At 70.2% G+C, this 54,480-nt stretch carries 53 protein-coding genes and 4 tRNA genes (1 of these 57 only partly in view); 27 read left to right on the top strand and 30 right to left on the bottom strand.

Features of this window, described 5'->3' with window-relative positions; all coding sequences use genetic code 11:
• On the bottom strand, positions 1 to 1,011 hold the 5' portion of the coding sequence (locus CEK69_RS05410) for a TonB-dependent siderophore receptor (RefSeq protein ID WP_226975052.1). The gene continues 1,158 nt to the left of window position 1, outside the view; only the first 1,011 of its 2,169 coding nucleotides appear in the window; its start codon is at positions 1,009 to 1,011; its stop codon lies beyond the left edge, outside the window.
• A 218-nt stretch (positions 1,012 to 1,229) separates the two neighbouring features.
• Between CEK69_RS05410 and kdsB the strand changes: the two genes are divergently transcribed.
• The 17 genes from kdsB (at position 1,230) to CEK69_RS05325 (ending at position 18,830) form a co-directional block, all read left to right on the top strand.
• Complete coding sequence (kdsB, locus tag CEK69_RS05405; RefSeq protein ID WP_152244305.1) at positions 1,230 to 2,009, top strand: 3-deoxy-manno-octulosonate cytidylyltransferase; 780 nt, start codon at positions 1,230 to 1,232, stop codon at positions 2,007 to 2,009.
• Positions 2,006 to 2,494 carry a low molecular weight protein-tyrosine-phosphatase gene (locus tag CEK69_RS05400; protein WP_043095836.1) on the top strand — a complete coding sequence of 163 codons (489 nt, stop codon included), beginning with the start codon at positions 2,006 to 2,008 and terminating at the stop codon, positions 2,492 to 2,494. Before kdsB ends, CEK69_RS05400 begins: the two co-directional genes overlap by 4 nt.
• Positions 2,491 to 3,912: a redoxin domain-containing protein gene (locus tag CEK69_RS05395; RefSeq protein WP_017910969.1), complete on the top strand. Its 1,422-nt coding sequence runs from the start codon at positions 2,491 to 2,493 to the stop codon at positions 3,910 to 3,912. Before CEK69_RS05400 ends, CEK69_RS05395 begins: the two co-directional genes overlap by 4 nt.
• Complete coding sequence (gene uvrC / locus CEK69_RS05390; RefSeq protein ID WP_043095834.1) at positions 3,909 to 5,768, top strand: excinuclease ABC subunit UvrC; 1,860 nt, start codon at positions 3,909 to 3,911, stop codon at positions 5,766 to 5,768. Before CEK69_RS05395 ends, uvrC begins: the two co-directional genes overlap by 4 nt.
• A 9-nt stretch (positions 5,769 to 5,777) precedes the next feature.
• Positions 5,778 to 6,413, top strand: coding sequence for a CDP-diacylglycerol--glycerol-3-phosphate 3-phosphatidyltransferase (pgsA, locus tag CEK69_RS05385; RefSeq protein WP_152244303.1), 636 nt, complete (start codon positions 5,778 to 5,780; stop codon positions 6,411 to 6,413).
• Positions 6,414 to 6,449: 36 nt separating this feature from the next.
• Positions 6,450 to 6,525, top strand: a tRNA-Gly gene (locus tag CEK69_RS05380).
• Between the two features lie 524 nt (positions 6,526 to 7,049).
• Positions 7,050 to 8,057, top strand: coding sequence for a UDP-glucuronic acid decarboxylase family protein (locus CEK69_RS05375; protein ID WP_051067897.1), 1,008 nt, complete (start codon positions 7,050 to 7,052; stop codon positions 8,055 to 8,057).
• A complete protein-coding gene (locus CEK69_RS05370; protein ID WP_226975051.1) occupies positions 8,044 to 9,201 on the top strand; it encodes an NAD-dependent epimerase/dehydratase family protein in 1,158 nt (385 codons plus the stop codon). The genes CEK69_RS05375 and CEK69_RS05370 overlap by 14 nt, the downstream gene beginning before the upstream one ends.
• Complete coding sequence (locus CEK69_RS05365; RefSeq protein ID WP_017917318.1) at positions 9,198 to 11,318, top strand: NAD-dependent epimerase/dehydratase family protein; 2,121 nt, start codon at positions 9,198 to 9,200, stop codon at positions 11,316 to 11,318. The genes CEK69_RS05370 and CEK69_RS05365 overlap by 4 nt, the downstream gene beginning before the upstream one ends.
• Positions 11,315 to 12,277 (top strand): zinc-binding dehydrogenase, encoded by a 963-nt coding sequence (locus CEK69_RS05360; protein WP_017917319.1) that lies wholly within the window; start codon positions 11,315 to 11,317, stop codon positions 12,275 to 12,277. The genes CEK69_RS05365 and CEK69_RS05360 overlap by 4 nt, the downstream gene beginning before the upstream one ends.
• Complete coding sequence (locus tag CEK69_RS05355; protein ID WP_017917320.1) at positions 12,274 to 13,287, top strand: Gfo/Idh/MocA family oxidoreductase; 1,014 nt, start codon at positions 12,274 to 12,276, stop codon at positions 13,285 to 13,287. Before CEK69_RS05360 ends, CEK69_RS05355 begins: the two co-directional genes overlap by 4 nt.
• Positions 13,277 to 14,440 (top strand): glycosyltransferase family 4 protein, encoded by a 1,164-nt coding sequence (locus CEK69_RS05350; protein WP_152244302.1) that lies wholly within the window; start codon positions 13,277 to 13,279, stop codon positions 14,438 to 14,440. The genes CEK69_RS05355 and CEK69_RS05350 overlap by 11 nt, the downstream gene beginning before the upstream one ends.
• Positions 14,437 to 15,561: a glycosyltransferase gene (locus tag CEK69_RS05345; RefSeq protein ID WP_152244300.1), complete on the top strand. Its 1,125-nt coding sequence runs from the start codon at positions 14,437 to 14,439 to the stop codon at positions 15,559 to 15,561. The genes CEK69_RS05350 and CEK69_RS05345 overlap by 4 nt, the downstream gene beginning before the upstream one ends.
• The gene (locus tag CEK69_RS05340; RefSeq protein ID WP_193313909.1) at positions 15,554 to 16,645 is read left to right on the top strand and encodes a glycosyltransferase; all 1,092 of its coding nucleotides are present in this window, start codon (positions 15,554 to 15,556) and stop codon (positions 16,643 to 16,645) included. Before CEK69_RS05345 ends, CEK69_RS05340 begins: the two co-directional genes overlap by 8 nt.
• On the top strand, positions 16,645 to 17,760 hold the full coding sequence (locus CEK69_RS05335) for a glycosyltransferase (protein ID WP_152244298.1): 1,116 nt from the start codon (positions 16,645 to 16,647) through the stop codon (positions 17,758 to 17,760). The genes CEK69_RS05340 and CEK69_RS05335 overlap by 1 nt, the downstream gene beginning before the upstream one ends.
• Positions 17,747 to 18,019 (top strand): hypothetical protein, encoded by a 273-nt coding sequence (locus CEK69_RS05330; RefSeq protein ID WP_017917327.1) that lies wholly within the window; start codon positions 17,747 to 17,749, stop codon positions 18,017 to 18,019. The genes CEK69_RS05335 and CEK69_RS05330 overlap by 14 nt, the downstream gene beginning before the upstream one ends.
• A gap of 31 nt (positions 18,020 to 18,050) precedes the next feature.
• Positions 18,051 to 18,830 (top strand): TIGR04290 family methyltransferase, encoded by a 780-nt coding sequence (locus CEK69_RS05325; RefSeq protein ID WP_017912651.1) that lies wholly within the window; start codon positions 18,051 to 18,053, stop codon positions 18,828 to 18,830.
• Between the two features lie 77 nt (positions 18,831 to 18,907).
• Here CEK69_RS05325 and CEK69_RS05320 read toward each other — a convergent pair whose 3' ends face one another.
• The 4 genes from CEK69_RS05320 to CEK69_RS05305 all read right to left on the bottom strand — a co-directional run bounded on the left by CEK69_RS05320 (position 18,908) and on the right by CEK69_RS05305 (position 22,750).
• Complete coding sequence (locus tag CEK69_RS05320) at positions 18,908 to 20,239, bottom strand: sigma-54 dependent transcriptional regulator (RefSeq protein ID WP_150408923.1); 1,332 nt, start codon at positions 20,237 to 20,239, stop codon at positions 18,908 to 18,910.
• Positions 20,240 to 20,462: 223 nt separating this feature from the next.
• Complete coding sequence (locus CEK69_RS05315) at positions 20,463 to 21,047, bottom strand: SOS response-associated peptidase family protein (RefSeq protein ID WP_017917329.1); 585 nt, start codon at positions 21,045 to 21,047, stop codon at positions 20,463 to 20,465.
• Positions 21,048 to 21,194: 147 nt separating this feature from the next.
• Positions 21,195 to 22,484, bottom strand: coding sequence for a divalent metal cation transporter (locus tag CEK69_RS05310; RefSeq protein ID WP_191091284.1), 1,290 nt, complete (start codon positions 22,482 to 22,484; stop codon positions 21,195 to 21,197).
• A 192-nt stretch (positions 22,485 to 22,676) separates the two neighbouring features.
• Positions 22,677 to 22,750 (bottom strand) — tRNA-Cys (locus CEK69_RS05305).
• 388 nt (positions 22,751 to 23,138) lie between these two features.
• Here CEK69_RS05305 and CEK69_RS05300 point away from each other — a divergent pair.
• The gene (locus CEK69_RS05300; protein ID WP_152244296.1) at positions 23,139 to 24,323 is read left to right on the top strand and encodes a hypothetical protein; all 1,185 of its coding nucleotides are present in this window, start codon (positions 23,139 to 23,141) and stop codon (positions 24,321 to 24,323) included.
• A gap of 153 nt (positions 24,324 to 24,476) precedes the next feature.
• Here CEK69_RS05300 and CEK69_RS05295 read toward each other — a convergent pair whose 3' ends face one another.
• Both CEK69_RS05295 and CEK69_RS05290 read right to left on the bottom strand, forming a co-directional pair.
• On the bottom strand, positions 24,477 to 24,827 hold the full coding sequence (locus tag CEK69_RS05295) for a TonB-dependent receptor (protein ID WP_017912655.1): 351 nt from the start codon (positions 24,825 to 24,827) through the stop codon (positions 24,477 to 24,479).
• Positions 24,818 to 25,000 carry a hypothetical protein gene (locus CEK69_RS05290; RefSeq protein ID WP_192578921.1) on the bottom strand — a complete coding sequence of 61 codons (183 nt, stop codon included), beginning with the start codon at positions 24,998 to 25,000 and terminating at the stop codon, positions 24,818 to 24,820. The genes CEK69_RS05295 and CEK69_RS05290 overlap by 10 nt, the downstream gene beginning before the upstream one ends.
• Before the next feature lie 237 nt (positions 25,001 to 25,237).
• Between CEK69_RS05290 and CEK69_RS05285 the strand changes: the two genes are divergently transcribed.
• A complete protein-coding gene (locus tag CEK69_RS05285; RefSeq protein WP_017917332.1) occupies positions 25,238 to 25,702 on the top strand; it encodes an STY0301 family protein in 465 nt (154 codons plus the stop codon).
• A gap of 9 nt (positions 25,703 to 25,711) precedes the next feature.
• On the top strand, positions 25,712 to 26,017 hold the full coding sequence (locus tag CEK69_RS05280) for a hypothetical protein (protein WP_017917333.1): 306 nt from the start codon (positions 25,712 to 25,714) through the stop codon (positions 26,015 to 26,017).
• A gap of 356 nt (positions 26,018 to 26,373) precedes the next feature.
• Here CEK69_RS05280 and CEK69_RS05275 read toward each other — a convergent pair whose 3' ends face one another.
• The 4 genes from CEK69_RS05275 to CEK69_RS21000 all read right to left on the bottom strand — a co-directional run bounded on the left by CEK69_RS05275 (position 26,374) and on the right by CEK69_RS21000 (position 31,834).
• Complete coding sequence (locus CEK69_RS05275; protein ID WP_226975050.1) at positions 26,374 to 28,587, bottom strand: hypothetical protein; 2,214 nt, start codon at positions 28,585 to 28,587, stop codon at positions 26,374 to 26,376.
• Positions 28,574 to 29,770 (bottom strand): DUF3142 domain-containing protein, encoded by a 1,197-nt coding sequence (locus tag CEK69_RS05270; protein ID WP_152244294.1) that lies wholly within the window; start codon positions 29,768 to 29,770, stop codon positions 28,574 to 28,576. Before CEK69_RS05270 ends, CEK69_RS05275 begins: the two co-directional genes overlap by 14 nt.
• 98 nt (positions 29,771 to 29,868) lie before the next feature.
• A complete protein-coding gene (locus tag CEK69_RS05265) occupies positions 29,869 to 31,539 on the bottom strand; it encodes a hypothetical protein (protein WP_152244292.1) in 1,671 nt (556 codons plus the stop codon).
• Positions 31,540 to 31,690: 151 nt separating this feature from the next.
• Complete coding sequence (locus tag CEK69_RS21000) at positions 31,691 to 31,834, bottom strand: hypothetical protein (protein ID WP_193313908.1); 144 nt, start codon at positions 31,832 to 31,834, stop codon at positions 31,691 to 31,693.
• Between the two features lie 63 nt (positions 31,835 to 31,897).
• Between CEK69_RS21000 and CEK69_RS05260 the strand changes: the two genes are divergently transcribed.
• Positions 31,898 to 32,344, top strand: a complete 447-nt coding sequence (locus tag CEK69_RS05260) for a DUF4087 domain-containing protein (protein ID WP_226975049.1) — start codon at positions 31,898 to 31,900, stop codon at positions 32,342 to 32,344.
• A gap of 145 nt (positions 32,345 to 32,489) precedes the next feature.
• On the opposite strand, the gene CEK69_RS05255 is transcribed toward CEK69_RS05260, so the two are convergent.
• The 3 genes from CEK69_RS05255 to CEK69_RS05245 all read right to left on the bottom strand — a co-directional run bounded on the left by CEK69_RS05255 (position 32,490) and on the right by CEK69_RS05245 (position 34,139).
• Positions 32,490 to 32,565, bottom strand: a tRNA-Gly gene (locus CEK69_RS05255).
• Between the two features lie 135 nt (positions 32,566 to 32,700).
• Positions 32,701 to 33,732, bottom strand: coding sequence for a 4Fe-4S dicluster domain-containing protein (locus CEK69_RS05250; RefSeq protein ID WP_152244290.1), 1,032 nt, complete (start codon positions 33,730 to 33,732; stop codon positions 32,701 to 32,703).
• 101 nt (positions 33,733 to 33,833) lie between these two features.
• Positions 33,834 to 34,139, bottom strand: coding sequence for a hypothetical protein (locus CEK69_RS05245; protein ID WP_051067605.1), 306 nt, complete (start codon positions 34,137 to 34,139; stop codon positions 33,834 to 33,836).
• A gap of 142 nt (positions 34,140 to 34,281) precedes the next feature.
• Here CEK69_RS05245 and CEK69_RS05240 point away from each other — a divergent pair, with 142 nt between their 5' ends.
• Both CEK69_RS05240 and hemN read left to right on the top strand, forming a co-directional pair.
• Positions 34,282 to 34,812 carry a group III truncated hemoglobin gene (locus tag CEK69_RS05240; RefSeq protein WP_017912671.1) on the top strand — a complete coding sequence of 177 codons (531 nt, stop codon included), beginning with the start codon at positions 34,282 to 34,284 and terminating at the stop codon, positions 34,810 to 34,812.
• A gap of 44 nt (positions 34,813 to 34,856) precedes the next feature.
• Entirely contained in the window at positions 34,857 to 36,263 is a 1,407-nt protein-coding gene (gene hemN, locus CEK69_RS05235) for an oxygen-independent coproporphyrinogen III oxidase (RefSeq protein ID WP_193313907.1), read from the top strand.
• 174 nt (positions 36,264 to 36,437) lie between these two features.
• On the opposite strand, the gene CEK69_RS05230 is transcribed toward hemN, so the two are convergent.
• Together CEK69_RS05230 and CEK69_RS05225 are read right to left on the bottom strand one after the other, a co-directional pair.
• On the bottom strand, positions 36,438 to 36,668 hold the full coding sequence (locus CEK69_RS05230) for a hypothetical protein (RefSeq protein ID WP_043095814.1): 231 nt from the start codon (positions 36,666 to 36,668) through the stop codon (positions 36,438 to 36,440).
• 310 nt (positions 36,669 to 36,978) lie between these two features.
• Positions 36,979 to 37,065: transfer RNA gene (locus CEK69_RS05225), tRNA-Leu, on the bottom strand.
• Here CEK69_RS05225 and CEK69_RS05220 point away from each other — a divergent pair.
• Positions 37,038 to 37,955, top strand: a complete 918-nt coding sequence (locus tag CEK69_RS05220) for an MtnX-like HAD-IB family phosphatase (RefSeq protein ID WP_081616457.1) — start codon at positions 37,038 to 37,040, stop codon at positions 37,953 to 37,955. The genes CEK69_RS05225 and CEK69_RS05220 overlap by 28 nt on opposite strands.
• A 122-nt stretch (positions 37,956 to 38,077) precedes the next feature.
• The gene (locus CEK69_RS05215) at positions 38,078 to 39,433 is read left to right on the top strand and encodes an aminotransferase class III-fold pyridoxal phosphate-dependent enzyme (protein ID WP_198526533.1); all 1,356 of its coding nucleotides are present in this window, start codon (positions 38,078 to 38,080) and stop codon (positions 39,431 to 39,433) included.
• Between the two features lie 65 nt (positions 39,434 to 39,498).
• Here the strand turns inward: CEK69_RS05215 and CEK69_RS05210 are convergent, their stop codons facing one another.
• The gene (locus tag CEK69_RS05210) at positions 39,499 to 40,737 is read right to left on the bottom strand and encodes a beta-ketoacyl-[acyl-carrier-protein] synthase family protein (protein ID WP_152244288.1); all 1,239 of its coding nucleotides are present in this window, start codon (positions 40,735 to 40,737) and stop codon (positions 39,499 to 39,501) included.
• 6 nt (positions 40,738 to 40,743) lie between these two features.
• Positions 40,744 to 41,019 (bottom strand): acyl carrier protein, encoded by a 276-nt coding sequence (locus CEK69_RS05205; RefSeq protein ID WP_010342598.1) that lies wholly within the window; start codon positions 41,017 to 41,019, stop codon positions 40,744 to 40,746.
• Positions 41,020 to 41,131: 112 nt separating this feature from the next.
• On the opposite strand from CEK69_RS05205, the gene CEK69_RS05200 reads away from it, so the two are divergent.
• Entirely contained in the window at positions 41,132 to 42,199 is a 1,068-nt protein-coding gene (locus CEK69_RS05200) for a GNAT family N-acetyltransferase (RefSeq protein WP_017912332.1), read from the top strand.
• Position 42,200: 1 nt separating this feature from the next.
• The gene (locus CEK69_RS05195; RefSeq protein WP_017912333.1) at positions 42,201 to 43,082 is read left to right on the top strand and encodes an arginase family protein; all 882 of its coding nucleotides are present in this window, start codon (positions 42,201 to 42,203) and stop codon (positions 43,080 to 43,082) included.
• A gap of 183 nt (positions 43,083 to 43,265) precedes the next feature.
• Here the strand turns inward: CEK69_RS05195 and CEK69_RS05190 are convergent, their stop codons facing one another.
• The 12 genes from CEK69_RS05190 to CEK69_RS05135 form a co-directional block, all read right to left on the bottom strand.
• A complete protein-coding gene (locus CEK69_RS05190) occupies positions 43,266 to 43,769 on the bottom strand; it encodes a hypothetical protein (protein WP_081616437.1) in 504 nt (167 codons plus the stop codon).
• 15 nt (positions 43,770 to 43,784) lie between these two features.
• Positions 43,785 to 44,549, bottom strand: coding sequence for a hypothetical protein (locus tag CEK69_RS05185; RefSeq protein WP_226975048.1), 765 nt, complete (start codon positions 44,547 to 44,549; stop codon positions 43,785 to 43,787).
• Positions 44,550 to 44,641: 92 nt separating this feature from the next.
• Positions 44,642 to 45,889, bottom strand: a complete 1,248-nt coding sequence (locus CEK69_RS05180; RefSeq protein WP_152244286.1) for a DegT/DnrJ/EryC1/StrS family aminotransferase — start codon at positions 45,887 to 45,889, stop codon at positions 44,642 to 44,644.
• Positions 45,879 to 46,277, bottom strand: a complete 399-nt coding sequence (locus CEK69_RS05175; RefSeq protein ID WP_017914161.1) for an EamA family transporter — start codon at positions 46,275 to 46,277, stop codon at positions 45,879 to 45,881. Before CEK69_RS05175 ends, CEK69_RS05180 begins: the two co-directional genes overlap by 11 nt.
• Positions 46,274 to 46,636, bottom strand: a complete 363-nt coding sequence (locus CEK69_RS05170) for an EamA family transporter (RefSeq protein WP_017914162.1) — start codon at positions 46,634 to 46,636, stop codon at positions 46,274 to 46,276. The genes CEK69_RS05175 and CEK69_RS05170 overlap by 4 nt, the downstream gene beginning before the upstream one ends.
• On the bottom strand, positions 46,636 to 47,463 hold the full coding sequence (locus tag CEK69_RS05165) for an alpha/beta fold hydrolase (RefSeq protein WP_150408942.1): 828 nt from the start codon (positions 47,461 to 47,463) through the stop codon (positions 46,636 to 46,638). The genes CEK69_RS05170 and CEK69_RS05165 overlap by 1 nt, the downstream gene beginning before the upstream one ends.
• 92 nt (positions 47,464 to 47,555) lie before the next feature.
• Positions 47,556 to 48,455, bottom strand: a complete 900-nt coding sequence (locus CEK69_RS05160; RefSeq protein ID WP_152244284.1) for an HlyD family efflux transporter periplasmic adaptor subunit — start codon at positions 48,453 to 48,455, stop codon at positions 47,556 to 47,558.
• Entirely contained in the window at positions 48,452 to 49,216 is a 765-nt protein-coding gene (locus tag CEK69_RS05155) for an ABC transporter ATP-binding protein (protein WP_017910965.1), read from the bottom strand. The genes CEK69_RS05160 and CEK69_RS05155 overlap by 4 nt, the downstream gene beginning before the upstream one ends.
• Entirely contained in the window at positions 49,213 to 50,346 is a 1,134-nt protein-coding gene (locus CEK69_RS05150) for an ABC transporter permease (RefSeq protein ID WP_017910964.1), read from the bottom strand. The genes CEK69_RS05155 and CEK69_RS05150 overlap by 4 nt, the downstream gene beginning before the upstream one ends.
• Entirely contained in the window at positions 50,346 to 51,776 is a 1,431-nt protein-coding gene (locus tag CEK69_RS05145) for an efflux transporter outer membrane subunit (RefSeq protein ID WP_152244282.1), read from the bottom strand. Before CEK69_RS05145 ends, CEK69_RS05150 begins: the two co-directional genes overlap by 1 nt.
• Positions 51,773 to 53,197: a sensor histidine kinase gene (locus CEK69_RS05140; RefSeq protein WP_043095806.1), complete on the bottom strand. Its 1,425-nt coding sequence runs from the start codon at positions 53,195 to 53,197 to the stop codon at positions 51,773 to 51,775. Before CEK69_RS05140 ends, CEK69_RS05145 begins: the two co-directional genes overlap by 4 nt.
• The gene (locus CEK69_RS05135) at positions 53,194 to 53,901 is read right to left on the bottom strand and encodes a response regulator transcription factor (protein WP_017908858.1); all 708 of its coding nucleotides are present in this window, start codon (positions 53,899 to 53,901) and stop codon (positions 53,194 to 53,196) included. Before CEK69_RS05135 ends, CEK69_RS05140 begins: the two co-directional genes overlap by 4 nt.
• Positions 53,902 to 54,480 lie beyond the last annotated feature (579 nt).

The following is a 54,480-nucleotide window of genomic DNA, read 5'->3' as shown; positions in this document are numbered from 1 at the left end:
GTTGTCGAGCCTGCGGTAGTTCAGTGCCAGCGTGAGCCGCCAGTCCGCGCCCAGGTCCTGCCGCAGTTCCAGGAACCCGCGCTTGTCTTCGGTGGTCCAGTACGACCAGTCGGCCGAAGTGCTGGTGGACCGCGCGAAATCCGTGGCCCTGCCATCGCTGTAGTACAGCGGCAGTGCGCCCCACATGCCACCGGTGGCGTCGTTCTTTTGATCGCTGGCGCCCACGCTCAGGCGGGTGCGATCGCTCAGATCGGCCTCGACGATGCCATAGACGCTGTGCTTGTTCAGCGCATAGCGGTCCAGGTAGCTGTCGCCGTCCTGGCCGGCGGCGACCACCCGCCCGCGCACGCTGCCGCTGGCGTTGAGCGGGCCGGACAGGTCCGCGTCCAGCCGCCGCGTGTCCCAGCTGCCCACCGTCACTCCGGCGCTGCCCTGCAGGTCCTCGGTGGGCCGCTTGCGCACGAAGTTGATCGTGGCCGACGGATTGCCGGTCGAGGACATCAGCCCATTGGCGCCGCGCAACACCTCCACCCGCTCGTACATCGCGGTGTCCAGGTCGCCCTCGGCGCCGCCATTGGTGAACGGCAGGCCGAGGCCGTCGACCTGGAAGGTGACGACGTCGAAACCGCGTGCGCTGTAGTAGGTGCGATCGGTCTCGATCTTCTCGACGTTGATGCCGGTGGCCAGCGCCAGCACATCGTTGGCGTTGCGCAGGCCGAAGTCGTCCATCTGCTCGCGGCCGATGCTGCTCACCGACTGCGGCGTCTCCAGCGGGCTCAACACCAAGCCGGTGCTGGCGGCGCTGGGCGGCGGGGTATAGCCGTCCTTGCGCTGCGCGACCACGTCCAGCTTCTCCAGTTGCGTGGGTTCGCGGTCGCCGGCCGCCACGGCCTCGGCCGCGCCGGCCGCGGCCGGCAGCAGCAGGGCGGCGATGGCCAGGCACAGTGCGCGGCGCGTGGTGGCGTGGGAGGGCTGCGCAGCGGATCGGACGGAACGAGCGGCAAGGTTCATCGGTGGGGTCTATAGAATGGGCAGGAGGCAACGCCGTCGTCGCGCCGGAAGCTGTCGCAGCGGCACACGTGCTGGGCAGTCCGGCCACGTCGAATGGCGAATGCGAACTATTCTCAATAATTGGCGGAGAAAGATCAATTCATGGCCGGATTCGTCCCGTTCCAGCACGCGCCTGCCGCCGCGGCCATCGCCGCTTCCGCCGCCGGCACGGTGGCGGCATGAGCGCCGCCGTCCCGGCCTTTGTGGTCGCCATTCCGGCCCGCTATGCCGCATCGCGGCTGCCGGGCAAGCCCTTGCGCGCGCTCGGCGGCGAGCCGCTGGTCCGCCACGTGGCGCGGCGCGCGCTCGCCGCCGGCGCCGCGCAGGTGTGGGTGGCCGCCGACGATGCGCGCATCGCCGCCGCGGTGGCCGACCTGGACGGCGTGCACGTGGCCACGACTTCCAGCGACCACGCCTCGGGCACCGACCGCCTGGCCGAGTGCGCCGACATCGCCGGCTGGGACGATGCGACCCTGGTGGTCAATCTGCAGGGCGACGAGCCGTTCGCACCGGTCGCCGGCATCGTCGCGGTGGCCCGGACCCTGGCCGACAGCGGCGCCGAGATGGCGACCCTGGGCACGCCGGTGGACGCGGCCGAGCACCTGTTCGATCCCAACGTGGTCAAGCTGGTGCGCAGCGCCGCCGGTGATGCGCTGTACTTCAGCCGCGCACCGATCCCCTGGCACCGCGACGCCTTCGCCGCCTCGCAGACGCAGTTGCCGCTGCCCGGCCCGTGGCTGCGGCATATCGGCATCTACGCCTATCGCGCCGGCTTCCTGCGCCGGTTCGCGGCGATGCCGCCGGGCACGCTGGAGCGGATCGAGTCGCTGGAGCAGTTGCGGGTGCTGGAAGCCGGGTTCCGCATCGCGGTGGCGTTGTCGCCGGCGCCGTTCCCGCCGGGCGTGGACACGCCCGAGGACCTGGCGCGCGCCGAGGCCTACCTGCAGGGGCAGGCATGAAGCTGCTGCTGGTGTGCCTGGGCAACATCTGCCGTTCGCCGATGGCCGAGGGCGCGCTGCGCCACCACCTGCAGCGCTCGCCGCTGGCGAGTGTGGTGGAGGTCGACTCGGCCGGCACCGGCGACTGGCACCGCGGCGAGCCGCCGGACCGGCGCGCGGTCGCCTGCGCCGCCGCCCATGACGTGGACATCGCCGGCCTGCGCGCCCGGCAACTGCGCGACCGCGACTTTGCCGAGTTCGACTGGATCCTGTGCGCCGACGCGGCCAACCTGCGCGACGTGCGCCAGCGCGCCCCGGCGGCGGCGCACGAGCGCGTGGCGCTGTGGCTGCCGTGGGCCGGGGTGCACGGCCACCGCGAGATTCCGGATCCGTACACCGGCGGCAGCGCCCAGTTCGAGCAGGTCTGGCAACTGGTAGACGAAGCCGCCGCCGGCAGCGTGGCACGACTGTCCGCCGACCTCGGCTCCGGCATAATCGGCCGATGAATTCCATCGCCGCCCTGGAACTCCCCGCGTCCGGCGCCTGGCTCAACGCCGAGCCGATCCGCCTGCGCGATCTGCAGGGGCGGGCGTTGGTGCTGGCCTTCGTCAATGCCGCCTCGGTCTGGTGCGCGCAGCGCCTGGCGGAACTCGGCCAGTGGCAGGCGCGCAATCCTGGACGGCTGCAGGTGATCGTGGTGCAGGTGCCGCGCTTCGACAGCGAGCGCGAGCCGCAGCGGGCGCTGAAGCTGCTGCGCAGCCAGGGCGTGTCCGCGCCGGTCCTGCTCGATGCCGATTGGGCCGCCTGGCAGCGCTTCGGCGTCCAGGCCTGGCCGACCCTGGTGCTGATCGACGCCGGCGGGGTCGAACGCGAGCGCCTGGTCGGCATCGGCGGCGCCGAACTGGACAAGGCGCTGCACGCGCTCTGCGCCGGACAGCCGTTGCCGCTGGACGAAGACCTGCGCGACGCCCGCGAGACCCAGCCGGAGCCGCGCCTGCCGCTGCGCTTCCCGACCGGCCTGGCGGTGGCCGAGGATCGCCTGTACGTCGCCGACAGCGGCCATCACCGCATCCTCGAATGCAGCACCAGCGGCCGCGTGCTGCGCCAGTTCGGCATCGGCACCGCGGACTTCATCGACGGCGCGATCGGCGAGGCGGCGTTCCACCGTCCGCGCGGGCTGGCGCTGGAGCGCGGCGTGCTGTACGTGGCCGATACCGGTAACCATGCGCTGCGCCGGATCAACCTGCTCACCGGCCAGGTCGACACGCTGTGCGGCAACGGTCGCGCCGGCGAGCCGGTCGAAGGCCCGGTGGAGCAACCGCTGCTGGCGCCGCTGAACCATCCGCAGGACGTGGTGATCGCCGACAACCAGGTGCACCTGGCGATGGCCGGCGACAACCGCATCTGGAGCTACGACCTGGGCAGCCGCAGCCTGCGCTGGCGCGCCGGTGCCGGCGCGCTGGAGCTGCGCGACGGCAGCGGCCACCTGGCCGCGTTCGCGCAGCCGTGCAGCCTGGCCGCGGTGCAGCAGGTGCTGTACGTGTGCGATGCGCTGGGCTCGGCGGTGCGCTCGATGCAGTTGCGCGGCGACCTGGTGCAGACCCTGCTCGGCGGCCAGGGGCCGTGGGATTTCGGCAACGAGGACGGACCGCGCAGCCGTGCCCGCCTGCAGTTCCCGCAGGCGATCGCGCTGAGCCCGGACGCGCCGCTGCTGTGGATCGCCGACAGCGGCAACGGCAGTCTGCGCAGCCTGCGTCTGGGCGGCGGCGAACTGTCCACCGCGGCCTTGCCGCGGCGCCTGCATGGCCCGGGCGGGTTGGCGGTGAGCGCCGGCACGGTGTGGATCGCCGAGACCGATGCGCATGCGGTGCTGCGCTACGACATCGCCAGTGGCGAATTGCACGACGTCGCGATCGGCGAATGAGCACCCCCGCATTGCCCGCGTTCGACGGCAAGGCCTTTGCCGCCAACCTCAGTACCGCGCCCGGCGTCTACCGCATGTACGCCGCCGACGACACCTTGCTCTACGTCGGCAAGGCCGGCGCACTGCGCAAGCGCGTGTCCAGCTACTTCAGCGGCTCGCCGAAGAATGCGCGGACCATGGCCATGCTCGCGCAGGTGGCGCGCATGGACGTCACCGTCACCCGCAGCGAGGGCGAGGCGCTGCTGCTGGAAAACCAGCTGATCAAGTCGCTGTCGCCGCGCTACAACGTGTCGCTGCGCGACGACAAGAGCTATCCCTACGTGTTGCTGACCCGCGAGGAGTGGCCGCGGATCACCCTGCACCGTGGCCCGCGCGCGGTGCCCGGGCGCTATTTCGGGCCGTATCCCGGCGTCACCGCGGTGCGCGAGACGCTGAACCTGATGCACAAGCTATTCAAGCTGCGCAGCTGCGAGGACAGCGTGTTCCGCAACCGCTCGCGGCCGTGTTTGCAGTACCAGATCGGCCGTTGCAGCGCGCCGTGCGTGGCGTTGGTGGCGGCCGACGAGTACGCCGAGGCGGTGCGCCGCTCCACGCTGTTCCTGGAAGGGCGCAGCGACCAGCTCGGCGAGGAATTGGTGCAGGCGATGCAGGCCGCCAGCGAACGTCTGGAGTTCGAACGCGCCGCGCGCCTGCGCGATCTGCTGGGCTCGCTGCGCAGCATGCAGAGCCGGCAATACGTGGACGGCCGTGCCGCCGACCTCGACGTGCTGGCCTGCGCCACCCAGGGCGCCAACGCCTGCGTGCTGCTGCTGGCGTTCCGCGACGGCCGCAACCTCGGCACCCGCGCGTTCTTCCCCAAGACCAACGGCGAGGACAGTGCCGCCGAGGTGCTGGGTGCGTTCGTGTCGCAGTACTACGTCGAGCACGCGCCGCCGCGCGAGGTGCTGCTGGACCGCGAGATTCCCGACGCCGAGCTGATCGAGGCGGCGCTGAGCTCGGCCGCCGAACGCAAGGTGCAACTGAAGTGGAACGTGCGCGGCGAGCGCGCCGGCTACCTGGAGCTGGCCAGCCGCAACGCCCAGGCCACCCTGGTCACCGAACTGACCAGCCGCAACGCCCAGCACGCGCGTAGCGAGGCGCTGCGCGAGATGCTCGGCCTGGCCGAACCGGTCAAGCGGGTGGAGTGCTTCGACATCAGCCACACCATGGGCGAGGCCACGGTGGCCTCGTGCGTGGTGTTCGACGCCAGTGGCCCGGTGCGCAGCCAGTACCGGCGCTACAACATCAGCGGCATCGAGCCGGGCGACGACTACGCGGCGATGCGCCAGGCGATCGAACGCCGCTTCCGTCGCGCCGCCGAAGGCGAGGGCAAGGGCGACGTGGTGCTGCCGGACGTGCTGCTGATCGATGGCGGCGCCGGCCAGCTGGCGCAGGCCACCGGCGCGCTGGCCGACCTGGGCGTGGACGGGGTGCTGCTGATCGGCGTGGCGAAGGGCGCCGAGCGCCGCGCCGGCCACGAGACCCTGGTGATGCCGGACGGGCGCGAACTGCGGCCGGGCGCGGCGTCGCCGGCGCTGCAGTTCATCCAGCAGGTGCGCGACGAGGCGCACCGCTTCGCCATCACCGGCCACCGCGGGCGCCGGCAGAAGGCGCGCATGACCAGCAAGCTGGAGGATATCCCCGGCATCGGCCCGCGCCGCCGCGCCAGCCTGCTCAAGCATTTCGGCGGGCTGGCCGGACTCAAGGCCGCCGGCGAGGCCGAGATCGCGCGGGTGGAAGGCATCAACGACGCACTGGCCGCACGAATCTACGCTAACCTGCACGGACTGCCGGTGCCCGATCCGGCAGGCGAGTAGAGCAGCGCAATGAAGTTGACCATCCCCACCTGGCTCACGCTGCTGCGGATCGTGATGATCCCCGTGCTGGTGCTGGTGTTCTATCTGCCGTACACCTGGACCAACTTCGCCTCGGCGGCGATCTTCGGCCTGGCCGCGTTCACCGACTGGCTGGACGGCTGGGTGGCGCGGCGCTACCACCAGTACTCCGCGTTCGGTGCGTTCCTGGATCCGGTGGCCGACAAGCTGATGGTGGCGGTGGCGCTGTTCCTGATCGTGCAGGGCCACCCGACGCCGTGGATGGCGTTCTGGGCGGCGGTGATCGTCGGCCGCGAAATCGCCGTGTCGGCGCTGCGCGAATGGATGGCCGAGATCGGCCAGCGCGCCAAGGTGCGGGTGGCGATGATCGGCAAGATCAAGACCACCGCGCAGATGGTGGCGCTGCTGTGCCTGCTGTACTCGGTGATGCCCGATGGCTCGCCGCCGGAGAGCGTGTGGATGGGCTTGTTCATCTTCCACATCGGCGACTGGACCCTGGCGATCGCGTCGATCCTGACCCTGTTGTCGGGCATCCAGTACCTGCATGCGGCCTGGCCGAGCCTGCGCGACGACGAGCGCGCGGCGATGGCGGAAAAGAACGCGAAAAAAATCGAAGGCAACGGTTGACAGGCTGCGTGGTCCCGGTAGAATTCGCGGCCTCAAGCGGGAATAGCTCAGTTGGTAGAGCGCAACCTTGCCAAGGTTGAGGTCGCGAGTTCGAGTCTCGTTTCCCGCTCCACATTCAGCAGTACCGACATCCAGTGCAGATGCACAGGATGTCCGAAAAAGGGCTTCGGCCCTTTTTTCATGCCCGCATGCCGGCCGAAGCCACGGCGCTCGCCTGACCCGGGGCATGGCGCATCGCCGGTGCGGATGCGCCGTCCCGATTGTCGTGCCAGTCGCGCGGAGGCGAGAACGTCCCGCCTCCCTCACTGCGGCCCCGTTGGCCGAGCATTCGCGACCGTTGCAGCATGGGCCGCGCCGCTGGCGCAGGTTACGCGCTGACGCGGCCCCAGCCCGGCAATTTTTTCCTTCGCGCCTTGCAGGCGCGCGGCTGACTTCACGTCACGCCCACGCGCGCATGCACGCATTGCGTACGCGTCGGTCACAGAACGGGACAGGCCGTCGCCGAAACGTCCGCGGCATCGCGCGCAGCGACGCCGTCCGCCGCATTGCGCTGCGGTTTCGCCGGTACTTGGCACGCGATTTGCGCTGAGTCTCCCACGCCAGGCGATGACGCCCGGCCTCTGCGAGGAGTCGATGATGGATGGCGCAATTCCTTCCCCTACCACCCAAGCGCCACCGCGCGCGTTGGTCGCCGGCGGTGCCGGCTTCGTCGGCGCGCATCTGTGCGAGCGTCTGCTGGACGACGGTTACGACGTCACCGTGCTGGACAACCTGCTGACCGGTTCGCTGGACAACATCGCGCACCTGCTGGCGCGTCCGCGTTTCCGCTTCGTCGCCCACGACGTAGTGCAGCCGTATCAGGCCAAGGTCGACTGGGTGTTCAACCTGGCCTGCTGCGCTTCGCCGGTGCATTACCAAGCGCGTCCGCTGCATACCCTGCAGACCTGCCTGGAAGGTGCGATCAACCTGTTGGAGGTGGCGCGCAGCAATGGCGCGACCATCTTCCAGGCCTCCACCAGCGAGGTCTACGGCGAGCCGGAAGTGCATCCGCAGCGCGAGGACTATCGCGGCGCGGTCAGCCCGATCGGCCCGCGCGCCTGCTACGACGAGGGCAAGCGCTGCGCCGAAGCGGCGTTCTTCGACTATCACCGCCTGTATGCCACCGACATCAAGGTCGGGCGCATCTTCAACACCTACGGGCCGCGCATGCGCAACGACGACGGCCGGGTGGTGTCCAACCTGATCGTGCAGGCGCTGCGCGGGCAACCGCTGACCCTGTACGGCGACGGCAGCCAGACCCGCTCGTTCTGCTACGTCTCCGATCTGGTCGAGGGCATCGTGCAACTGATGCGCAGCCCGCGTGGCTGGACCGGTCCGGTCAACCTCGGCAACCCGCACGAGATCACCGTGGCCGAACTGGCGCAGCGCATCCTCGCGCTGACCGGCTCGTCCTCGCGCATCGTGCGCCGGCCCATCCCCAAGGACGATCCGACCCGGCGTTGTCCGGACATCGGCCTGGCGCGGCGCGAGCTCGGCTGGGAACCGCGGGTGGCGCTGGACGAGGGCCTGCGCAGCACCATCGCCTGGTTCCAGGCGCATCTGCACGACATCCCGGACCTGGAGGTGGAACGTGACTGTGCATGAACTCAGGAGCAGCGCCAGCCGCGAGCAGGCCGGCAAGCGCGTGCTGATCACCGGTGGCGCCGGCTTCGTCGGCTCGCATCTGGCCGACGAACTGCTTGCCCACGGCTACCGGGTGCGGGTGCTGGACAACCTGTGCGCGCAGGTGCACGGCATGCAGGCCGCGCGACCGGCGTATCTCGCGGAGGACGTGGAGCTGATGGTCGGCGACGTCTGCGATCCGGTGGCGGTACGGCTTGCGCTGCGCGATGTGGACGGGGTGTTTCACCTCGCCGCGGCAGTCGGCGTCGGCCAGAGCATGTACCAGATCGCGCACTACACCCATACCAACAATCTCGGCACCGCGGTGCTGCTGGAAGCGCTGGTGGAGCGGCCGGTGCAGCGGCTGGTGGTGGCGTCGAGCATGAGCATCTACGGCGAGGGCGCCTACGTCGATGCCGACGGCACGCCGGTGCCGGTGCGCGAGCGCCCGCTGGCGCAACTGCGCCGCGCGCAGTGGGAGCCGAGCGTGGACGGGCGCCCGCTGCAGCCGGTGCCGACCGACGAACGCAAGCCGGCCGAACCTTCCTCGGTGTACGCGCTGTCCAAGCTGGACCAGGAACGCCTGTGCCTGATCGTCGGCCAGGCGTATGCGATCCCGACCACCGCGTTGCGCTTCTTCAACATCTACGGCACGCGCCAGGCGCTGTCCAATCCCTACACCGGTGTGCTGGCGATCTTCGCGGCGCGGTTGCTCAACCGCAAACCGCCGGTGATCTTCGAGGACGGTGCGCAACGCCGCGATTTCGTCCATGTCAGCGACGTCGCGCGCGCCTGCCGCCTGGCCTACGAATGCGAAAGCGCCGCCGGCCTGGCGCTCAACGTCGGCAGCGGCCAGGCGGTCAGCATCAACGAAGTGGGGCAGCGCATCGCCGCGGCGATGGGCATCGACGATCTGCCGCCGCAGGTCTCCGGCAACTACCGGGTCGGCGACATCCGCCACTGCTTCGCCGATATCGCGCTGGCCCGCGAACGCATCGGCTATGCGCCGCAGGTGGACCTGCAGCAGGGCCTGGAAGAACTGGTGGAGTGGCTGCGCGAGCAGACCGCCGCCGACGGCGTGGAGGCGGCCAATGCCGAGCTGGCGCGGCGGGGGTTGCAGGGATGAGCGCACAGGCACGCGAACGGCTGGCCGAGATCGGCCTGATCGAATGGTTGCGCATCGGCGACGAGGATGCGGTGCATGCGCTGTTGCGCGACATGCGCGAGCTCGGCGTGCGCCGGCTGCGCACCCAGTTCTCCTGGGCCGACTGGCACACCGCCGAAGGCGAGCGCTGGTACGCCTGGCTGATGCCGCTGCTGAGCGCCCACTGCGAGGTGCTGCCGTGCTTCTGCTACACCCCGCCATCGCTGGGGCTGGAGCCGCGCACGGCGTCGCCGCCGCGCGACAGCAAGGCCTTCGCCGATTTCATCGACCAGGTGGTGGGTCGCTTCGGCGCCGGCTTCGAGTGGATCGAACTGTGGAACGAGCCGAACAACCTCAACGACTGGGACTGGCACCTGGACCACGACTGGCAGCGCTTCGCCGAGATGATCGGCCAGGCCGCGCACTGGGCGCACCAGTTGGGCAAGAAGACCCTGCTCGGCGGCATGTGCCCGACCGATCCGAACTGGCTGGCGCTGATGGCGCAGCGTGGGGCGCTGGCGCACATCGACGCGGTCGGCGTGCACGGCTTTCCCGGCACCTGGGATTTCCGCCGCCGGCCGTGGGCGGAGGTGCTCGGCGACGTCCGCGCGGTGCTGGCCGCGCACGGTCTGCAGCCGCAGGTCTGGCTCAGCGAGACCGGGTATTCGACCTGGCGGCATGACGAGATCGAGCAGGTACGGCAGTTGCGCGAGACCCTGGATGCGCCGGTGGAGCGGCTGTACTGGTATGCCGCGCGCGACCTGCACGGCAGCATCAGCCACCAGGACGGTTTCCACGAGGACGAGCGCCACTATCACTTCGGCCTGCGCGACGAGCGCGGCCGCGCCAAGCTGCTGTACCGGCTGTGGGCCGAGCAGGGCTACGACGGCATCCAGGCGCTGGCGTCGCTGCACCACGAGCACGGCGCCAACCTGTCGCGCGCGCCGCGCCCGGACCTCGCGCCGGCGCCGACGGTCGCGCCACGCGCCGACGCGCACGCGCCGATCCACACCCTGCCGCGGTCGCGTGGGCAGGATGCGGTGCTGATCACCGGCGGCGCCGGCTTCATCGGCACCAATCTGGCCGCGCGCCTGCTCGACAGCGGACGCCGGGTCATCGTCTACGACAACCTGTCGCGCCCGGGCGTGGAGCACAACCTGCAGTGGCTGCGTCGCCACTATCCCGGCGAGCGTCTGCAGGTGGAAGTGGGCGACGTGCGCGATCGGCATCTGCTCGGCGATGCAGTGGCGCAGGCGGCGCAGGTGTTCCACCTGGCCGCGCAGGTGGCGGTGACCTCCAGCCTGGAGGATCCGTCGCACGACTTCGAGGTCAACCTGCGCGGCACCTTCAACGTGCTCGAGGCGATCCGCGGCGCGCGGCGCCCGCCGCCGCTGCTGTTCACCTCCACCAACAAGGTCTATGGCGCGCTGGACGACGTCGCGCTGGAAGCCGACGCGCAGCGCTACCAGCCGAGCGATCCGCTGCTGCGCGCGCGCGGCATCGACGAGCGCCGCGCGCTGGATTTCCACAGCCCCTACGGCTGCTCCAAGGGCGGTGCCGACCAGTACGTGCTGGACTATGCGCGCAGCTTCGGCCTGCAGGCGGTGGTGCTGCGGATGAGCTGCATCTACGGCCCGCACCAATGCGGCAACGAAGACCAGGGCTGGGTCGCGCATTTCCTGATCCGCGCGCTGCAGGGGCAGCCGATCACCGTATACGGCGATGGCCGCCAGGTCCGCGATCTGTTGTTCGTGGACGACCTGGTCGAGGCGTTCCTGCAATGCCAGGCGCAGATGCCGCGGCTGTCCGGGCGGGCGTTCAACATGGGCGGCGGCCCCGCCAACGCCGCCAGCCTGCGCGAGGTGCTGCGCCGGATCGAGTCGCTGGTCGGCCATCGCCTGGAACTGGCGCACGCGGCGCCGCGGGTCGGCGACCAGCGTTATTACGTCTCCGACACCCGCGCCTTCGCCGCGGCCACCGGCTGGTCACCTCGCGTCGGCGCCGAGGCCGGCATCGCCCGGCTGCACCGCTGGCTGCACACGCAGGCCGAGCGCGCCGCACCTGTTTCCCCACCGCAACGGAGGATCCACGCCGCATGAACAGCATGCATGCCGCCGTGTTCGAAGGCCCGGGCCGCATCGTCACGCAGCGCCAGTCGCGTCCCGAACCCGCCCCGCAGCAAGTGCGGGTGCGCCTGCAGGGCTGCGGCGTGTGCGCGTCCAATCTGCCGGTGTGGGCCGGCCGGCCCTGGTTCGCCTATCCGTTCGAACCCGGTGCGCCGGGCCACGAAGGCTGGGGCGAGATCGACGCGGTCGGTGCCGAGGTGCAGGGCTGGGCGCCGGGCGACCGAGTCGCGCTATTGTCCGGCCGGGCCTACGCCGAGTACGACCTGGCCGAGACCGATGCGCTGGTGCGGTTGCCGCCGGCGCTGGACGGCCGCGACCTGCCTGGCGAGCCGCTGGCCTGTGCGATGAACATCCTGCGCCGCAGCGACATCCGCCCCGGCCAGACCGTGGCGGTGGTCGGAGTGGGCTTCATCGGCGCGCTGTTGATCCAGTTGGCCACCGGCCTGGGTGCGCAGGTGATCGCGCTGTCGCGGCGCGACTACGCCCTGCAGGTCGCGCGCCAGTGCGGCGCCAGCGCCACGCTGGCCACCGAGGATCGCTACGCGGCGATCGGTGCGGTGCACGAACTCACCGGCGGCAGCGGCTGCCTGCGGGTGATCGAGGCCGCAGGCGAGCAGGTCACCCTGGATATCGCCAGCGCGCTGTGCGGCGAGGGCGGGCGCCTGGTCATCGCCGGCTACCACCAGGACGGCCCGCGCCAGGTCGACATGCAGCAGTGGAACTGGCGCGGCCTGGACGTGGTCAACGCGCACGAACGCGATCCGCGGGTGGCGTTGCGCGGCTTGCAGGAGGCGGTGGAGGCGGTCGCCGACGGGCGTCTGGATCCGTTCCCGCTGTTGACCCATCGCTACGCGCTGGACCAGTTGCCGCAGGCATTCGCGGCAATGGACGCGCGCCCGGATGGGTTCCTCAAAGCCGTGGTGCTGGCATGAACGCGTACGCGCAACCGCGCTGGCGCGCGCCACGGCTGGGCTTCCTCGGGGTCGGCTGGATCGGCCGCGCGCGCATGCGCGCCCTGGCCGACAGCGGGCTCGGCGAGGTGGTGGCGATCGCCGATGCCAGCGCGACGGCGCTGCACGACGCACGCCAGGACGCACCGGCCGCCGACCTGCTGCCCGACCTGGAGGCGCTGCTGGCGCGCGAGGACCTGGACGGCCTGGTCATCGCCACGCCCAGTGGCGCGCACGCGGCGCAGGCCGCCGCGGCCTTGCAGCGCGGCCTGGCGGTGTTCTGCCAGAAGCCGCTGACCCGCACCGCCGCCGAAGCCGAGCAGGTGCTGGCGCTGGCGCAACGCCACGACCGCCTGCTCGCGGTGGATTTCAGCTACCGCTTCGCCAAGGGCATGGCGACGCTGCGCGAGCAGATCGCGCAGGGCGCATTGGGCGAGGTGTTCGCGATCGACCTGCTGTTCCACAACGCCTACGGCCCGGACAAGGACTGGTTCTACGACATCGCCCGTTCCGGCGGCGGCTGCGTGATGGACCTGGGCATCCATCTGCTGGACCTGGCGATGTGGCTGACCGGCAGCGGCGGCCATCACGAGCTGCAGGCGGCGCTCTACGCGCAAGGCCGGCCGCTGACCCGGCCGGTGCGGCAGGTGGAGGACTACGCCAGCGCACAGTGGCGCATGGACAACGGCGCCAGCGTGCGCATGGCCTGCTCGTGGCGGCTGCCGGCCGGTTGCGACGCGGTGATCCAGGCCAACGTGTACGGCACCGGTGGCGGCGCGGCACTGCGCAATGTCGACGGCTCGTTCTTCGACTTCACCGTGGACCGCTTCGACGGCACGCGGTGCGAGCGCCTGGCTTCGCCACCGGACGCCTGGGGCGGGCGCGCCTTGCTGGACTGGGCCGAGCGCCTGGCCACCGACCCCGGCTTCGACCCGGCGGCGCTGCATCTGCTCGAGGTCGCCCGCACCGTGGATGCGCTCTATGGACGCTGAGCGCCCGCTGCGGATCCTGATGACCGCCGACACCGTCGGCGGCGTGTGGCAGTACGCGCTGAGCCTGTGCCGGGTGCTGACCGCGCAGGGCGATCGCGTGGAACTGGCGACGATGGGCGCGACCCCCACGCCGGCGCAGTGGCGCGAGGCCGCGGCGATCCAGGGACTGCGCCTGCATGCCAGCGGCTACCGGCTGCTGTGGATGGACGATCCCTGGGCCGATGTGTCCTCGGCCGGGCGCTGGCTGCAGGCACTGGCGGCGCAGGTGCGTCCGGACGTTGTGCATCTGAACGACTATGCGCACGGCGCCCTGGCGTGGCCTGCGCCGGTGCTGATGACCGCCCATTCCTGCGTCGGCTCCTGGTGGCAGGCGGTGCGCGGCGAGGCGCTGCCGCCGGAGTGGGATCACTACCGCGCCACGGTCGCCGCGGGCCTGGCGGCGGCCGATCACGTGGCCGCGCCGACCCAGGCGATGCTGGCGGCACTGCGCGCGCAGTATCCGCTGGACGTGCCGTGCAGCGTGATTGCCAATGGCACCGCGCCGCTGTCGCGGCCGGTGCCGGCCAGCGCCAAGCAGCCCCTGGTGCTGGCGGCAGGACGGCTGTGGGACGAGGCGAAGAATCTGCGGACGCTGGCCGCGGTGGCGCCGCAGCTGCCCTGGGCGCTGCGCATTGCCGGCGAAGCGGCGCATCCGGACGGCGGCACCGCAGCGATTGCGTCGGCGCTGCGACTGGGCCAGCTGCCGCCGTCGCGTCTGCGCCGCTGGATGGCCCGCGCCAGCGTGTATGCGCTGCCGGCGCGCTACGAACCGTTCGGGCTGTCGGCGCTGGAAGCGGCGCAGGCCGGCTGCGCCCTGGTACTGGGCGACATCCCCAGCCTGCGCGAGGTCTGGGGCGATGCGGCGCTGTACGTCGCGCCGGACGACGCACGGGCGCTGACGGCGCAGTTGCAGCGCCTGATCGGCGATCCGCTGCTGCGTCAGCGCATGGCCCGGCGCGCGGTCGCGCAGGCGCGCCGCTACACCGCCACTGCCATGGCCGCGGCCTATCGCCAGCGCTATCGGGCGCTGATCGCGCATCGCGGCACGCCGCGCGTGACCGGACGGGCCGGCCCGCCGGTCCCCATGTTCTCCTCGATCGGAGTCGGTGCATGAACTTCGTGCTGTTCTATCACTCGCTGGTGTCGGACTGGAACCACGGCAATGCGCATTTCCTGCGCGGGATCGTCGCCGACCTGCAGGCGCGCGGGCATGCGGTGGCGGTGTACGAGCCGCACGACAGCTGGAGCCGCGCGCAACTGCAGGCGGAGGAGGGCGAGGCGCCGTTGCAGGCCTTCGCGGACGCCTTTCCGCAGCTGCGCAGCACGCGCTACGACCTGGCCACACTGGATCTGGCGCAGGTGCTGGACGGTGCCGACGTGGTGCTGGTGCACGAGTGGAACGCGCCCGAGCTGATCGCGCGGATCGGCCGCGAAGCGCCTGTCGGCTGCCGCGTGCTGTTCCACGACACCCACCACCGCTCGGTCAGCGCCCCCGACGAGATGGCGCGGTTCGATCTGTCCGACTACGACGGCGTGCTCGCCTTCGGCGAGGCGGTGCGCCAACAGTATCTGCGCCACGGCTGGAGCCGGCGCGTATGGACCTGGCACGAAGCGGCGGATCTGCGCGTGTTCCAGCCGCAACTCGGGCAGGCGCAGCAGGGCGACCTGCTGTGGATCGGCAACTGGGGCGACGACGAGCGCGCGCAGGAACTGGACACGTTCCTGATCCAGCCGGTACGACGGCTGCGCCTGCGCGCGCGCATCCACGGTGTGCGCTATCCGCCGCAGGCCCTGCAGGCGCTGGCCGAGGCCGGCATCGACTATGCCGGCTGGCTGCCCAACCACCGCGCGCCGCAGGCGTTCGCGCATTTCCGCGTCACCGTGCACGTGCCGCGGCGGCCGTACGTGCGCGCGTTGCCCGGCATCCCCACGATCCGCGTGTTCGAGGCGCTGGCCTGCGGCATTCCGCTGGTGTGCGCGCCGTGGGAGGACGCCGAACAGTTGTTCGCGCCCGGCCGCGACTACCTGGTGGCGCGCGACGGTGAGCAGATGCAGCGCCACCTGCACGACGTGCTGCACGACGCCGAGCTGGCCGCGGCGCTGCGCATGCAAGGTCTGCACACCATCCGCACCCGCCACAGTTGCGCGCACCGCGTCGACGAACTGCTGGCGGTCCTCGCCGAACTCGACGCGCCCGCCGCGCACCACGACCACCGGAGCCTCAGTCATGCCTAGCCCGTTGCAGATCGCCTTCTTCGGTTCCAGCGTGGTGTCCTCGTATTGGAACGGGGCGGCCACCTACTACCGGGGCCTGTTGCATGCACTGGCGCAGCGCGGCCACCGCATCCACTTCTTCGAGCCCGATGCGTTCGGGCGCCAGCAGCACCGCGACATCGACGATCCGGAGTGGGCGCAGGTCACCGTGTATCCCGGGGCCGCCGAGGCCGATGCGGCGCGCGCGCTGGAGCAGGCGCGCGGCGCCGACGTGGTGGTCAAGGCCAGCGGCGTCGGCGTGTTCGATGCGTTCCTGGAGCGCGAAGTGCTGGGCCTGCGCTCGCCGCGCACCCAGGTGCTGTTCTGGGACGTGGACGCGCCGGCGACGCTGGAGCGGGTGCAGGCCGATGCGGGCGATCCGTTCCGCGCGCAGATCCCGCGCTACGACCTGGTGCTGACCTACGGCGGCGGGCCGCGCGTGGTCTCCGCCTATCGCGCACTGGGCGCGGCCGAATGCGTGCCGATCTACAACGCGCTGGACCCCTCGAGCCACCATCCGTCGCCGGCGCAGCGGGATTTTGCCGCCGACCTGGGCTTCCTCGGCAACCGCCTGCCGGACCGCGAGGCGCGGGTGCGGCAGTTCTTCCTGGAACCGGCGCGGCGCCTGCCTGACGCGAGATTCCTGCTCGGCGGCAGCGGTTGGGACGCAGACCTGCCGGACAACGTGCGCACGCTCGGCCACGTGTCCACGCGCGACCACAACGCCTTCAACTGCAGCGTGCGCATGGTGCTCAACGTCAACCGCGACAGCATGGCGCGCTTCGGCTGGTCGCCGCCGACGCGGGTGTTCGAGGCGGCCGGCGCCGGCGCCTGCCTGATCGTCGATGCCTGGGAAGGGATCGAGGCGTTCCTCGAACCGCAGCGCGAGGTGCTGGTCGCGCACGACAGCGAGCAGGTGGCGCATTACCTGCAACGCATCGACGCCGCGCAGGCGCAGGCGATTGGCGCGCGGGCACGGCAACGCCTGTTGCGCGACCACACCTACACGCACCGTGCGCGCGAGGTGGAAGCCTTGCTGGACGCGCGGCAGCGGGAGGCGGCGTGATGGCCGCGCGCGATATCGTCATCCTCGGCCTGAGCCTGCGCTCGTCCTGGGGCAACGGCCATGCCACCACCTACCGCGGACTGATCGCCGCGCTGCAGGCGCGCGGCGACCGCGTGCTGTTCCTGGAGCGCGACGTGCCTTGGTACGCCGAGCACCAGGATCCGCCGGCGCAGTTGCCGTGCGCGCCGGTGCTGTATGCCAGCCTCGAGGAACTGCAGGATCGGCACGCCGCCGCGATCGCCGCGGCGGACCTGGTGATCGTGGGTTCCTACGTGCCCAACGGCATCGCCGTGGGCACGTGGGTGCAGCAGACCGCGCGCGGCGTGGTCGCGTTCTACGACATCGACACCCCGGTGACCCTGACGGCGCTGCAGCGCGGCGACTGCGCCTACCTGTCGCCGGCGCTGATTCCGCACTATGACCTGTATCTGTCCTTCACCGGCGGCCCGACCCTGCAACGCTTGGAACGCGTCTACGGCGCGCCGCGCGCGGTGCCGCTGTACTGCGCGTTCGATCCGGAGCAATACCGGCCGCAGCCGCAGGCGCATCGTTACGACCTGGGCTACATGGGCACCTACAGCGACGACCGCCAGCCGCCGCTGGAGCGGCTGTTGCTGCAGCCGGCGCTGGCCTGGCCGCAGGGCCGCTTCGTGATCGCCGGTCCGCTGTATCCGCCGCACATCGTCTGGCCGGACAACGTGCAGCGCTGCGCGCACCTGCCGCCGGCGCAGCATATGGACTTCTACAACCAGCAGCGCTTCACCCTCAATCTGACCCGTGCCGACATGGTGCTGGCCGGCTGGTCGCCCAGCGTGCGCCTGTTCGAAGCGGCGGCCTGCGCCACGCCGATCATCTCCGATCCCTGGGAAGGCCTGGAAACGCTGTTCGCGCCTGGCAGGGAAATCCTGATCGCACGGCGTGCGGCCGACGTACTGGGCTGGCTCCGCGAGCTGCCGGAAGCGCAGCGCATGGCGATCGGCGAGGCGGGGCGCCGCCGCGTGCTCGCCGAACACACCGCCGAGCATCGCGCGCAGGCCCTGCACGATGCCCTCGACCGCGTCGCCGACGCGGCGCCATCCACCTCCGCCAGGAGATCCTCGCATGCCCTCGCATGACGCCAAGACCACCACCGATCACGACGAGATCCGCCGCTGGGCCGAGGCGCGCGGCGGCCGTCCGGCCAGCGTGCGCGGCACCGAAGCCGACGAGGATGCCGGCGTGCTGCGCATCCTGTTCCGCGACGATGCGGCGCTGGAAGAAATCAGCTGGGACGACTTCTTCGACAAGTTCGAAGAAGAAGAGCTGGCCTTCCTGTATCAGGAGAAGACCAGCGACGGCAGCCAGAGCCGCTTCTTCAAGTTCGTCAACCGCTGAGCCGCGCTCGGCGCCTTCCCGGGAGACCGCCATGCAATCCGCCGTTCCGTCCCTCGACCCGGTCGATCCGATGCAGGCGCTGGGGCCGTGGTTCCACAACCTGCACCTGCCCGATGGCCGGCAGACCCTGCCGACGCATCCGTACGGCGATTTCCCGGCCTGCAAGTGGCGGCAGATCGCGCCGCATGTCCCGGCCGATCTTCGCGGTTGGCGGGTGCTGGACATCGGCTGCAACGCCGGCTTCTACAGCTTCGAGCTGGCCAGGCGCGGCGCCGAGGTGGTGGCGATCGACATGAATCCGCACTACCTGCGGCAGGCGCAATGGGCAGCGGCGCAGTTCGGGCTGGAGCGCCACGTGCGTTTCCGGCAGATGCAGCTGTATGCGCTGGCGCGCGAAGCCGAGCAGTACGACCTGGTGTGGATGATGGGCGTGCTGTACCACCTGCGGCATCCGCTGCTGGCCCTGGACATCGTGCGTCGCCTGTGTCGCCGCATGCTGGTGTTGCAGACCATGACCATGCCCGGCGAGGAGGTCTATCCGGCGCCGCGCGACATCGGCATGCTAGAGCGCGGGCGCATGTGCGAGCCCGGCTGGCCGAAGATGGCCTTCATCGAGCATCGCCTGGCCGACGATCCCACCAACTGGTGGGCACCGAACCATGCCGGCGTGGAAGCCATGCTGCGCAGCGCGGGGTTCGCGGTGGACGCGCGCATCGCCGAGGAAACCTACCTATGCCGGCCGCAGCAGCGGCCGCCCGGCCAGGTCGCACCGATCGAAGAGGAACTGCGCGCGGCCTGCGGCCTGGACTGATCCGCCCGGCCGCGCACTGACCGCCGTGGCTGCAGATCGCCCGGCAGGGCGCGCCGCGACGGCGCGCCCTGCCGCGCTCAGTTGACGTCACGGTCGCCGCGCGACATCAGGTTGTAGATGGTGCGCACGCTGATGCCCAGGCTGCGCGCCGCCGCGGACTTGTCGCCGCCGGTGATGCGCAGGGTGCGCACCAGCATCTCCTGTTCGATTTGCTTCAGCGGCGTGCCCACGCGGAACGTCACCGCGTCGCCGGTGTTGCCGCAGTGGCAAGGCGCGTCTTGCGCCATGGGCACCTCGCCGTGCAGCAGCGGCTCGATGGTCACCACCTCGCCGTCGGCACGGTAATAGCCGCGCGTCACTGCGCTGGAGAGTTCGCGCACGTTGCCCGGCCAGCGGTGCCGTCCCAGCACGGTCCGCGAGAACGTGTCGAACTGCTTGCTGGTCCCATAGCGACGATTGAGCGTGTCCAGCAGCGTGTCGGCGATCAGGTGCACGTCGTCGCCGCGCTCGCGCAGCGGCGGCAACTCGATGACGTACTGCGACAGCCGGTAATACAGGTCGCGGCGCAAGGTGCTGGCCTCGCCCAGCAGGTCGCGGTGGGTGGCGGCGACGATGCGCACGTCGAGGCGGACTTCCGCGTCGCTGCCGACGCGGGTGATCGCGCCGGTTTCCAGGCAACGCAGCAGGTACACCTGCAGTTCCGGCGCCATTTCGCCGATCTCGTCCAGGAACAGCGTGCCGCCCTGCGCCTGTTCGAAATAGCCGGCGTGGCGCTGGTTGGCGCCGGTGAAGCTGCCGCGCTCGTGGCCGAACAACTGGCTGGCGAGCAGTTCCGGCGGAATCGCGCCGCAGTTCACCGCGACCAGGCGCCCGCTGCGGCCGCTGGCCTCGTGGATGGCCTTGGCCAGCAGTTCCTTGCCGGTGCCGGTTTCGCCGGCAACCAACACCGAGATGTCCAATGGCGCGACGCGGGCGATGTCGCGCTGCACGCGCGCGATCGCTGCGCATTCGCCGACCAGGCCGAAGCGTGCCATCCCGCGCCGCGGCGGCAGGCGGCACAGGATCTGATCGAGCAGGCCGTCGAACTGCGTCCACGGCAGCGGCCGCTGCAGCAGCTGCACGCTGTCGCCGGCCAGCCCGCGCCATTTCGGCATTTGCGCCTCGGTGGCCAGCAGCACCACGCGCGCGTCCGAGCGGCCGGCCAGGCCGTTGATCAGGTCCATCGCTGCGCCGCGCTCGGCGTCGCCGTCGAGCAGCAGCAGGTCGGCGCGTTGTTGCTGCAGCCAGTGCCGCGCATGTTCGAGCGAGGGCAGGCGGGTCAGCGCCAGGCCGCGGCGCTGGGAGAAGGTGGACACATGGTCCGACAACGAAATGTTGCCATCCACGATCGCAAGCAGGGGTTTGGTCATGCGGGTTGTACTCCGCGAATCAGGTCATTCCATCGTCCTCCGCATGTGTGAGCGCAAGGCGAAAACATCCTGATTCGATCCCTCATCATGCTGAAGCGGATTCGGCCGCTTCAGCAATGTGTGCAACGCGCGCATCCACGGAGCAGCTCTGCAGCACCGCCTGTGCGCGACGCCGCATCCTGCCTGCGGCATCCGGCACATTCCCGACCGCGCGCGGCTGCGCTCAATGCATGCGCTCGGGTGGCAAGGGACCGCGCAGCAGGGCATCGACGCTGACGAAGCGCCGCTGCTGCGCGACATCCAGTCGCCGCAATGCGTCCTGCCCATCCAGGTACAGCCATTCGATGACGTCGTCGGCGCCGATCAGGACCGGCACTTCGTCCGGCAGTGCGGGCACTGCAGGTGCCTCGGTGAGCAGGGAGAAGCAGGAGAGATGAAAGCCCTCCTGGGTCTGCATGCTGCTGCGCAACCCGGCGGCGAACAGCGGACCCGGGTCTTCGCAGATCCAGGGGCCGCCACGCGCGGCGTCGGCGCTGCGGAAGCCGGCGATCGGCACCAGGCAGCGCTGCGTTTCCCACACCGCGGTCTGCGCGCCCTGCCAGGCGCGTTCCCGACGTTCGCTGGTGATCAGCGGATCCTGCGGCGCATCGCGGCGCCCGAACAGGGCGCGCTCGTTGCGCACTTCGCCGCCCCACAGCACCAGGATCTGCGCTTGCTGGCCGGCAGCGATCTCGCTGGTACGTCCGGCGGTGACGGGATCCTGCACCGGCCAGGCGGGCAGGCGGGATTGCAGAAAGCTGAGGATCATCGCGGTGCGGCCGAAAGCGGATGCCTTGTGGACGCAGGACGCGTGCCAGCATCTTCTTCTTCCCATCCGGCGCGTCGGTGCGCCCTGCGCCGCGCAGCCAGCGGCGCGCGCCAGCGAAAGTTTTTCAGTCGCGCAGCTTTTGCGCGCCTACCGCAGCAGCGTGACCAGCAGGCAGGCGCTGGCGGCGAAGGTCACTGCCACGGTGATCCAGCCGAGCGCGTTGGTGAGGCGGCTGTTGACGCGGCCGCGCATCAGCGTGCGGTCGTTGCTCATCCGCATCATCAGCAACAGCAACGGCGGGACCGTCATGCCTTGCACGATGCCAGACAGCACCAGCGCCTTCATCGGGTTGACGCCGAGGAAGTTCAGCCCCACCGCGATCGCCGTGACCAGCGCGATGGTCGCGTAGAACAGCTTCGCCTCGCGCGGCTGTGCGTGCAGGCTGCCCTTGTGGCCGATGCCCTGCACCAGGTCGTAGGCGGCGCCGGTGGTCATCACCGGGACCGCCAGGAAGCCCACCCCGACCACGCCCAGCGCGAACAGCCACTTGGCCGCGGGCCCGGCCAACGGCTCCAGCGCGGCCGCGGCCTGTGCCGCCGTGGCGATCTCGGTCTGGCCGGAGCGGTGCAGGGTGGCGGCGGTGGAGAGCAGGATGAAGTACAGGATGATGTTGGAGAACAGCATGCCCACCAGGACGTCGCGACGGGTGCGGCGCAGTTCGCCGGCGCTGGCGCCCTGGCGCGCGGCCACGCTGCGCCGTCCGGCGGCGATCTGTTCTTCCACTTCCTGGTTGGACTGCCAGGTGAAGATATAGGCCGACAACGAGGTGCCGATGCAGGCGACGATCATCGACAGATACTCCCGGCTGAACTCGGCGTACGGCACGAAGGTGCCGCGCAACACCTGGCGCAGGTCGGGGCGCGCCAGCAGCGCAGCGGCCACGTAGGCGAACAGCGCCAGCGCCAGCCAGCGGAAGATCCGTTTCAGCAGGCGGTAGGACCCGAAGAATTGCAGCAGGAAGATCGCCAGCGCCGCTGCGACCACGATCGCCGGCACCGGCAGCGGGATCAGCAGGTTCAGCGCCGCGCCGATGCCGCCGAGATTGGCCGCCGCTTCGATCACGTTGCCGGCGAAGGCGAACCCGACGGCCGGGTACAGCACCCAGCGCGGATAGCGGTCGCGGATGATCGCGAACAGCCCCTTGCCGGTCACCCGCCCCAGCTTCGCCGACAGGTAGACCACCAGGTACATCATCGGCAACAGCACCGGCGCGATCCACAGGAACGCGAAGCCGTAGCGCGCGCCGGCGCTGGCGTAGGTGCCGATGGCGGACGGATCGTCGTCGGCGGCGCCGGTGACCACGCCGGACCCCAGCAGACGGAACAGCACGCGCCGCCGGGTAGGCGCGGGCTCGGCATGCGCGGCGGGTGGGGTCATCGCGATCGGCAGGTCGGGCGGAACATCGACCCTATGCAGGCCGGTCTAAATGCGGCGTCGGCGGTACTGCGTACGCGAAGTGAAGGCGGGCAGGTGCAGCGCGATCGCGGCGCCTGCGTGGGGCAGGCGATCGCACCGCAAGCCACCAACGCAAACGGGCCGCAGCAAGCGGCCAGTGGCGTCGAAACAAGATGGAGGCCTGGGTCGGAATTGAACCGGCGTACGCGGATTTGCAGTCCGCTGCATAACCACTCTGCCACCAGGCCGGTGGACTGACGTCTTGCCGCAACGCCCTGGGCGCCCGACAAAAACAAAGCCCCGCTGCCGGGGCCCTGGCGCGGGAATCGGACGCTGCCTTGCGGCTCTCGTCCAACGCGTTGATTCAAAAGATGTTTTTGAATCAGCCCGGCGCGCAACGGACTGCATTGTGTACCAAGCACCACGGCTTGGCAACCCTGCACTGCGCGGGGCGCAGGCATTGCCGAGCCGCTGGATGCAGGGCCTTGCATGCGCACGTCGCGCCGCGCCGCGACTGGAATGCCGACCACAGCGCCATGCCGGTGGCAGTAGACAAGCGCCGCCTCGCGCCGATTCGCGCACGATCGCCGTGCTGCCGCGCTCTAGCATGACGCCACACCCAACCGAGACATCGCCATGAACCGATGGACACGCTGGAGCGGCACCGTGCTTTGCCTGGCCGCGAGCGCCACCGCCGCCGCGCAGACCTGCGCGCTGCAGTCGCAGACCGTTAACCTGCCGCTAGTCTCCAAGGCCACGCCGAAATTCGCCTACCAGGTGCGCGTGCAGCTCGGTAGCGATGCCGATGGCCGCAGCAGCGGCAGCCAGGTGCTGGAGGTGGATACCGGCTCCACCGGCGTGGTGGTGCCGCTGAGCGACGCGCTGCGCAGCGCCTGGGACGCGTCCAACACGCCTGGACACATCTTCTACTCGAGCGACAGCAAGTACCATCCCGGCAAGTACGTGGACGTGCCGATGCGGCTCGGCGTCTCCGCCGACGGCAAGAGCGCCGCGGCGCGCGTGGATCGCATCACCGTGCTGGCCGCGCAGTGCACCTGCGATGTCGCCAGCGTGGCCCAGCAACCCAAGCCGCTGGCGCAGGTGCCGGCTACCTGCGCCGGCTACGACGGCAGCCCCGCGCTGAGCAGCAGCACGCAGGTGCTGCGCAACTGCAGCACCATCTCCCCGAACTTCGGCATGATGGGGGTGGGCTACGACCGCGGCGTCGACGCCGCGCGCAATCCGTTCCTCAACCTGGTGCAGATGCGTGAGCAGCGCATGAGCCCCGGCTACATCGTCAGCGCCAGGGGTATCACCCTGGGCGTCAGCCAGGCGGCATTGCAGGGGTTCGCCATGGTGCCGCTGCAGCGTGGCGCGGCCACGGCGGGCGTGCCCAGCGACTGGCAGGCGCCGACCGCTTGCGCCAGTTTCCCGGGCAGCGGCAGCGACTATCGCGTCTGCGGCAAGCTGCTGCCCGACACCGGCGTGTCCTACATGATGCTCAACCCGGTGGTCCCGCCCGCCACGCCAGAGAGTCTGCAACACACCACGGACCTCGCCGGCCATCCCACGCGCGTGGTGCCTGACGCGACCCAACTGCGGCTCGACGTCGTCGACGCGAAGGGCCAGCCGGTATTCGGCTATGCCTTCGCGGTCGGCGACGGCAAGGCGGCGACGCCGGACAGCGTGCAGTGGCGCGGGCCGCTGAAGACGCCACCGGCCCATCTCAACAGCGGTCGCCACCTGCTCGCCGCGGGTGACTACGCCTACGACGCGGCGTGCGGGCATGCGGGTTTCAGGGCGACGCAACCGGGCGATTGAGGGGCTGCGTCGCGCCCGCAGTCGCCGGTTGCCGGTGGCAGACCTGTCTGCCTGGCATGCAATGCCGCCAGCGGCACCCGAGGCGCAGCCTGCGCATCGACCTGCAGCAGACGCGGGCGCGATGGCACAGGCTGCCATCGCGCCCGCGCTGCCTCACCAGCGATACGTGGCCGTGGCCATGACGCGTCGCTGCTCGCCGTAGTAACAGTTGTCGTAGGCGTCGCAGTTGCTGAGGTAGGTCTTGTCGGCGAGATTGTGCACGTTCAAGGCCAGGCTCCAGCGGTCGCGGTCGTAGCCGAGCAGCGCGTCGAACAGGGTGAACGCCGGCACTTCGGCGCGTGCGGCGTCCAGGTCGCCACGGTTGGCGCCGGTATAGCGCGCGCCCAGGCCGAGCCGGATGCCGCTGTCGAAGCGGTAGTCGGCCCACAGTGCCGCGGCGTGGCGCGACACCGCCGACAGCGGCTTGCCCAGCTCGCGCGGGTTGCTGCTGGCGGTCACTTCCACGGTCGGTGTGCAGCTAACGTGGGTGACATCAGGCGACTCCTTCGCTGCGGCGGCGGACCGATGCGCATGCAAAACGATGTGGGCGGGATCGGTTGCCAGCGGATGCCTTCGAACGGGTTCCAGCTGGTGCTGCCCTTCACCTCGTCCAGGTAGTAGGCGTAGTTGGCGGTCATGCCGACCGGCATTTGCGGGTGATGAGGCGGGGGGGGGGACGCAGAGAATGGCGCCAGCGCGCGCGATGACGTCGGCTGCGCGTCGTGTCGTCGCGTTGACCTTTGGCGATGTCGGAGGCACCGTATGCGCGGCCTGGCGATGTGGCCTGCAGCAGTGGTCGGCTGTGCCGCCGGGCGTGCGAGGCGAAGGCCGAGGTCTTTGCCGGTCTCGATCCTGCAGTCGACAGGGAGCGTGTGATGGTGTCGAAGGGAATGTCCGCCACGGCGCGCTGCGCGCTGCCGCTGCTCATCGCCGTGTCCGCTGCGCCCGCCGCGGCCAGGGAGATGCTGCAGTGCCCCGAACGCCTGCGCATCGCCGAGGCACAGCTGCAGAGTCCCGACGTGCCAGCCGATGTCCGCGTCGATCTCGCCGCCGCGCCGCCGATGCGGCTGTTCTCCAGCAATGTCTATTCCGGGCCGCCGCGCGAGATGGCTGCGCTGGTGCCGAGCAACGAGGACGCGCGCCGCCCCGGCGATGCGGGCGTGTCGGTCTGGCGCTTCGATGCGCCCGATCCGCATGGCCTCTATCTGGTGTGCGGATACGGGCCTGACGGCAGGGTGCAGGTCTCGCGGCGTGTCGGCGACGTCGCGCGCTGCGAAGCGAAGCCGCTGCGTCCGAGCAGTGCCGATCCGGTTGCCGGCACCTTGTTCGTCTGCGAGTGAGGCCGCGCGATGGCAGCTGCGCGCAAGGCCGTGGCGATCGCCGCGCAGGTGCTGTCCTGGAGCGGTTATGCGTTGGGCATGCTGCTGTACGCCGTGTCCGGTCGCCCGTACGCATGGGTGGACGGTGCCGATCCGCAGTTGTCCTCCGCCAATTTCCAGGACAGCGGCAACGGGCGGCTGGTCGGCCTGTGCGTGCTGGCGGTGCTGGTGCTGTTGCAGGGCGTGCACGCGCTGCTGAGCCGCCGCCGCAGCGTGCGCCTGTGCTGCCTGGTTGCGCTGGCGATCGCCTGCCTGGCTTGGTACTGCAGGAACTGAGCGCAGTCTCAAGGCCGCGTGTCTGCGCGACTGACGCAGGCACGTGAACGCCACGCGGCGCGTGCCGCGAGCGGTGACGTCCTTGTCGCGCGTGGTGCGGTGCTGCATTGGGAGAACGGTCGTCCAGGACGGCGGAGCGGCCGGCGCCGCGTGCGTCGACGCGATTCCAGCGGTAAACAGGAAAGTCCTGTTGAAGACGCGAGCGAGAGGCGGCGATCCCTACCTGGCCTGGCGGCGGGGATTGGGGAGTCGGGATTGGGGATTGGTCAGGGCGGCGCAGCGCGGGCCTGGCGGTGTCGCCGGTGATGGCAAGCAGTGCGCTCGTGCGCGGATCGCGGCCGACCCGCGCCGCAGGCTCAGTCCTGCGGCGTGTGCGCTGCGACCTCGCGTGCCTTGCGCTGCATGCGCCGGCGCACCAGCCAGCCTGCCGCGGCCAGCAGCGCCAGGCCGGCCGCGCCCAGGGCGAGCCGTTGCGTGTGCACGAACTGGCGTACGGCCTGGCCGCGCTCGATCCACAGGCGCCGCCGCGCGCCCTCGAAATCCGGCGTCTCGCAGGCGTCCACGCCGAACACATAGGCCTTGCCGGGCACCGGATTGAGTGCGCCGTGCGCGACATAGCGCTGGTAGGACCGACGCGCCTGCGCGGGGTCGAGGGTGATCAGCCAGTCGGTCGCCTGGCATAGCACGGCGGCGTAGGCCTGGCTGCGTGCGGGCAGGTCGTCGGCGGCGCGATCGGCCAGGGCGGCGGCGATCCAGCGGTAGTGGTAGCGGCGGTAAGGCTGCGCGGCGGTGGCGTTCCAGCGCTGCGCTTCGGCGGCGGCGATCAGGCCACCGGGGCGCAGCTGCGCATGCGCCGTGGCTTCGGCATAGTTGCCGGCGTAGACCCGGTTGTCCGGCCCCAGTTCGTAGCCCAGCAGTTCCATGCCCTGGCGGCGCGCGATCAGGGCAGCCCGGTAATTGCCCTCGGCGCGGCCGATGCCGGTCCAGGCCGATGTGCCTTGCCGCCGCGCATCGCGATAACGGCGCGCCGCCTCGCGCAATTCGGGCTGGGCGAAGTAGGGCAGCGCATCGTCGTAGCGGCCGTCGCGCATCAGCCGGCGCGCCAGCAGTTCACGCAGTTTCAGGGCCGGCGTCCGTTCCCAATACTCCGGCGCCGCGTTCGCGGCGGCCGGCGGCGTGGCGGGCACGTGGCGATCCACGTAGTCCTGCAGTTCCTGCACGGTGAGGACGCGCTCGGCGACCGCGGCGGCGTCTTCCCAGTAGAGGTCGCCGCTGCGGTACAGCTGTGCGAACGCCTCCACGTAGCTGCCGCGTTGCAGCGCCAGGATCGCCGCTTCGCCCTCGATGCGGCACTGCGGTTTGACCGTCTCGTTGCTCCAGTCGCCATTGCGGCGCGTGCCCCAGTCCTCGTTCGGCGGGAAGCGCCGGGATGCCTGCGCGTAGGCCTGTGCGGCGCGCGCGGCGTCGCCGTCGCGCAGTGCCATCTTGGCGCGCAGCCACCAGGCCAGGCCGCTGTCGCCGGCGTGTGCGAGCAGGCGCGCGGTGCTGGGGTAATCGCCCTGGCGATAGGCCAGCGCGGCCAGGCGATCGGCGTCTTCCATCGGATCGCCCGCTGCGTCCTGCAGCAGGTTCAGGAAGCGCGCCGAGGACAGAACGCTGCCGGAGTCGGCATCGAAGGCGTGGCTGTCGCTGAGCAGCCGGGCGATCAACAGCCGCCGCACCGCCTGCTGTCGCAACAGCGGCGCCAGTTCGGCATCGCTGCGGCGGGCGAGATCGGCGGCCACCTGCTTGAGCGAACTCATGCCGGTGTCCGAGCCCTGTGCCGCCTGCACCGCGTACAGGCCGATCGCGCCGTTCCAGTCGCCGCTGGCGAGCAGCAGGCGCGCCTCCTCGCCGAGGCTGGCGATGCCCAGCTCCAGCGGATCGTCGAATCCGGCCAGGCGCAACGTGCGGGTCTGTTGGAAGGCCTGCCGCGCCTGCTGCCGGTACGCCTGCCGCTGCGCCACGGCGTCGCCGGCCAGCGCGCCGTCGGCGGCCAGCGCCAGGCTGCGTCCCAGCGAATAGGCGGCCCACGTGCTGCGCGCCCGGCGCTGTGCCTCGGGCAGGGCCAGCACCTGGCGAAAGTAGTCCGCGGCCGACGGATAGCGGCCCTGCGCGAACGCCACCGCGCCGGCGGTGTACAGGCGCAGTTCCGGTGGCAGGTCGGCGCCGTCGCGTTCGGCCTGCTGCGCATCGTCCAGCGCGCGCAGTTGTTCGATCCGGGCGAACCGCGCGGTGCCCACTTGCCTGCGTTCGACGTCGTCGCGCTGCTGCGGGAACTGCGCGCTGGCGTCCCAGTAGCGCGGCAGGGTCGCCGTGCCGGCGCGGCCGAGGCCGTCGATCGGTGCGCCCAGCCGCTGCACTTCGCGAGCGAAGCTGCCTTCAGGCAATTGCGCCAGCGCGCCGGCACGGTCGTCGAGCAGGCGGTACGGGAACTCCGGGCCGCAGGCGCGGGCGCCGCCCAGCGGCAGCAGGAGCAGCATCAGCGCGGCGGCAAGCGTGGCCGCGGGTCGGGGATCACGGCAGGACATCGATGGCACCTGTGTGCAGGCGGCGGCAGCGGACCCAGCCGAGCGCACGGCGTTCTCCGGCGGCCAGGGGTTGGGATGCGCGAGTGCGTTCGAAGCGGGGCGACGGTGCCGGCCATTGCAGCCGGTAATCGCCGAGTGCGTCGCCGGCTTCGCAGGCGCTACCGCGCAGGACCACGCGCTGCGGCGGCGTGGCGGCGGTCGTGCCATCGTTCGCGAGCGTCAGGTCGTAGACCGGGCCGGTGCCGCTGGCCTGCACCTGCACGGCCGCCTGCAACGGACGTCCGTGCACCACCGCCTGCAGCGTCGCCAGCGGCCAGGCGCGGCGGTCGCCCGGCAGCGGCAGGCGGAACCAGACGATGCCGGCCAGGTGTGGCGGGCGGGGGGCGCGCAGCGCATCGACGAAAGCGGCGAGCTGCTGCGGCGGCACGCGCAGTTCGCGGCGTGCGCCGCGCGCCGCCAGCGGCACCTCGCTTTCGATCAGCGGTGCGGTGTCGGCGTCGGTGCCGTCGACCAGGGCCACGCCGTAGGCCGGCAGGGCCAGCCAGAACGGCGTGGCGCTGCGCTGGGCGTAACGGTCGGCCCAGCGTCGCGCCTGCACCGGATCGAACAGGCCGGCCGCGGGTGCGTTCACTGCATGCACCTGCAGCACCGAGCTGTCGACCGTGCGCAGCAGTGGGGTCAGTGCCGGACTGTCCAGCCAGGCGGGCAGGGCGGTGATGCTCAGCGCCAGGTCCGCCGGCAGCGCGCCGCGCAGTTGCCGCAGCAGCGCCGCATAGGAGGGCAGCCGCGCGGTGGCGCAGTCGTGGTCGATCTCCACGCCGCGCAGTGCCACGCCGGCGGTGCGCCAAGTGCGCACCACGTGCAGCACCTCGGCGTCGATGCGGGTCGCGTCCAGTTGCGGCAATTGCCCGTCCAGCCGCACCACCGCGATCACCGGGCGGCCATCGGCGGCGAGCTGCCGCAGATCCACCGCGGCGGGACCCCAGCCGGCGCGCGGATGCGCCTGCAGCGCGAGTACGCGCAACGTCGAGAAGTCCGCGCGGGTCTGTGCCAGCGCCACCGCGTGCGCGCCACTCCATTGCCGCTGCCAGACGTAGACCTGGTGTTGCAGCGGCGTCGGGGCCGCTGCCGCACAGCCACCAAGCAGCAGACTCAGCCCGAGCAGCGCGCAGCGCAGCGACACGACGGCCGGGTCAGGACACGCGCGGCCACACGCGGCCGCAGCGTTGCCACTGCACCTTCGCGCGAGCAGTGTGCGAAGCGTGGCTCATGCGCTGGCGATCACGAGAACAGCCCAAACAGCCGCTTCTTCGGCTTGGCGGCCAGTTGCCGGGCCAGCTCGTAGCTCTCGCGCACGTCCGCACGTTCGTGCAGCGCCAGCGAGCGCTCGAAGGCGGCGATCGACGCGGGATAGGCACCGAGGTTCATGTGGCAATTGGCTTCCATCATGTACAGCTGCTCCGCCGAGCCGGGGTCCGCCTGCACCACGGCGTCGTCGAGCAGGGCGCGTGCCGCGTCGCAGGCCGGCAGTGCGCTGCGGTAGTCCTTGAGCACGTAATGGCAGTTGGCCTGGTAGTAGTGCGTGTAGAAGTCGTCCGTGCCGTCGCGCTGCACGGCGAGGAAGTCCTGCAGTGCGGCCTTGGCGTCTGGCAGATGGTACAGCAGCAGGTAGCCGCGTCCGTGCCGCGCGCGCTTGAGCGCCTGCAGGTCCTGCTGCTGCGTGGCCTCGGCGATCAGAGAGGCGTAGGCATCGACCGCGGCCGGGTAGTCGCGCGCCTCGCCGAGTGCGCTGGCGTGCACGAACAGCGTGTCCAGGTCGTGCGGATTCGCCTCCGCTGCCGCCTGCGACAGGGCGGTATCCACATGCTCCGGCTGCAGCCGGCCCAGCGCACGCGCCGCGGTGAGACGGTGGTGCGCCTGCACCAGCGCATACATCCGCAGCAGTTCCCGATCGGCCTGGGCCTGGTCGGGCAGCGCTTCGAACTCTTCCTGCGCCGCATCGGCGATTTCCAGCACGTCGGCATGGCGGCCGACGCGGTTGAGATGGCTGCATGCCGCCTGCGCGCAATCCAGGAACAGCGGCGTGTCCAGTTCGTAGTCCATCATCAGGGTCAGCGCCAGATCCGCAGCCTCGGCGCGCATGCCCTGCTGGCGATAGGCCTCGCGCAGGTTCTGGTACAGGAACTGGAACCGGCTGTGGCGCAGCCCTTCTTCGAGGATGGCCTGCGCCTGCGCGTACAGGCCCCGGTCCAGGTACAGCAGGCCGAGGTTGTTACAGCACATCGCGAAGGTATGGGTGTCGGTGTTGCAGGTGGCGGCCTCGCCCAGTTCCAGGGCTTGCCGGAACAGCGTGGTGCCGTGCTCGTAGAGGGCGAACTGCACCGCGTCGACGTAGCCGGCATCGGCCGGCTCCATCCCGGCGTGTTTCCATTTGCCGATGGAGACGCCGGCGCTGTAGTAGTGGCAGGCGTTGCCGTCGCGGAAGTCCAGCTGCAGCAGCTGCGGCGACTGCCCGGCAGGCAGCGATTCCATCTCGAACAGGCGGACCTGCAGGTCCACCTGCGGCTGCAGCGCGTGGGCGTTGCGGTAGGCGCTGATCGCCGATGCGGGTTCGTCCAGCCAGTAGTGCGCGCTGCCGAGCAGGCGGTGCGCCTCGGCGTCGTGCGGGGCCAGACCGATCGCGCGTCCGGCCCACTCGGCGACGGTGCGCAGCGCCTGCCGGCGGTCGCTGGTGAAGTGCGCGCTGCGGTCGAGGTAGATCAGGCACTTCAGCCGCCATGGCGCCGGGTCGCCCGGCGCGGCCTGGATCCGGGCGTCGCAGCGCTGCATCAGCACATCGAGGTCGGCCTCCTGCAGATGGTTGAGCACGGTCGTGCCGGACCACAGCCTGTACAGGCCGTCGACGTTGTCCTGGCGAAGGGCGGCCATGCCGCGTTGGATCAGGGTCTGCATGCAGCGGATGCTCTGGAAAGACGGTGCGGGACCCGGCAGCAGCGCGCGGCAGCGTCTCCCGCAGGGCGACGTTGCGGTAGATAGACGAGCCAGCTGCGGTTTTCCCTACCGCGACCGCGGTGCGCCCGGCGCCGGCGACGCTGCGTCGCCGCTACGGCGCCGCCGCCCAGAAGCGCTGCTTGTACTGCACGAACCGCTGGCGGCCGACGGTGTCGAACCAGGACAGGTCGTAGAACGGACACACGACGGCACTGCGATCGCGCGGCGGCATCGCATCGAACAGGAGAGGCGGCATCGGCGCTGCGCCTTGCCGCCTGCAGGGCCTCCCGGCAGCGCCGGCGGGCGCCGATTTGCGATGATGCCGGTCTCGTCCCTCGATCCTGATGTCATGAATCCATCGCGACCTGTTTTGCGTTTCGCCAGCGTGTTCGGTGCGGCCCTGGTTGCCATGACCGGCCTGTGCGCTGTCGCCGATGCCACGCCGCCTGCCGGTGCCGTCACGCGTTGCGGCTGGTTCGACAATCCCTCGCCAGGCAACGCCACGCTCGTGGACAAGGACGGCGAGTGGACGGTCGGCCAGCAGGGCGGGCACCAGGCCGAGGGCACATGGCCGACGTTCTCCCAGGCGCGCTGGGTGGGGACCGGGACGGGCAGCGCCGGCTACGGCTGCGCCTGCCTGAAGGTGCATGCGCGTGACGACACCCGCGAGGTGACCGCGATCGAGTCGGCGACGGCCCAGCCGTTGAAGACCTGCCGGCAGGACAAGGCACTGCGGGGCAGGGAGCCGGAGAATCCGCTGAAGTAAGAGGTTCGCTGCGCGGCGGATTGGCGGATCGGCGCTGATTCGGGCAGCGTCGCTGTCGAGTCCGCAGACCGCGAAAACGAAAAAAGGAGCCTGGGCTCCTTTTTTCGGTGGTTCACTTGCATCGTAGAAAGCAAGTGACGCTATTTGGAGCGGGAAACGAGACTCGAACTCGCGACCTCAACCTTGGCAAGGTTGCGCTCTACCAACTGAGCTATTCCCGCTTGGGAGCCGCGCATTCTACACGCCTGCCAGCAGGTGCGCTAGCCCTTCGTTGCAAAAAAATGTCCGTCGCTGCCCCAGGGGGCGGCAGCGGTTCCGCCGCGCCCAACGAGTCGCCACGGTCGACTCGGCCCGGCTCACGCCGCCAGCCACCACCACGCCAGCAACGCCGCCAGCAGCGTGGCGGCGCCGCCCAGCAGCCGCGGCCGGCGCCACCAGTGCCGCGGCTGGCGATCGATGGCATTGGCACCGGCAAGACGCAACAGGCCGCGGGCGAAACCGTGGCGATCCATGCTGCGGTCGCAGGCCTCGACGCACGCGCCGCAGGCGGTGCAGGCGTAATGCGCACCATTGCGCGGATCGATGCCGGCGGGGCACGCCTGCACGCAGGCGTCGCAGGCCACGCAGTCGCCGAGTTGTTCGGCGCTGAACTTGGGCAGGGTGCCGGCATACGCGGCCAGGGCCTCGCCGCGGCTGCCGCCCTGGCCGGCGAGCTGGGCGATGCTGGCGCGCACGGCGTAGTCGCGGGCGGTGACGGGGTCGAGCAGGCGCCGCCCGCGCTGGGCGATGCTGCCAGTGCCGCAGGCGCGGGCGCCGCGCGGTTCGCCGCGCATCGCGTCGTAGCCGACCAGCGGCGTGTCGCGGTCGCACAGCAGCGGCTGCAGGCGCGCGTACGGGCACAGGTAGCGGCAGACCTGGCTGCGCAGGAAGCCGGCGTTGCCCCAGGTGGCCAGTGCATAGAACAGCACCCAGAACGTCTCCCCGCCGCTCCAGGCGAACGGATGCAGGCGCGCGACCAGGTCGGCGATCGGCACGAAATAGCCGACGAAGCTGACCCCGGTCCACAGCGCCACGGTCGCCCACAGCAGGTGCCGTGCCGCGGCCGGCCAGTCGGCGAAGCGCCGTTCGATCCAGGCGAAGGCGTGGCTCCACACCGTCTGCGGACAGGCGAAGCCGCACCACAGGCGCCCGGCCAGAGTGGTGAGCACCGCCAGCGAGGCCGCGGCGGCGCCCAGCGCCAGCAGCAGCCAGCCGACGTCGTGCGGCCACAGGGTCCAGCCGAACACGTCGAAGCGCCGCGCCGGCAGATCCAGCAGCAGCGCCTGCCGGCCCTGCCAGCGCAGCCACGGCAGCAGGTAGAAGGCGGCGAACAGCAGCCACAGCACCACGCGTCGGAACTGCGTGTACCGATGTGGCGGCGCCGGTCCTGCCGTGGCTGCGGGCGAGGTGACGACATGCAAGTGGATCGGGCGAGGCATCGGCAGCCGGCTCAGGACAGCGGCGCGGCGTCGCCGTGCGGCGCCGGACGCAACAGGAAGCCGGTCAGCAGGCTCGAGGCCAGCGTCGCCAGCCAGAACATGAAGAAGCCCACCGTATAGCCCAGCTCGCGGCTCAGCTGGCGGCCGGGGAAGGTGATGTCGCGCAGCGCCAGCGGATCGACCAGGGCGAAGAACAGCACGCTCATCGCGCCGGCCACCAGGAAGCTCGGCCACAGGATCACCCCCAGCCGCTGCACCAGCGGGCGTGGCGTACCGGGATCGAGCGGGTCGAGCAGCGGATCGTCGGGAGAGGCCATGACGGTGGATTCCATCGCGAAAGGAGGATGCGGCATGCGCCAAGGGGGCAGCGCCACACACGTCGCCGCGCCTGCCAGCCGCCTGGCCGCCGATCCCCCGTCGACACCGGCGTCGGCGCATGCCGCAGCGGCAGACTAGGCAGTGCCGGCCGTGCCGACATTGATCCTGATCAAGGCCGCCGCGGTGGCGGCGTGGAGACTGTCGGCGTCGAGCGACGTGGAGCGGACCATGCAGGACCAGATCGAGGGCATGCCCTTGCCGGGGCCGGACCTGTGCAGCGAGGCCGAGGTGCAGGCGCTGGTGGAGACGTTCTACCGCCGCGTGCGCGCCGACGCCGATCTGTCGGCGGTGTTCGCCGCGCACATCGAGGACTGGGACGCGCACCAGCAGCAGCTGTGCGATTTCTGGTCGGCGATGCTGCGCGGCACCCGCCGTTTCCGCGGCGCGCCGATGCCGCGGCACATGGCCATGCGCGAACTCAGCGCACTGTTGTTCCAGCGCTGGCTGGGCCTGTTCCGCGCCACGACCGCCGAGCTGCCCAACACGCCGATGCGGCTGCTGGCCGACGACATCGCCCAGCGCATCGCCGAGACGTTCTGGCGCCGCCACCAGATGAGCTGGCGCCCGTTCGAGCCGGCATCGCCGCTGCCGCCGGCTGCGTGCGCGGATTGATCCAGGTCAAGGCGGCCGCGCCGGGCGCCGCGCATGCTCGGGGCATGGACATCCTGACCGCGCCCGATCCCTCCGCCGCCTGGACCTTCGACGCCGACCTGCTGCGCCGCTACGACCGTCCTGGCCCGCGCTACACCTCGTACCCGACCGCGCCGCATTTCCAGACCGGTTTCGGCCCGGCGCAGTTGTTCGCCGCGGTCCAGGCCAGCGATCCGCGGCGGCCGCTGTCGCTGTACGTGCACGTGCCGTTCTGCCGCAATCCCTGCTTCTATTGCGGCTGCCATCGGGTGATCACCCGCGACCCGCAGCGCGGCCGCACCTACGTGCAGCGGCTGCTGCGCGAGGCTGCGATGATGGCCGCGTGTTTCGAGGGCGATCGCGAGGTGGTGCAACTGCACCTGGGCGGGGGTACCCCCAACTTCCTCGCTCCCGAGTTGCTGGGCGAACTGGTGCATGGCCTGCGCGGGCTGTTCCGCTTCAGCCAGGCGCCGGACCGCGAGATGTCCATCGAACTGGACCCACGCACGGTGACGCCGCAGGACATCGCTGCATTGGCCGAACTGGGCTTCAATCGCGCCAGCCTGGGCATCCAGGATTTCGACCCGCTGGTGCAGCAGGCGATCAACCGCCGCCAGGGCGTGCACGAGACGCTGGACATCCTGCGCGCCTGCCGCGTGCACGGCATGCGCTCGGTCAACGTCGACCTGATCTACGGCCTGCCGCAGCAGACCCTGGCGGGGTTTGAACAGACCCTGGAGACGGTGATCGCGGCGCGCCCGGACCGCCTGGCGGTCTACGGCTACGCGCACATGCCGCAACTGTTCAAGGCGCAGCGGCGCATCGCAGACGCCGATCTGCCCGATGCCGAGCAGAAGCTGGCCCTGCTCGGGCTGGCGGTCAGCAGGCTCTCGGCGGCCGGCTACCAGTACATCGGCATGGACCACTTCGCGCTGCCGCAGGAAGACCTGGCGCGCGCGCAGCGGCAGGGCAGCCTGCACCGCAACTTCATGGGCTACACCACCCACGCCGACACCGACCTGCTGGGCCTGGGGGTCAGCGCGATCAGCCGCATCGGCGCCAGCTACAGCCAGAACCAGCGCGACCTGCCGGCCTGGGAAGCGGCCGTGGACGCCGGCGACAGCCCGGTGCTGCGCGGCCTGCAGCTCAGTGCCGACGACGCCTTGCGCGCCGAACTGATCCAGCAGCTGATGTGCCAGGGGCGGGTGGACGCGGCAGCGGTGGCGCAGCGCCACGGTATCGACTTCGCCAGCTATTTCCGCGAGGAACTGCGCGCACTGGCGCCGCTGTGCGCGGACGGTCTGGCCGACTACCGCGACGGCGTGGTCCAGGCCACCGCCCGCGGCCGCCCGCTGCTGCGCCTGATCGCCATGTGCTTCGACCGCTACCTGCGCCAGCCCGACCAGCCGGCGCGCTACTCGCGCGCGATCTGAGCGCCGCGCGGATTCCCTTGCCGTTGGCATCCCCGGTGCCGCCGTGGCGGCGGTATCGGGGACTTTTCGGTGGCGGGGGCGCCCGATATCCAAGGCCATCCCGCGGGAGGGCCTGGCGATCTTGTGTCTGGCACTCCAACTGCCCGGCGCCCGTGCGGACGCCGTGGGGCGATCTCAATCCAATGACCAGCGGATGCCCAGTTCGTCGGGATCGATATCCTTCTCTCTGAGCGCGCCGATGATGATGGACTCCAGGCTGTCGCGATCCGGTGCTCCATCCACTTCGTCCCGGATTTTCTCGCCCAGCTGTTGCTTTTCGTCGCGGGAAAGCGGGCCACTCCACGTGTCCCTGATGTATTGGGCGAACGTACGCGCGCGCTTTTCTCTTTCGTAGGTCTCGTTCACTCGCTTCTCCCCAAGCAGCCGGCGCGGCTGGTGTGGCAATGTTTCTAGCACGGTGTCGTCCGGGGCGATGCAGTGCCTGTCGCTTGCGTTCGGACAGTTTGCGGGTCATCCCACAATGGATGCGCTTTCCCGGCGCTTTCCACCGGCTGGCTGTGGGGCAAACGCTGCGCTCGGCCAGCGAACAGCCCGGGCGTCAGACACCACCCTGCATGCGGCGCATCTGTGGTGATCGGGATGATTGGCGTGCCGAGGCGGTAGAGCTTGGGGGGGCCGTGCCTGATGTGGCCTGTCGGTTCCGCCTGCCAATAGGTGGTGCCCGGAGCCGGAATCGAACCGGCATGGGGTCGCCCCCGGCGGATTTTAAGTCCGATGCGTCTACCAGTTTCGCCATCCGGGCCTGGTGCATGTAGGTTGCCCGATCGCGGTCGAATTGGGAACCGTGTAGCGCATCCCAGCGTTGGGCGGTCAGCAGGTCAGGGGGATGCGTGGGCACCTACCACGCCCAATGTGAACGCTCCGCTTTCTTTCACCTCGCCGAAAGGAGTGCGAAAGACAGCGTGCCTAGGCTCTGCCCCCATCAGCCGGAGAGCCACCTTGCGCGCCCAATGGAACATCCTTTGCGATTTTGACGGTACCGTGTCCCTGCAGGACGTGACCGACAGCCTGCTCGAGCACCTCGGGCGCCCCGGTTGGCAGGAACTGGAAGACGACTGGGTCGCCGGTCGGATCGGCGCCCGCGAGTGCATGAGCAAGCAGGTCGCGCTGCTCGACGGCGACGTCGATGCGCTGCACCGGGTGCTGGATGCGGTGCGGATCGACCCGGCCTTCGTGCGCTTCGTGGCGCTGGCCGAACGCCTGGGCATCCCGCTGAGCATCGTCAGCGACGGCCTGGACTACGGCATCGCCCGGATCCTCGCGCGTCACGGCCTGCACCATCTGCCGATCATCGCCAACCGCCTGCTGCGTACCGACGCGGGCGAATGGCGCATGGCCTCGCCGCATGCGCGCCCGGACTGCCCCAGCGGCACCTGCAAGTGCGCGGTCATGGCGCAGCAGCCGCCAGAGCGCGCGACCTTGCTGATCGGCGACGGCCGTTCCGATTTCTGCCTGGCCGGCAAGGCCGACCTGGTGTTCGCCAAGGACGGTCTGCTGCGCCATTGCCGCGCCAACGGGATCGCCCATTGCGCGATCACCGGTTTCGACGACGCCATCGCCCTGCTGCCCGACCTGGCGGTGCCGGCGACCACCACCGTGTCCTTCCCGCTTCCCGTCACCCAACGAGCCTGATCCCGATGAACCGGAATGTTTCGCTTTCCTCGCTCGCACCGCTGCATGGCGATGCCGCGCCCGATCCGGAGGCGCTGCTGCGCACCGGTGCCGACCACCAGCGCGCGCTGAGCGATGCGCAGATGCTGGCCGACGAGTCCCAGTACTGCTCCTACGGCGACACCGTGCACTACAGCGAGCCGCCGCGCATCTTCGGCCGCTGCGACGGCAGCTACCTGTACGACACCGAAGAGGTGCCGTACCTGGACCTGCAGATGTGGTACTCGGCGGTCAACTTCGGCTACGCCAATCCGCGCCTGAATCAGGCGCTGACCCGCCAGATCGAGACCCTGCCGCAGGTCGCCAGCCAGTACCTGCACCCGACCAAGATCGAGCTGGCCAAGACCATCGCGGTCGACGCCGAGCGCAAGTGGGGCCGCAAGGGCCGCGTGCACTTCAACGTCGGCGGCGCGCAGTCGGTGGAAGACTCGCTGAAGCTGGTGCGCAACGCCAGCGCCGGCAAGAGCCTGGTGTTCGCCTTCGAAGGCGGCTACCACGGCCGTACCCTCGGCGCCTCGGCGATCACCTCGTCGTACCGCTACCGCCGCCGCTTCGGTCATTTCGACCGCGCCCAGTTCATCGAATTCCCGTACCACTTCCGCGGCCCCAAGGGCATGTCCAAGGAAGAGTACGGCGAGCAGTGCGTGGCCAAGTTCGAGCGCCTGTTCGAGACCGAGTACAATGGCGTGTGGGATCCCAAGGCCGGGCAGTGCGAGTACGCGGCGTTCTACGTCGAGCCGATCCAGGGCACCGGCGGCTACGTGATCCCGCCGCCGAACTTCTTCACCGGCCTGAAGCGGGTGCTGGACAAGTACGGCATCCTGATGGTGGTGGACGAAATCCAGATGGGCTTCTTCCGCACCGGCAAGCTGTGGGCGATCGAGCATTTCGGCGTGACCCCGGACGTGCTGGTGTTCGGCAAGGCGCTGACCAACGGCCTGAACCCGCTGGCCGGCATCTGGGCGCGCGAGGAGCTGATCAACCCGACCGTGTTCCCGCCGGGTTCGACCCACTCCACCTTCGCTTCCAACCCGCTGGGCACCGCGGTCGGCCTGGAAACCATGCGCATGCTGGCCGAGACCGACTACGAGTCGATGGTGATGGCCAAGGGCGCGCACTTCCTGGACGGCCTGCGCGACCTGCAGAAGCGCCACCCGGAAATCGGCGACGTCGACGGCCTGGGCCTGGCCCTGCGTGCGGAAATCTGCCAGGCGGACGGCTTCACGCCGAACCGCAAGCTGCTCGACACCATGGTCGACATGGGCCTGGAAGGCGAGCTGCGCCACAACGGCAAGCGCATCGGCCTGATCCTGGACGTGGGCGGTTACTACAAGAACGTGATCACGCTGGCGCCGTCGCTGCACATCAGCCACGAAGAGATCGACCTGGGCCTGTCCTTGCTGGACCAGTTGCTGACCCGCGCCAAGCAGGTCGCATGAGCCGGGCGGGAGACGACGCGCGCGGTTCGCGTTGCCTCCCGCCGTTGTTTGCGGCGGCGGGCGCTTCAGCCCGCCGCGCGCAGCGCGATCACCGCATTGAGTCCGCCGAAGGCGAAGGAATTGCTCAGCACCGCCTGCACGTTGCGGGCGCGCGCCTGGTTGGGCACGTAGTCCAGATCGCATTCGGGATCGGCATCGAGGAAGTTGGCCGTGGGCGGCACCACCTGCTCGCGCAGCGCGCCGATCGCCGCCACCAGTTCCAGCGCGCCGGCCGCGCCGAGCGCATGGCCGTGCACCGCCTTGGTCGAGCTGACCGCCAGCGCCTCGGCGTGCGCACCGAACACCTGACGCAGCGCCTGGGTTTCGCAGCGGTCGTTGGCCTGCGTGCCGGTGCCGTGGGCGTTGACGTAATCGATCTGCTCCGGCGCCAGGCCGGCGTCCTGCAGCGCCAGGCGCATCGCCGTGGCGGCGCCGTCGACGCTGGGCGCGACGATGTCGCCGGCATCGGAACTCATGCCGAATCCTGCCAGTTCCGCCAGCGGCAGCGCGCCGCGGGCGGCCGCGTGCTCGGCGCTTTCCAGCACGAACATGCCGGCGCCTTCGCCCAGCACCAGACCGCTGCGCTGCGCGCAGAACGGCCGGCAGGTGTCGTCGCTGACCACCCGCATCGCTTCCCAGGCGCGGATCAGCGCCAGGCTCAGGCAGGCTTCGCTGCCGCCGGCGATGGCCACGTCGGCCAGGCCATGGCGGACCATCAGCGCGGCCTGGGCGAAGGCGTGATTGGCCGAGGCGCAGGCGCTGGAGACGGCGAAGGCCGGGCCGCGCAGGCCGAAGGCGATGCTGATCTGGCTGGCCGGCGCGTTGGCCATGCTGCGCACGATGGTCAGCGGATGCAGGCGTTCGGCCTGGTCGCGGTACAGCCGGCGCGATTGTTCGTCGCGGCTGAGTTCGGCGCCGACGCCGGTGCCGACCACCACCGCGCAGCGCGCGCCGAGCGCGGCATCGCCGTGCGGCAGCCCGGCCTGGGCGATCGCCTCGCGGGCGGCGACCAGCGCCATCTGGGTCATGCGGTCGAGCTGGCCGGGGGCGATGCCGCCGGTCTGCGTGGCATCCGGAGCGAACCCTTGCAGGGTCGCGGCCACGCGCATCTTCAACGTGCTGAGCGGATCGGGCGAGGGCAGGGCGGCGATGCCGCTGCGGCCCTCGCGCATCGCGCTCCACAGCGCCTCGGCGCCCAGGCCGAGCGCGCTGACCGCGCCCATGCCGGTGACCACGACGCGCCGCGCGTGCGGGGAGGCGCCCATGGCGCGTCAGTGCGCCGGTTGCGCCGCGCCGGCCGCCGCCTTGGCCGCCAGCGCGTCCTCGACCGCCTGCACCAGCTTGCCGAGCGAACCGTCGTCCAGGTTCGGGTCGCGCTGCGGGAAGGTGATGTCGAAGTGTTCTTCGATGTCGAACAGGATTTCGATGGCCTCGAGCGAATCCACGCCCAGGTCCTGCAGCTTGGCATCCGGGGTCAGGCGCGCCGGGTCGATCTCGCCATGCTTGGCGACGATGCTGTGGATTTGCGACTCGATGGACGGGGTCATGGCAGTGCTCCGCGAAATGAAGGGCCACCGTGCGGCGCCCGCCGCCGGTGGATCGCACGCTGCGGCCTGGGCCGCAGCATCCATTCTCCACGCTAGACGATCAATCTTGCAGATGCCTTTCGTCAACCAACTCGAGCCGCAGGCCTTGCAGCGGCAGTTCCTGCAGCACCCGCCAGCCGGTTTCCTGATCCAGCCCCTGGAGCACGGGGTGCCGGCCTTCGAGGCCGATTTCGACCTGCTCACCACCGCCGAACCCGCGCTGCGCGCGAAGGTGGCGCGGCTGCCGCTGCAGCGGCTGTGGCAGCGCCTGCTGCGGCCGCGCACCAGCTTCGTCGGCAGCACCGTCAGCGAATACGCCTGGCTGCCGCGCGCGGCCGACCCGGTGCAGTTACCGCGGCAGTGGCGTACGCAACTGGGCCGGCGCCGCGCGCTGATGATCGTCAAGGACGTGCCGCAGCGCTCGCCGCTGCTGGATGAGGCCGACAACGCCTGGGCGCAGGCGTTCCTGGACGCCTGCGAGCGCAACGGCTACGTGCTGCTGCGCGGGCAGGCGCTGGCCTGGGTGCCGATCGACTTCGCCTCCACCGACGAGTACCTGGCGCGGCTCTCGCGCGGGCGCCGGCGCAACATCCGCCGCAAGCTGCGCTCGCGCGCCGATCTGGAGATCGAGGTGCTGCCGACCGGCCCGGCCTTCGCCGACCCGGCGCTGCGCGCGCACTGCTATGCGCTGTACCAGGAGGTGTACGCGCAGAGCGAGATCCATTTCGACCTGCTGACCGAACCGTTCTTCGACGCGCTGCTGACCGACGCCGACTCGGGCGGCCAGGTGTTCGTGTACCGGCACCAGGGCCGCATCATCGGCTGGAATCTGTGCTACGTGCACGAGGGTCGGCTGATCGACAAGTACATCGGCCTGCACTACCCGGATGCGCGCGACCACAACCTGTACGCGCTGAGCTGGATCGAGAACCTCGACTATGCCTGCCGCCATGGCCTCACCGCCTACGTCGCCGGCTGGACCGATCCGGAGGTGAAGGCCCAGCTCGGCGCCAGCTTCACCTACACCTGGCATGCGGTGTACCTGCGCAATCCGTTGCTGCGCGCCGTGCTGCGGCGGCTGCGGCCGCTGTTCGAATCCGACGACGTCGGGCCGGCCGCCGATACCGCCGAGGAGGACTGAGATGCGCACCCCGGTCCTGCTCGATCTCGACGCTTCGCTGGGCGCAGTACCCGGCGCCGTGCGCCTGCCGTTGCGCGACTGGTGCGATGGTCTGCGCTTCGCCTGCTCGATGGCGCGGCTGCGCCGCTTCGGCGCGGCGCTGGAGCAGGCGCTGCCGGCGCAGTACGGCACCGTGCTGCTGGGCAGCGGCGATTTCCATCACCTGAGCCTGCCGTTGATCGTGCGCCTGGCGCAGCGTGCGCAGGCGCCGTTGCGGGTGGTGGTGTTCGACAACCATCCGGACAACATGCGCTTCCCGTTCGGCGTTCACTGCGGCTCGTGGGTGCGCCGCATCGCCGCGCTGCCGCAGGTGGCGCAGGTCGAGGTGGCCGGCATCACCTCCGGCGACGTCGGCCCTGGCCATGCCTGGGAAAACCACCTGTTGCCGCTGTACCGCGGCAAGCTGCGCTACTGGTGCAGTGGCGTGGACGTGGGCTGGGCGCGGCGGCTGGGCCTGGGCCAGGCGGTGCGCGGTTTCGACAGCGTGAGCGCGCTGAGCGACGCGTTCGTCGAGCACCTGCGGCGCACGCCGATGCCGACCTATCTGTCGCTGGACAAGGACGTGCTGGATCCGCAGGACGTGCGCACCAACTGGGACCAGGGCCAACTGCGCATACCGCAGTTGCTGCAGGCGATCGAGGCGCTGCGCGGGCAGGTGTGCGGCAGCGACATCACCGGCGAAGTCTCGCTGGCCCATTACCCGCAATGGTGGAAGCGAAAACTGGCGGCGCTGGATGCGCAACCCGAGCCGTCGCCGGCGGACCTGTCGGCGTGGCAGGCGCAGCAGCACGCTTTGAACCTGCGGCTGCTGGCGGCGCTGGACGTGGTCAGCGTATCTAAATGATTGATTGAGGTGCGCGCGCTGTTTTGGATCAAGGTGGTTCGAATCTGCTCGAAGCGCCTATCAAAAGGCACTGCTGTATAAGAGGGTTGCCAAAACGCCGGGGCGACATATTCGTCGGCCCCGACATGTCAATTCGATGTGCTTGGCTATGAAGCCGTTTTGCACGCTAAACCACTGGGTGGATTAACTTGTTTGCTCTGGGGGGCCTACGTCGACAACTGGCATTTTTCCCCCGCAGCTTCCATAGCAGCCGCCTCCAATTAGGATGCCGCCACCGCTACCACTGCCTACATTGCCGCCGCCGCCACCACCACCACCACTATTATTCGAAGCTTGATCTTGCAGCTCCTTGGCCACTTCCTTTGCGGTTTTGCCACACGGCTTTTCAATATAGACAATATTTCGCCCTGAGTGCATCAGCATTTTGAATGTGTAGGCGACATAGCCTTTGTAGGAGTTGTTTACCCATGTGCCTTCGCCGAGAACTTTTGATGCAGATGCATCGAGTTTCGACATAAAGGCGGCATTTGCCGGGTTGGAGTAGTCGCTGAACTTTGGTAGGTCGCCTAGAGTTACCGAAATCGGTGGCAATGGGGGCATGGGGAGCTCGGAACATGCTAGTGCTACACCCATGATTCCACTAAAAGATAGTAGTGCAATTCCATATTTCTTTTGCATAAAATTCATTCCTTTTTTGTGGATTTACTGTGCGCCAATGGGGCGCTTGTCTAATTTTGGATCTATTCCATATTTCGACTTGTAAATATTGTCGATCGCGTCATTTATTCGCAATGCTTCCGACTCTCCTAATGTCCTTTGTTGGGTTGATAATGGCTTTGTAATCATTGCGTCTCTGGTGATTCCGGCGCGGGTATCTCCTCGCATTTCTAAAACGCGGGACAAAGCATAGGCTGCAACTGGATCTCCATTGGATGCTCCGCCTTGATAGGAGGCAAGCATATTTAGGGCAAAAAGATTTCCTTCTGCGCCTGCGTCTATGAGGCGTTGCTGTGCCTGTTGATCGGTTGGCAACAAGCGCGCATCCAATATTGCCTTCGCTGCCATGTCTCCGGCGTCTGCTGCTTCTTTCAAAAGAGCTTCCGGGGCTGTCATATAGGCCTCCCATTGTTTTTCATTGGGGTAGCCGTGGCGATCCAGCCAAGCCTGTTCGGCTTTGCTTTCTGCAAAAAATGGATCGTTCTCGAAGCTCATTCCTCTTCGTGTTTGCGGTACTTCGGGGAACGGGTGCCTTATGGATTTTTTTGCAGGTCTCGATGGCCCGCTTTTTTCTTCTTCTTTTCCAGTCGCTGAAATTTCGGGCTTTAATGATTTTTCGCTGGATTCAGCGGAGTTTGTAAGCTGTGCCTGACTGAGCGAATTTTCATTGTTTTCTTTCTTTTGAAAGAAAAATATTGCAACAATGCTGGCGAATGCCACAGTGGCGGCTAGCCAAATAGTCCTTTTCATTTTTTCTCCAGATAATTCTTTAAATTCAGGGGTCTACATTAACTTCAGCGCGTTTTTTTGTAATAATTTTACGCGTCTCTTAGCCGTGTAGATTATCCGCAGACACCAGCAAGCGCAATATCCACGGGCGCTAGTTTCTGACAGGAAACGGCGCAGGCCGCGTGCAGCGTGGCCACGATGGTCTCGAAGCGCGCCTCGTCCAGCCAGGGGCTGTTGCTGATGCTCAGGCAGCGCGCGGCGAAGTCGCTGGCGTTGGGCATCGGCGTGCGTTCGACGATGCCGTCCAGGTAGTCGTAGTCGGGCAGGGCATGCACGAACGGCACCGCCACGCCGAGTCCGCGCGGCCACAGCGCACCCAGCACCGATTCGCGTGCGGCCGCATCGGGCAGCAGCACCATCAGGATCGGCCAGCTGCCCTGGGCGCCGGGGGTATCGGCGATCACGCTCAGGCCGGGGATGCCGGCCAGGCGTGCGCTGCGGCGCCGGCCCTGTTCGCGTATCTGCGCAAGAAATGCCGGCCAGCGGGTGCTGGCGCGCACGCCCACGCCTTCGCGCCAGGCGCCGACCGCGTGCTGGGCGATGGCCGTGCCGAAGCGGTCGCCGGCCGCGCCGATGCGGTCGCCGCGGCGCAGCGCGCGGCGCACCGGTGCGCCGTACGCCCAGCGCAGCGGCTGCGGCCGGTACAGCGCGGCGTAGCCGAGCAGTTCCAGGCTGCGCCGCAGTTCCCAGCGCCAGTCGCGCTGGCCCAGGCGCGCGGCGGTGTCGGCCAGACTGCGCTGCAGCGGCGCATGCCGCGACATCAGCAGCCCGCCTTCGTACAGCGTGAGTCCCTTGCCGGCGGCCAGGCTGCAGAAGCCGATGTCGCCGCCGAGGCCGGCCGGGCGGCCGTCCGGGTGCACGCCGCCCAGCGCCTGCGCCGCGTCTTCGATCAGCAGCGCGCCGCAGCCTTCGGCGGCGCGGCGCAGCGGCGCCAGGTCGATCAGACGCCCGCCCAGATGGGTGGCGATGATGGCCAGGGTGTCGCTGCCGCAGCGCTGCGCCAGCTGCACCGGGTCCAGTTCCAGCGAGCCGGGCAGCAGATCGCACAGCACCAGTTGCAGGCCGCAGTGCGCCACCGCCAGCGCCACCAGCGGGCAGGTATAAGCCGACACCAGCACCTGCCGGCGCCGGTTGGCCGCGGTCAGGGTGCGCAGGGCCACGATCAGCGCGGCGGTGCCCGAGCAGGTCAGCAGGGCCTGCGGCAGGCCGAGCGCGCTGGCCAGGCGTTCGCGCGGCCGGCCTGGCCACAGGTCGCCCCACTGCAGCGGCAGGCCGGCGGTCGGTGGGATTTCAGTGCGCATCGGCGGGGTCCGCGCGCTCGCCGATCGCCAGGCAGACGATGCCGCCGACGATCAGCGCCGCGCCCAGCGCCTGCAACAGGCCGATGTGTTCGTTGAACCACCAGGCCGACAGCAGCATCACGCTGACCACTTCCAGGTGCGAGGCGGCGAATGCCGGGCCGATCGGCGCGTGCTCGAGCAGCTTCATCCAGGTGAAGAAGGCGCCGATGTAGCCGAGCAGCGCCGCGTACAGCCAGGGGCTGCCGAGCAGGCGCAGCACCCAGGCCAGTTCGGCCTGCGGCGGGAACGCGTGCGTGCCGGCCAGCTTGAAGCCGATCTGCGCCAGGGTGTCGAAGCTCAGCAGCAGGGCGAAGCCCACCGCGTAGCGATGCAGCGGCGGCCGGCTCATGAGCCCAACCCCACCACCGCCACGCCGGCGCTGACCAGGCAGATGCCGGCCACCTGCATGCGCCCGAGGCGTTCGCCGAACAGCCAGCGCCCGGCCAGCATGATCGCCACGATGTTGATCGAACCCAGCAGCACGCCGCGGCCCAGCGGCACCAGCGACAGGAACGCGGTCCAGGCGAGGAATTCGAGCACGTAGCAGGCCACGCCGAACCACAGCTGCGGCTGCCGCGCCATGCGCTGCCAGCGCGCCATGCCGGTGCCCTGCGGGTGGCTGGCCACGTACTTGAAGGCCAATTGGCCGGCGGTGTCGAGCGCCACCGTCGCCAGCCAGATGCCCACTACCGAGCCGGTCATCGCCATCAGGCGGCGGCCTGCTGCGGCACGCACAGGGCGGCGAAGAACTGCGCCAGGCGCGCGCCGAGCACGCGCCGTTCGCGGTCCAGGGTGATCATGTGATAGCTGTCGTGCAGCAGCAGCAGCTCCGTCGGCCCGGACACGTTGGCGATCACCAGCCGCGCATTGCGCAGGTCGGCGATGTCGTCCTCGGTCGCGTGCGCGACCAGGCATGGCGCGACGACCTTGGGCAGGTCGCGGCGCACCGCGCGCGCGAGCAGGTACATCTCGGCCAGGGCGTGCCAGGGGTTGCCAGGCAGGCCGGCGGCGCTGCTGTCGCCGCCGAGCATCGCGCTGCTGATTTGGGCGCGGATGCGCTCGTCGCGCAGGCCGTACGGCGGCTCTTCCAGGAACATGCGGCGCTTGCCGATGCCCAGGCGCTTGAACCAGGGCAGCAGGAACGCCAGCCGCGCGCGCTTGGGGATGTTCCAGCCGTCGTAGCGGAAGGTGGCGCCGAGCACGCCGACGCCGTCCACCCACTGCGGACGCTCCTGCGCCAGGCGCAGCGCCAGCACCGCGCCCATCGACAGCCCGGCCACGAACAGCCGGTCGACCTGTGGGCGCATGCGCGCGGCCGCCGCCTCGACGCTGGCGTACCAGTCGCGCCAGTTGGTGGCGAGCAGGTCGTCCTCGTCGCCGCAGTGGCCGGCCAGCTGCACGCCATGGACGCTGAAGCCTTCGCGGTTCAGGCTCTTGCCGAGCAGACGCATTTCGCTGGGCGTGCCGGTCAGGCCGTGGATCAGCAGCACGCCATTGCGGCCGCCTTCGAAGTGGAACTCGGCAGATTGGATCATGTGAATGGGCGCGGCTGCGCAGTCTCGGCAATCCGTGCAGGGTCGCCGCTGCGCGTTTCAGCAGCCTTTCGCCGCCGCGGCGGCGTGCAAGCTCAATGCTTGGCCGCGGCCGGGTTGCGGAAGCGCACCAGCACGCGCTGGCCCAGGCGCAGGGTCGAGGGCTGGGTGAAGGCCAGCACGCAGGCCACGCTGCGGTCGTTGCCGGCGGGCGTGGCGTCGTCGTGCAACTGGGTCGGGCCGTAGGCCGGCGCCAGCCAACGCACCACCGCCTGACCAAGCACGGTCTGGCGGCCGTCGTCGCTGATGACCTCGGCGGCCATGCCCGGGGTGACGCTGCCGGCATAGCTTTCGTTCAATTCGGCGCGGACCAGGCGCGGCGCGTCCGGCAGCAGGGTCAGCAGCGGCGCGTTGGCCTCGCTGCGCGCGCCGACCGCGGCCGACAACTGCAGGACGCGGCCGGCGACCGGCGCCTGCAGCCGGTACTGCGCGCGCTGCAACTCTGCCGCGCGCACCTGCGCGTCGGCCAGCGCCACGTCGCTGCGTGCGGTGTCCAGAGCGTCCATCAGGCTCTGCACCGCGTCGCTGGCGTCGTCGGCGGTCTGCCCGTCGCCGGCGCCCAGGCGCGCGGCCTCGGCCAGCCGCCGCTGCTTCTGCTGGGCGCTTTGCAGGCGCTGCTGCAGTTGTTTCAGGTGGGTCGCCGCGGCCTGCGCGCGGGTACGGGCGATGTCCAGCTCGACCGCGGCGGCGCGGTCGTCGCCGGCGACCAGCACGGCGCCTTTCTGCACCGCGTCGCCCTCGTGCACCGGCACCTCGCGCAGGGTCGCGGCGACCGGCAGGCCGAGCTTGAGCACGCCGCCTTCCACATCGATGCGGCCGCGCGCCACCGCCAGGTAGGCCGGGGTGGCGGCCGGCGCCGGGGCCGGCGTGCGGTCCGAGGGCGCGCATGCGGCCAGCAGCAGGCTCAGCAGGGGCGCGGCGGCGAACGCTTTCATGGTGCGGGATTCCGTGAGGGCAGGGGCGAGGGCGGCGCGTTGACGCGGCGGTCGTCGAGGATGCGGCCGTCCTCCATCGACAGCACGCGGTCGGCATGGCGGATCAGGCGCGGGTCGTGGCTCACGCACAGCACCATGGTGTTGTGGCGGCGCGCGATGCGGTGCAGCAGGTCGATCACGATCTGGCCGTTGCCGGCGTCCAGCGCGCTGGTGGGTTCGTCGGCGAACAGCAGCGCCGGGTGCTTGGCCAGCGCGCGGGCGATCGCCACGCGCTGCTTCTCGCCGCCGGACAGTTCGGCCGGGCGCAGGTGCTGGCGGTGGGCGATGCCGACCTCGGCCAGCGCTTCCTCTGCACGGCTGCGCACTTCGGCCGGGGCCAGGCCCATGTACTGCAGTGGCAGCCGCACCTGGTCCAGCGCGCACAGCGCCGGGAACAGGTTGAAGCCCTGGAAGATGAAGCCGGTGTGGCGCAGGCGGAACTGCTCCAGCGCGGTGGCGCCGAGCGCGCCCAGTTCCTCGCCCAGCGCCAGCACCCGGCCGGCGTCGGCGCGCTGCAGGCCGCTGAGAATCGACAGCAGGGTGCTCTTGCCGCAGCCTGACGGGCCGGAGATCAGGGTCAGCTCGCCCGGCCACACCTGCAGTTCCACGTCGCGCAGCACCGGCGTGCGCAGGCTGCCGGAGACGAAGCTCTTGCACAGTCCGCTGCCGCTGAGGGTGGCGGCGGCCGGATGCAGCGCGGCGGGGGCGACGATGCGGCTCATCGCAGCAGCAACGCCGGATCGGCGCGGCGCAGCCCGCGCAGCGCGGCCAGGGCCGAGACCACGGTCAGCAGCATCACCGCACACACGCACAGGCCCCAGCCGCTGGCGTTGAACGCCACCGGCACGTCGTGCGCGCGGGCCAGCGCGACCAGCGCCGCGCCCAGCGCGCTGGCACCGATCAGGCCCAGCGCACCGACCCAGGCGGCCTGTTCCAGCACCACCCAGCGCAGGTTGCGCATGCTCACGCCCAGCGCGTTGAGCGTGGCGTACTCGCGCGCGGCGCCGAGCACGGTGCCGAGCAGGGTCTGGCTGGTGATGGCCACGCCGACCAGCAGCACGATGCCGCCGAGGAACAGCACGCCGGAGCCGGCGCCGGTGTCGAACATCCAGAACAGGATGCTGCGGCGGGCGAAATCGTCGGCGCTCCAGGCTTCCACGCGCGGCCGCGTGACCGCGCTGTCGATCGCCTGCGCCACCGCCTGCGGGTCGGCGCCGGGGCGCAGCCTGGCCACCATGTAGGTCGGCCAGTCCGGATGCGCAGTGTCGCTGTTGAGCGCGCGCGCGGTGTCCAGCGAGGCGAGCACGTTGACCCCGCCGAGCGCGCGCAGGCCGCGGCCGACCCCGATCACCCGTACGCGATGACCATTGATGCGCGCGCTGCTGCCGACGCCGACGCCGAGCTTGTCCAGTTCCGCGCGGTCCACCACCACGGTGTCCGGTTCGCGCAGCGCCGCGCGCAGGGCGGGGCTGAGCAGACGGGAGAACATCAGCCCGCCGTCGCGGGTGTCGATGCCGGAGATGTAGACCGACACCGCACCGGTGTCGCCGGGGCCGCGCCAGTCGCCGTCGAACCAGATGAACGGCTCGACCTGCGCCACCCGCGGGTCCAGGTACAGCGGCGCGGCCGCGTCCGGATCGATGGCGCGGCCCTGGTCCACGCTCTGCGTGCCGGGATAGCCCAGCCACAGGTCGGCGTCGGAGCCGGACACATAGACGCTGGCGCTGCCGAAGATGCCCAGCACCAGTGCGGTCTGCAGCAGCAGCAACAGGCTGGCGAAGCCCACCGACACCACCACCGGCAGGAAGCGGCGCCACTCGTAGCGCAGGGTCTGGCGGGCCAGCGCGACCATCAGGGCTGCGCGCCTTCGTGGTTGCTGACGGCGCCTGTGCCGGGGATCGGCGCAGTGGCGCTGCCCAGTGCGGTGTGCAGGGCGACGTAGGCCAGATCGCGCTGGCGCTGCGCTTCCAGCAGTTCCAGGGCGGCCTGGTCGCGCGCGGCCTGCTGCGTGGCCACGTCCAGGTCGCTGCCCAGGCCCAGCCGCCGGCGCTGCTGCGCGACCTCGCTGGCCTGCTGCTGTGCCTGCAGCACCTGCTGCTGGGTCTCGACGTTGCGCCGCTGCTGTTCCAGTGCGGTCAGCGCGTCCTCGACCTCGTTGACTGCCTCCAGCACGGTCTGCCGGTAGGCCAGGGTGGCCGCTTCCAGCAGGTCGCCGCGTGCCTTGGCCTTGGCATGGCGGATGCCCCAGTCGAACAGCGGAATGTCGATCACCGGGCCGAACGAGGCGATGCCGTGGGTGGCGGTGCGGCGATGGCTCAGCAGGGTGGTCGACCAGCGGATCGAACCGCCCAGGCCGATGCTGCCGTACTGATCGGCGCGGGCCAGATCCAGCGCGCCGGCCGCGCTCAGCACCTCGGCTTCGCGCGTGGCGATGTCCGGGCGCCGGCGCAGCAGGTCGGCCGGGACGCTGTCGACCGCGGCGATCTGCAACGCCGTCGGCGTGGCGCTGGCCGCGGCCGTGCTCCATGCCGGGTCGGGCGTGTCGCGGCCCAGCAGCACCGCCAGGCGCCGCGCGGCTGCGGCGGCGGCATCGCGCGGCTCGTCCAGGGCGGTTTGCGCCTGCAGTGCGGCGGCCTGCGCCTGCGCCGCGGAAGCCGGCGTGGCCAGATGCAGGTCGACCAGCGTCGCCTGCAGGGTCGCCTGACGCTGGCGGGCGGCGACGACGTCCTGTTGCAGCCGCTCGGCCTGCTGCGCGTGGCGCAGGTCGATCCAGTTGCGGGTCACCTCGGCGATGGTCGCCGCGCGTACCTGCGCCAGGTCGGCCTGGGCATTGTCCAGATCGCCGCGGGCCATGCGCCGGGTCGCCTCGCCGCGGCCGAACAGCGGCAACTCCCATTCCGAGTCGAGCCCGACCACCAGGAACGAGGCGCTGGCGTCGGGGTCGATCGGGTCGAGGGTGCGCGCACGCAGCTGCGGGCGTTGCGATGCGCCGGCCACGGTATCCAGGCGCCGCGCCGCGCGCAGCTTGGCCAGTGCCTGGCCGACGTTGAGGTCGTCGCGCAGCGCCTGCGCGACCAGCGCGTCGAGCTGCGGGTCGTGGAAGTCCTGCCACCAGGCCGTGCCGGGTGGGCGCGGGACCGCGGCCTGCGGCGTCGGGCTGCTCCATCGCGCGGGCAGCGACTGTTGCGGCAGGTCCGGCAACGGCGTGCTGGCGCAGCCGGCCAGGGCCAGTGCGGCGGCCAGCGCCAGCACGCTGACCGGGCGGATCCGGATCCGGCTCATGCCTGCGGCTCCGCGCCGGCCGGCAGGTCCAGCTCCGCACGCAGGCCGCCCAGCGCCGAGCGCCGGTAGCGCAGCGTGGCGTGGTGGCGGGCGGCGATGTTGGCGACGATCGCCAGGCCCAGGCCGGTGCCGCCTTCGGGCGCGTCCGGGGCGCGGAAGAAGCGCTCGCCCAGGCGCGGCAGCAGGGCCTCGTCGATGCCGCTGCCGGCGTCGTCCACGGCCAGGCGCACGGACAGCGGATCGCGCCGCAGGCTGACCGTGACCACACGGCCGGCGGCGTGGCGGAACGCGTTGTCCAGCAGGTTGTCGAGCAGTTCGCGCAGCGCATGGGCGTCGGCGGCGACCCAGGCCGCAGCCGCGTCGTCGTCGCCGCCGTCGTAGCCCAGGTCCACGCCGGCGTGCAGGGCGTCGGGGATGCGCTCGGCCAGCGCCTGCGGCAGCCATTGCGCCAGATCCAGCGGCAGCAGCGGGCGGATGCTCTCGCGCGGGGCCTGGGTGCGGGTCAGCGCCAGCAACTGGGTGGAGGTGCGGGTGGCGCGGTCGGTCAGCTGGCGGATGTGCTGCAGCGCCTGCGCGGTGTCTTCCGGACGCTGGCTGGCCTGGGCGCGCTGCACGTGCATGCTCAGCCCGGCAAGCGGCGTGCGCAGTTGGTGCGCGGCGTCGGCGAGGAAGCGTTCCTGCAGCGCCATCATGTGCTTGAGGCGGCCGAGCAGGCCGTCGATGGCCTGGGTCAGCGGCACGATCTCCACCGGGATGTCGGGACCGGACACCGGGCTGAGGTCGCGCTGGCTGTCGTCGAGCCGCCGCACCGCCGGCTCCAGCATGCGCAGGCCGACCCGCACGCCATGCCAGACCAGCACCAGCAGCGAGCAGGTGAGCAGCAGTTCGGTCGGCAGCATCAGCACCAGGATCTCGCGGGCGCGGCGGTGACGGTCGTCCAGGGTCTCGGCCACCGACACGGTGAGCCAGTCGCCCGGCTCCAGCGCCGAAGGCAGCAACAGGCTGGCCACACGCACCGGCACGCCGTTGTCCATGCGGTCGTCGTACAGCATCACCCGGCCGACTTCGGCCGGATCCGGATGCGCCGGAATCGGCTGGGTGCTGCCGCTGATCACCCCGTGGCGGCGGCTGTCGAGCTTGAAGAACACCCGGCCGTCGCTGCTGTACTCCAGCAGTTGCCGCGCCTGCAGGGTCAGCGGCATGCGCTCGCCGGGGTCGTTGACCGCATTCGCCAGGCCCTGCGTGTCCTCCTTCAGGTCCATGTCGTGGACGTGATTGGTGTACTTGAGCATCAGCAGGTAGAACAGTGCCGACACCACCAGCATCAGCAGCATGGTCGGAATCAGCAGGAACGCCAGCAGTCGCTGGCGCAGGCTGGGGTGGCGGTATGCCGGCGACTGCGCGGCCGCGGTCGCGCTCACTGCGGCATCTGTGCGTGGTCGGCGGCCGGTGAGGCGGCGCGCGACTCCTCCAGCAGATAGCCCAGGCCGCGGATGGTCCGGATGCCGACGCCGGCGCCGTGCAGCTTGCGCCGCAGGCGGTGCATGGAGATGTCCAGGCCGTTGTCGGTGATTTCGTGCTGCCAGTCGCACAGCGCTTCGGTCAGCTGGCTGCGGCTGACCACGCGCCCGCTGCGCAGCAGCAGGGTTTCCAGCAGCGCGAACTCGCGCGCGGTCAGGTCCAGCGGCTGGTCCTGCAGCCACACCCGGCGCCCGGCCAGGTTGATGCGCAGTTGCCCCAGCACCAGTTCCGGCACGCCGCCGCTGCTGCTGCGACGCAGGAGCGCGCGGGTGCGGGCGAGGAACTCGGACAGTTCGAAGGGCTTGATCAGGTAGTCGTCGGCGCCCTGGTCGAGCGCGTGGATGCGGTCTTCCACGGCATCGCGCGCCGTCACCACCAGCACCGGGATCTCGTCGCGGCGCGCGCGCAGGCGCTGCAGTACCTGTAGCCCGTCGCGGCGCGGCAGGCCCAGGTCCAGCACCAGCAGTTGATAGCTTTCGCTACCGAGCGCGCGCTCGGCGGCGGCACCGTCGCCGACATGGTCCACTACGTGGCCGCACTCGGCGAGCGAGTCGCGCAATGCAACGGCAATGGACGTATCGTCTTCGGCGACCAGGATGCGCATGATGCGAAATGCTTGCAACGGGGATGTGGGAAAACCGTCGTAATCGGCGGCGGCGAAGTCACTACGTTCACATACGTCGATGTAGCTTCGATGGAGTGTGTATCCAGATTCTGCGATGCGGTGATGACCATTATCATCCATGACATCGCTGCGCGCTCGCCGGTCCTGATCCGCCGGGTAGGAAAAATCCTATAGTCGGCCGCGGCATCCGCCGATCCTCACGCCTCCGGGTCCGCGGCATCATGAACGGGTCGGCAACGTCACCGCTCCCGCGCCAGGGAGACGGCTCGCACGGAATCGAACGGATCTCGATTCGCCGGCCACGTTTCGCTCCCGCAGGCGCCGACGGATCGGCGCAGCGCCACTGCGATCGGAATCGAAGGGAAGAAAACGCACGAGGCCCCGGCATGCCGGGGCCTCGTGCGTTCAACGTGCCGTTATCGAGCGGAGATCATGTCTGCATCATGCGTCGAAACGATCTGTTTGCACTGATGCAGTCAGCGCCGGACCGCGCGCGGCGTCTGCACGCAAACTTTCAGGCCGCAGTCCGCCCGCCTTTGCGAATCCCCAATCCCGAAT

Source organism: Xanthomonas sp. LMG 12462, assembly GCF_009192885.1.
Taxonomy (GTDB): domain Bacteria; phylum Pseudomonadota; class Gammaproteobacteria; order Xanthomonadales; family Xanthomonadaceae; genus Xanthomonas_A; species Xanthomonas_A sontii.
Note: the sequence above shows the minus strand (reverse complement) of the source record. Positions and strands in the feature narration are given on the sequence as shown.

What these genes read in the sequence shown, in the direction of transcription:
- CEK69_RS05175 (WP_017914161.1), bottom strand. Translation starts at nt 46,277, where the DNA reads ATGAGCCGGCCGCCGCTGCATCGCTACGCGGTGGGCTTCGCCCTGCTG.
- uvrC (WP_043095834.1), top strand. Translation starts at nt 3,909, where the DNA reads ATGAGCACCCCCGCATTGCCCGCGTTCGACGGCAAGGCCTTTGCCGCC.
- CEK69_RS05195 (WP_017912333.1), top strand. Translation starts at nt 42,201, where the DNA reads ATGCGCACCCCGGTCCTGCTCGATCTCGACGCTTCGCTGGGCGCAGTA.
- CEK69_RS05320 (WP_150408923.1), bottom strand. Translation starts at nt 20,239, where the DNA reads ATGACCAAACCCCTGCTTGCGATCGTGGATGGCAACATTTCGTTGTCG.
- CEK69_RS05340 (WP_193313909.1), top strand. Translation starts at nt 15,554, where the DNA reads ATGCCTAGCCCGTTGCAGATCGCCTTCTTCGGTTCCAGCGTGGTGTCC.
- CEK69_RS05245 (WP_051067605.1), bottom strand. Translation starts at nt 34,139, where the DNA reads ATGGCCTCTCCCGACGATCCGCTGCTCGACCCGCTCGATCCCGGTACG.
- CEK69_RS05275 (WP_226975050.1), bottom strand. Translation starts at nt 28,587, where the DNA reads ATGTCCTGCCGTGATCCCCGACCCGCGGCCACGCTTGCCGCCGCGCTG.
- CEK69_RS05375 (WP_051067897.1), top strand. Translation starts at nt 7,050, where the DNA reads ATGGATGGCGCAATTCCTTCCCCTACCACCCAAGCGCCACCGCGCGCG.
- CEK69_RS05395 (WP_017910969.1), top strand. Translation starts at nt 2,491, where the DNA reads ATGAATTCCATCGCCGCCCTGGAACTCCCCGCGTCCGGCGCCTGGCTC.
- CEK69_RS05300 (WP_152244296.1), top strand. Translation starts at nt 23,139, where the DNA reads ATGAACCGATGGACACGCTGGAGCGGCACCGTGCTTTGCCTGGCCGCG.
- CEK69_RS05400 (WP_043095836.1), top strand. Translation starts at nt 2,006, where the DNA reads ATGAAGCTGCTGCTGGTGTGCCTGGGCAACATCTGCCGTTCGCCGATG.
- CEK69_RS05290 (WP_192578921.1), bottom strand. Translation starts at nt 25,000, where the DNA reads ATGACCGCCAACTACGCCTACTACCTGGACGAGGTGAAGGGCAGCACC.
- CEK69_RS05220 (WP_081616457.1), top strand. Translation starts at nt 37,038, where the DNA reads ATGCGTCTACCAGTTTCGCCATCCGGGCCTGGTGCATGTAGGTTGCCC.
- CEK69_RS05285 (WP_017917332.1), top strand. Translation starts at nt 25,238, where the DNA reads ATGGTGTCGAAGGGAATGTCCGCCACGGCGCGCTGCGCGCTGCCGCTG.
- CEK69_RS05145 (WP_152244282.1), bottom strand. Translation starts at nt 51,776, where the DNA reads ATGAGCCGGATCCGGATCCGCCCGGTCAGCGTGCTGGCGCTGGCCGCC.
- CEK69_RS05330 (WP_017917327.1), top strand. Translation starts at nt 17,747, where the DNA reads ATGCCCTCGCATGACGCCAAGACCACCACCGATCACGACGAGATCCGC.
- CEK69_RS05265 (WP_152244292.1), bottom strand. Translation starts at nt 31,539, where the DNA reads ATGCAGACCCTGATCCAACGCGGCATGGCCGCCCTTCGCCAGGACAAC.
- CEK69_RS05200 (WP_017912332.1), top strand. Translation starts at nt 41,132, where the DNA reads ATGCCTTTCGTCAACCAACTCGAGCCGCAGGCCTTGCAGCGGCAGTTC.
- CEK69_RS05165 (WP_150408942.1), bottom strand. Translation starts at nt 47,463, where the DNA reads ATGATCCAATCTGCCGAGTTCCACTTCGAAGGCGGCCGCAATGGCGTG.
- CEK69_RS05315 (WP_017917329.1), bottom strand. Translation starts at nt 21,047, where the DNA reads ATGATCCTCAGCTTTCTGCAATCCCGCCTGCCCGCCTGGCCGGTGCAG.
- CEK69_RS05335 (WP_152244298.1), top strand. Translation starts at nt 16,645, where the DNA reads ATGGCCGCGCGCGATATCGTCATCCTCGGCCTGAGCCTGCGCTCGTCC.
- CEK69_RS05205 (WP_010342598.1), bottom strand. Translation starts at nt 41,019, where the DNA reads ATGACCCCGTCCATCGAGTCGCAAATCCACAGCATCGTCGCCAAGCAT.
- pgsA (WP_152244303.1), top strand. Translation starts at nt 5,778, where the DNA reads ATGAAGTTGACCATCCCCACCTGGCTCACGCTGCTGCGGATCGTGATG.
- CEK69_RS05185 (WP_226975048.1), bottom strand. Translation starts at nt 44,549, where the DNA reads ATGAAAAGGACTATTTGGCTAGCCGCCACTGTGGCATTCGCCAGCATT.
- CEK69_RS05260 (WP_226975049.1), top strand. Translation starts at nt 31,898, where the DNA reads ATGCCGGTCTCGTCCCTCGATCCTGATGTCATGAATCCATCGCGACCT.
- CEK69_RS05355 (WP_017917320.1), top strand. Translation starts at nt 12,274, where the DNA reads ATGAACGCGTACGCGCAACCGCGCTGGCGCGCGCCACGGCTGGGCTTC.
- kdsB (WP_152244305.1), top strand. Translation starts at nt 1,230, where the DNA reads ATGAGCGCCGCCGTCCCGGCCTTTGTGGTCGCCATTCCGGCCCGCTAT.
- CEK69_RS05170 (WP_017914162.1), bottom strand. Translation starts at nt 46,636, where the DNA reads ATGGCGATGACCGGCTCGGTAGTGGGCATCTGGCTGGCGACGGTGGCG.
- CEK69_RS05280 (WP_017917333.1), top strand. Translation starts at nt 25,712, where the DNA reads ATGGCAGCTGCGCGCAAGGCCGTGGCGATCGCCGCGCAGGTGCTGTCC.
- CEK69_RS05365 (WP_017917318.1), top strand. Translation starts at nt 9,198, where the DNA reads ATGAGCGCACAGGCACGCGAACGGCTGGCCGAGATCGGCCTGATCGAA.
- CEK69_RS05350 (WP_152244302.1), top strand. Translation starts at nt 13,277, where the DNA reads ATGGACGCTGAGCGCCCGCTGCGGATCCTGATGACCGCCGACACCGTC.
- CEK69_RS05180 (WP_152244286.1), bottom strand. Translation starts at nt 45,889, where the DNA reads ATGCGCACTGAAATCCCACCGACCGCCGGCCTGCCGCTGCAGTGGGGC.
- CEK69_RS05190 (WP_081616437.1), bottom strand. Translation starts at nt 43,769, where the DNA reads ATGAATTTTATGCAAAAGAAATATGGAATTGCACTACTATCTTTTAGT.
- hemN (WP_193313907.1), top strand. Translation starts at nt 34,857, where the DNA reads ATGGACATCCTGACCGCGCCCGATCCCTCCGCCGCCTGGACCTTCGAC.
- CEK69_RS05150 (WP_017910964.1), bottom strand. Translation starts at nt 50,346, where the DNA reads ATGGTCGCGCTGGCCCGCCAGACCCTGCGCTACGAGTGGCGCCGCTTC.
- CEK69_RS21000 (WP_193313908.1), bottom strand. Translation starts at nt 31,834, where the DNA reads ATGCCGCCTCTCCTGTTCGATGCGATGCCGCCGCGCGATCGCAGTGCC.
- CEK69_RS05160 (WP_152244284.1), bottom strand. Translation starts at nt 48,455, where the DNA reads ATGAAAGCGTTCGCCGCCGCGCCCCTGCTGAGCCTGCTGCTGGCCGCA.
- CEK69_RS05135 (WP_017908858.1), bottom strand. Translation starts at nt 53,901, where the DNA reads ATGCGCATCCTGGTCGCCGAAGACGATACGTCCATTGCCGTTGCATTG.
- CEK69_RS05310 (WP_191091284.1), bottom strand. Translation starts at nt 22,484, where the DNA reads ATGACCCCACCCGCCGCGCATGCCGAGCCCGCGCCTACCCGGCGGCGC.
- CEK69_RS05360 (WP_017917319.1), top strand. Translation starts at nt 11,315, where the DNA reads ATGAACAGCATGCATGCCGCCGTGTTCGAAGGCCCGGGCCGCATCGTC.
- CEK69_RS05325 (WP_017912651.1), top strand. Translation starts at nt 18,051, where the DNA reads ATGCAATCCGCCGTTCCGTCCCTCGACCCGGTCGATCCGATGCAGGCG.
- CEK69_RS05345 (WP_152244300.1), top strand. Translation starts at nt 14,437, where the DNA reads ATGAACTTCGTGCTGTTCTATCACTCGCTGGTGTCGGACTGGAACCAC.
- CEK69_RS05215 (WP_198526533.1), top strand. Translation starts at nt 38,078, where the DNA reads ATGCTGGCCGACGAGTCCCAGTACTGCTCCTACGGCGACACCGTGCAC.
- CEK69_RS05210 (WP_152244288.1), bottom strand. Translation starts at nt 40,737, where the DNA reads ATGGGCGCCTCCCCGCACGCGCGGCGCGTCGTGGTCACCGGCATGGGC.
- CEK69_RS05155 (WP_017910965.1), bottom strand. Translation starts at nt 49,216, where the DNA reads ATGAGCCGCATCGTCGCCCCCGCCGCGCTGCATCCGGCCGCCGCCACC.